Origin of the sequence: Pseudomonas prosekii, from assembly GCF_900105155.1 — a bacterium.
Classification (GTDB): Bacteria; Pseudomonadota; Gammaproteobacteria; order Pseudomonadales; family Pseudomonadaceae; genus Aquipseudomonas; species Aquipseudomonas prosekii.
This window is the reverse complement of the sequence record NZ_LT629762.1, coordinates 1,715,083-1,771,183: the sequence shown is the minus strand read 5'-3', so window position 1 is coordinate 1,771,183 and position 56,101 is coordinate 1,715,083. Positions and strand designations below refer to the sequence as shown.

Genomic DNA, 56,101 nt, shown 5'->3' with positions numbered 1-56,101 from the left:
CTCGTTCCAGTCGCCTTCCTCAAGGTTGTCCACGGTTGGCGCGGTTTCCTGATAGGACGGTTCCGAAACATCGGCGTTGGGGAGTTGTTCGGCTTTGTCGGCCAAGGGGTCGGCGTTATCGAAGTCGTCGCCTTCTTCCTGGCGTTCGAGCATCGGATTGGACTCCAGGGCCTCCTGGATTTCCTGTTGCAGGTCCAGGGTCGACAATTGGAGCAGGCGGATGGCCTGTTGCAGCTGAGGTGTCATCGTCAGCTGCTGGCCCATTCTCAAGACTAGCGATGGTTTCATGGCAGGGGCTAAACACCTTATTCGCCGGCGCACATGCGCCATCCACTACAGGGCGCCGGAGCGCCAAACTTAAGCAAATTATATGCCCGAAACCGCAGTCCTTGCCTAGAGCGCTGTAACAATAAAAAACGATTGAGCTTTTATTGCGACCAGCGCCCGGACAATCCGCCAGACACCTCAGCGCTTACAGGCGGAACTCGTGGCCCAGATACACTTCCTTGACCAGTTCGTTGGCCAGGATGGTAGCGGAGTCACCTTCGGCGATCAGTTGGCCATCGTTGACGATGTAGGCGGTTTCACAGATATCCAGGGTTTCACGAACGTTGTGGTCCGTGATCAGCACGCCAATGCCTTTGGCCTTGAGGTGGTGGATGATCTGCTTGATGTCGCCGACCGAAATCGGGTCCACGCCGGCGAAAGGTTCGTCGAGCAAGATGAATTTCGGGTTGGTCGCCAGTGCACGAGCGATTTCCACTCGGCGGCGTTCACCACCGGACAGGCTCATGCCGAGGTTGTCGCGGATGTGGTGGATGTGGAATTCCTGCAGCAGGCTTTCCAGTTCCTTGCGGCGACCGGCCTTGTCGAGCTCCTTGCGGGTTTCGAGAATGGCCATGATGTTGTCGGCGACTGACAGTTTGCGGAAGATCGATGCTTCCTGCGGAAGATAGCCGATACCGGCCTTTGCACGACCGTGCATTGGCTGGTGGCTGACGTCCAGATCGTCGATCAGTACGCGACCCTGATCGGCCTGCACCAGCCCAACGATCATGTAGAAGCACGTGGTCTTGCCGGCACCGTTCGGGCCGAGCAGGCCGACGATCTGGCCGCTGTCGATCGACAGGCTGACGTCACGCACAACCTGGCGGCTCTTGTAGCTCTTGGCCAGATGCTGAGCTTTCAGAGTTGCCATCAGTTGGCCTTTTGCCCGTCAGTTTTCTTTTTCGGCTGGATCATCATGTCGATGCGCGGCTGAGGAGTGCTCAGCTTGGTGCCTTTGGCACGACCGGCGCTCGCCAGTTTTTTCACCGTGTCATAGACGATTTTCTCGCCCTGAGTGACGTTGTTGTCCTTGTCGATGACTTTCGCGCGATCGGTCAGTACTACCCGATTTGCCTGCGCGTAGTAATCGATGGTGACGCCGTAGCCCTGCACTGGCTTGGTGTCGCCCGCGGTCTGCAACTGCTCGAAATAAGCCAGGTTGCCGACCGAGTTGACGCGGTCGATTTCACCGGCCGAGGTGCGGGTGATGGTCACTTTGTTGCCGGTGACCTTCATCGAACCCTGGGTGATGATCACGTCGCCGGTATAGGTGGCAACGCCATTCTTGTCGTCCAGTTGGGCATCGTCTGCCTGAATGCGAATAGGCTGCTCTTGATCATTCGGCAGAGCCCAGGCGCTCACGCTTCCCAGTGCTGCGCCCAGACTGAGCAAAATAGGGAGGGTTTTAACGAGCCTCATACTGTCCTCTTACGTTAGATTGCAGGTGTATCCTGCTTTCTTTCAAATACGCTTTCATTCCGTTACCAGTCGACACACCACCAGCGCCGTCGATTCTAACGGGTTGATCGGTCTGCGCATATTGCTGCTGCGGGAACACTGTCATTCGGGTGCTGGTGACGATCAAGTTGCGGTTCTGCTGGTCGGTGCGAGCGATGCGTACATTGTCGATCAGCTCGACCTGAGTGCCGTCCGAATTCACTTCGCCGCGCAGGCTGGTGACATGCCACGGAAACTCGGTGCCGCGGTACATGTTCAAGTCCGGATTGGTCAGCAGCGACACGTCAGTTGCCTTCAGGTGTTCGACCTTGTCGGACGTCAGATCGTATTGCAAGGTGCCGTCCGGCAGAAACTGCACGGTGTGGGCGTTGATCGCGTAATAGTCGATCGCGCTTTCGTCGACTTTCACCACCGGCTTGTCGAGGAAGCGTTCCGGGCTGATGTTCCAGTAGCCGACCGCCGCGAATATCGCCGCGATGCAGCCGAACACCAGAAATTTGCGAAACTTTTTGCTCAGCATAAATTGGCTCACAGGTACGCGCCATTTGCCGCATCGAGGCGACCCTGGGCGCGCAGGATCAGTTCGCAGAATTCGCGGGCGGCACCTTCGCCGCCACGGGCCACGGTGATGCCGTGAGCGTGTTCGCGCACGAAGCTTGCAGCATTGGCCACTGCCATGCCCAGCCCGACGCGGCGGATCACTGGCAAATCTGGCAGGTCGTCACCCAGATAGGCAACTTGTTCATAGCTTAGGTTGAGTTGGCCGAGAAGCTCGTCCAGCACCACCAGTTTGTCTTCACGCCCCTGATAAAGGTGCGGGATGCCAAGATTCTTCGCTCGCCGCTCGACCACCGGGGTCTTGCGACCGCTGATGATAGCGGTCTGCACGCCGGCTGCCATCAACATCTTGATGCCTTGGCCGTCGAGGGTGTTGAAAGTCTTGAATTCACTGCCGTCTTCGAGGAAGTACAGACGCCCGTCGGTGAGGACGCCGTCGACATCGAAAATCGCCAGTTTGATGTTCTTGCCGCGTTGCAGCAGGTCGTTGCTCATCACATTACTCCTGCACGCAGCAGGTCGGACAGGTTGAAGGCGCCTACCGGGCGGTCTTCCTTGTCGACGACTACCAGTGCGTTGATTCGATGGTCTTCCATGATTTTCAGGGCTTCGGCTGCCAGCATGTCGGCCCGGGCGGTCTTGCCGTGAACGGTCATGACTTCGTCGATGGTGGTGTGGTGGATGTCGATGGTGCGGTCGAGGGTGCGGCGCAAGTCGCCGTCAGTGAAGATCCCCGCCAGTTTGCCATCGGCTTCTACTATTGCGGTCATGCCCAGACCCTTGCGGGTCATTTCCATCAAGGCGTCCTTGAGCAGCGTGCCGCGAGGCACCAGCGGCAGCTCGGCGCCGGCGTGCATCACGGTTTCGACCTTGAGCAACAGGCGTCGGCCCAGCGCACCGCCGGGATGCGAAAAGGCAAAATCTTCGGCGGTAAAGCCACGAGCTTCCAGCAGCGCCACGGCCAATGCGTCGCCCATTACCAGTGCGGCGGTGGTCGAGGAGGTCGGCGCCAGGTTCAGCGGGCAGGCTTCATGCTCGACGTGCACGTTCAGATTGATCTCGGCAGCCTTGGACAGCGGCGAATTCGGATTGCCGGTCATGCTGATCAGCTTGATGCCCTGGCGCTTGATCAGCGGCAGCAGGGTCACGATTTCATTGGTCGAGCCGGAGTTCGACAGCGCCAGGATGATGTCGTCGCGGGTGATCATGCCCATGTCGCCGTGACTGGCTTCGGCCGGGTGCACGAAAAAAGCCGTGGTGCCGGTGCTCGCCAGGGTCGCGGCAATCTTGTTGCCGATGTGCCCGGACTTGCCCATGCCGAGCACAACCACGCGGCCCTTGCTGGCCAGAATCATCTCGCAAGCGCGTACAAAATCAGCGTCGATGTGGGGCAGCAAGCCTTGTACGGCTTCCAGTTCGAGGCGGATGGTGCGTTGTGCCGATTGAATCAGGTCGCTGGTTTGGCTCATGTCAGATCGTATAGCCCGATGAAAAGGCGGCGATTATAGCGGTAATGATCGAAACCCTCACGCTAGTTCGTCGCGCTTTGTAAATAGTTGTGAGCAAAACCGCGCAAATGCACGCCGCTGGCGCTTTCTTCGCCGAACATGGCTGGCTTGGGGATTGGGCGCTTGAGCGTTGCAGTGATATAGTTCGCCGCCAGTTCGGCCCGCCCGGGGCGGTATGTGCTTTCGACAGAGAGCCAAGCGTCCGAGTGAGAGGCTGCATCGCAAGGAGTTTAGATGAGTGCCGATAACGCCTACGCGGTCGAGCTGAAGGGACTGTCCTTCAAGCGCGGTGCGCGCAGTATTTTCAACAACATTGATATCCGCATCCCGCGCGGCAAGGTCACCGGCATCATGGGACCTTCCGGGTGTGGCAAGACCACGCTCTTACGGCTGATGGGCGCACAGTTGCGGCCTACCAGTGGCGAAGTCTGGGTCAATGGTCAGAATCTGCCCAAACTGTCACGCAGCGATTTGTTCGATGCGCGCAAGCACATGGGCGTGCTGTTTCAGAGCGGCGCCCTGTTTACCGATCTCGATGTGTTCGAGAACGTCGCTTTTCCGCTGCGCGTTCATACCGAGCTGCCGGAAGAAATGATCCGCGACATCGTCCTGCTGAAATTGCAGGCCGTCGGTTTGCGCGGCGCCATCGACCTGATGCCGGACGAACTGTCCGGTGGCATGAAGCGGCGAGTCGCGCTGGCGCGGGCGATTGCCCTCGATCCGCAGATTCTCATGTACGACGAGCCCTTTGTCGGGCAGGACCCGATCGCCATGGGCGTACTCGTGCGCCTGATCCGCCTGCTCAACGACGCGCTGGGCATCACCAGTATCGTGGTATCCCACGATCTGGCCGAGACCGCGAGCATCGCCGACTACATCTATGTAGTGGGCGATGAACAAGTGCTGGGGCAGGGCACGCCTGACGAACTGATGAACTCGGACGATCCGCGTATCCGTCAATTCATGACAGGCGATCCCGATGGTCCGGTCGCCTATCACTTTCCAGCGACGGATTACCGCGCAGATCTTCTGGGGAAGCGCTGATGCGCAAGATTTCACTGTTGGAAAGAGTGCGCCGGTTCGGCCGGGCGGCGATCGATGCCGTCGGGGTGTTCGGGCGTGCGACGATTTTCCTCTTTCATGCGTTGCTCGGCCGCGGCGGCATTGGCGGCGGCTTCGGCCTGCTGATCAAGCAACTGCATTCGATCGGCGTGATGTCCCTGGTGATCATCGTGGTCTCCGGGGTGTTCATCGGCATGGTGTTGGCGCTGCAGGGCTTCAATATCCTTTCCAGCTACGGTTCGGAACAGGCCGTCGGGCAGATGGTTGCCCTGACGTTGCTGCGTGAACTGGGGCCGGTGGTGACTGCCTTGCTGTTCGCCGGGCGTGCCGGTTCGGCACTGACCGCCGAAATCGGCAACATGAAGTCCACCGAGCAGTTGTCCAGTCTGGAAATGATTGGCGTCGACCCGCTCAAGTACATCATTGCCCCGCGCCTGTGGGCCGGCTTCATTTCCCTGCCGGTGCTGGCGATGATCTTCAGCGTCGTCGGGATCTGGGGTGGTTCGTGGGTAGCGGTCGATTGGTTGGGAGTCTTTGAAGGTTCCTACTGGTCGAACATGCAGAACAGCGTGACGTTCAGTGGTGATGTGCTTAACGGCATCATCAAAAGTATCGTTTTCGCCTTCGTCGTTACCTGGATTGCCGTATTCCAAGGCTATGACTGCGAGCCCACTTCCGAGGGGATCAGTCGTGCCACAACCAAGACCGTGGTGTATGCCTCTTTGGCAGTGCTCGGCCTGGACTTCATTTTGACTGCCTTGATGTTTGGAGATTTCTGATGCAAAACCGCACCCTGGAAATCGGTGTCGGCCTTTTCTTGCTGGCTGGCATCCTGGCTTTGCTGCTGCTTGCCTTGCGGGTCAGTGGCCTGTCGCCGAGCGCAAACACCGAGTCGTATAAACTTTATGCATATTTTGACAATATCGCCGGTTTGACTGTCAGAGCAAAAGTGACCATGGCCGGTGTGACCATCGGCAAGGTCACAGCGATCGATCTGGACCGCGACAGTTTCACCGGCCGGGTGACCATGCAACTGGAAAAGCGCGTAGATAATCTGCCGACTGACTCCACTGCATCTATCCTGACCGCTGGCCTGTTGGGCGAGAAGTACATCGGTATCAGCGTTGGCGGGGAAGAAGCATTGCTCAAGGATGGCGGCATCATCCATGACACCCAGTCGTCGCTGGTGCTCGAAGACCTGATCGGTAAATTCCTGCTCAATACCGTTAGCAAAGACGCCAAATGAGGAGCTTTTGAATGATCTCTACCTTGCGACGTGGCCTGTTGGTAGTACTCGCGGCCCTGCCGTTGATGGCTAACGCCGTGGCGGCGCCTTCCGCACACGAGCTGATCCAGGACACCACGAACCGGATGCTGGCCGATCTTTCGGCCAACAAAGAGAAGTACAAACAGGATCCACAGGACTTTTACACGGCGCTGAACACCATCGTCGGGCCTGTTGTGGATGCTGAAGGTATTTCCAAAAGCATCATGACGGTCAAGTACTCGCGCAAAGCCACGCCTGAGCAGATGCAGAAGTTTCAGGAAAACTTCAAACGCGGTCTGTTCCAGTTTTATGGCAACGCTTTGCTTGAGTACAACAACCAGGGCATCACCGTTGATCCTGCCAAGGATGAGTCGGGCACTCGCACCAGCGTGGGCATGACCGTCAAGGGCAACAACGGCGCGGTGTACCCGGTGCAGTACACGCTAGAGAAGATCAACGGCGAGTGGAAACTGCGCAACGTTATCATCAACGGCATCAACATTGGCAAGCTGTTCCGCGATCAGTTCGCTGACGCGATGCAGCGCAATGGCAACGACCTGGACAAGACCATCAATGGTTGGGCCGGTGAAGTCGCCAAAGCCAAAGCCTCCACTGAAGGCGCCGATCAGAAGTCTGCGCAATGAGTGAGTCGGCCGTTCGCATGAGCGAATCCGGCGAGCTGATGCTCAGCGGTGTGCTGGATTACCGCACCGGGCCTGACTTGCGCAAGCATGGTCAGGCGCTGATCAAGTCCAGCACGGCTAACGCCTTGGTGGTGGATTGTTCGGCAGTGGTGAAGTCCAGCAGTGTCGGTTTGTCGCTGCTGCTGTGCTTCATGCGCGATGCCCAGGCTGCCGGCAAGGCCCTGAGCATTCGCGCAATGCCCGAAGACATGCGCGAAATCGCTCAGGTCAGCGAATTGACCGAGCTGTTGGCGCATCCCTAAACGGCATCTATAAAGAAGCCCCCCGTCAGAGTCCTGTTAATGCGGGGTTCGCAGGCGCGGGGCTTTTTTGTATGATGTCCGACCCGCGCGCACAGGGCGCCGATTGAGGTTGAGCATGCAGGCCACCGAAGTGAAGAGCTTTCTTGAAGGAAAGCTGTCCGAGACCCTTTCACAAGTGCAGGTAGAAGTTGAGGGCGAAGGCTGCAACTTTCAGCTGAACGTGATTAGCGATGAACTGGCGGCGTTAAGCCCGGTGAAGCGTCAGCAGCAGATCTATGCCCATTTAAACCCATGGATCACCGATGGCAGCATCCATGCGGTCACTATGAAATTTTTCAGCAGCGCGGCCTGGGCCGAGCGCACCTGAGCCCAAGGGCGTCGAGATTCTTATGGATAAATTGATAATTACCGGTGGCGTTCGTCTTGATGGCGAAATCCGCATTTCCGGGGCAAAGAACTCTGCCCTGCCGATTCTGGCTGCAACATTGCTCTGCGATGGCCCGGTCACCGTGGCCAACCTGCCGCACCTGCACGACATCACCACCATGATCGAGCTGTTCGGTCGCATGGGCATCGAGCCGGTGATCGACGAGAAACTCAGCGTCGAAATCGACCCACGCACCATCAAGACCCTGATCGCGCCGTACGAACTGGTGAAAACCATGCGTGCCTCGATCCTCGTACTGGGCCCGATGGTCGCGCGTTTCGGCGAAGCCGAAGTTGCCCTGCCTGGCGGTTGCGCCATCGGCTCGCGTCCGGTTGACCTGCACATCCGTGGCCTCGAAGCCATGGGCGCGATCATCGACGTCGAAGGCGGCTACATCAAAGCCAAGGCGCCGGAAGGCGGTTTGCGCGGTGCGCACTTCTTCTTCGACACCGTCAGCGTGACCGGTACCGAAAACATAATGATGGCGGCCGCTTTGGCCAAGGGCCGCAGCGTACTGGCTAACGCCGCACGCGAGCCTGAAGTCATCGACCTGGCGAACTTCCTGATCGCCATGGGTGCCAAGATCACTGGCGCCGGCACCGACACCATCACCATCGATGGCGTCGAGCGTCTGCACCCGGCCACTTATAAAGTGATGCCGGACCGGATCGAAACCGGCACCTACCTGGTGGCTGCTGCCGTGACCGGCGGTCGCGTCAAGGTCAAGGACACCGATCCGACCATCCTCGAAGCAGTGCTGGAAAAACTCCGTGAGTCGGGTGCCGAAATCACCTGCGGCGAAGACTGGATCGAGCTGAACATGCACGGCAAGCGGCCGAAAGCCGTCAACGTGCGGACCGCTCCGTACCCGGCGTTCCCGACCGACATGCAAGCGCAGTTCATCTCCCTCAACGCCATTGCCGAAGGCACTGGTGCAGTGATCGAGACGATCTTCGAAAACCGTTTCATGCACGTTTACGAACTGCACCGCATGGGCGCCAAGATTCAGGTCGAAGGCAACACTGCCATCGTCACCGGCACCGAGAAGCTCAAAGGCGCGCCAGTCATGGCCACTGACCTGCGTGCTTCGGCCAGCCTGGTTATCTCGGCGCTGATCGCTGAAGGCGACACCCTGATCGATCGCATCTACCACATAGATCGTGGCTACGAGTGCATCGAAGAAAAACTGCAGATGCTCGGCGCCAAGATCCGCCGCGTACCGGGCTAGTCCCTGCTGCATGGGCGCAAGGACGCGCCCGTTGAATTCGTTTTGAATCGAGGCGTCTTTTGATTTATTCAAAGCGCCTCGATGTATGTCCGGCGCCATTTGCGACCGGGCATGAGTACCTTGATAAGGACTGACGTTTCCCATGTTGACCATCGCACTGTCCAAGGGCCGCATCCTTGACGACACCCTGCCGCTTCTGGCTGAAGCGGGCATCGTGCCGACCGAGAATCCGGACAAGAGCCGCAAGTTGATCATCCCCACGACCCAGCCTGACGTGCGTCTGCTGATCGTGCGCGCCACCGATGTGCCGACTTATGTCGAGCATGGTGCCGCGGACCTGGGCGTCGCCGGTAAAGATGTGCTGATGGAATACGGCGGCCAGGGCCTCTACGAGCCGCTGGACCTGCGCATCGCCCTGTGCAAACTGATGACCGCTGGCAAAGTCGGCGCCATCGAGCCCAAGGGTCGTCTGCGCGTTGCCACCAAATTCGTCAATGTTGCCAAGCGTTACTACGCCGAGCAGGGCCGTCAGGTCGACATCATCAAGCTCTACGGCTCGATGGAACTGGCACCGCTGATTGGCCTCGCCGACAAGATCATCGACGTCGTCGACACCGGCAACACGCTGCGGGCCAACGGCCTGGAGCCACAGGATTTCATCGCTGACATCAGCTCCCGGCTGATCGTCAACAAAGCTTCGATGAAAATGCAGCACGCCCGTATTCAGGCGTTGATCGACACCCTGCGCAAGGCAGTGGAGTCTCGACACCGCGGCTGATTCACCTGCGCGACGTTGAGTCGCGCCCGTCTATCCGCCTCATAGCCAGAATCTCAGGTGCCCAAGCGGAAACGACTGCTAAGTTAGGGCGCCTGAGTTTTTGCCATTCCTATGAGGCTCTCGCTATGACCGCACCGACTGCAATTCGCCGACTCAACGCTGCTGACCCGGATTTCGCGCATCATCTGGATCATCTGCTGAGCTGGGAAAGTGTGTCTGACGACTCGGTCAATCAGCGCGTGCTCGACATCATCAAAGCTGTGCGCGAGCGGGGCGATGCCGCGCTGGTGGAATTCACCCAGAAGTTCGACGGCCTGCAAGTCGCCTCCATGGCCGACCTGATCCTGCCGCGCGAGCGCCTGGAACTGGCCCTGACGCGCATCACCGTGGCGCAGCGCGAAGCCCTGGAAAAAGCCGCGGCCCGCGTGCGCAGCTACCACGAAAAACAGAAGCAGGACTCCTGGAGTTACACCGAGGCCGATGGCACCGTGCTCGGGCAGAAAGTCACGCCGCTGGATCGCGCCGGCCTGTACGTGCCGGGCGGCAAGGCGTCGTACCCGTCGTCGGTGCTGATGAACGCGATTCCGGCGAAAGTCGCTGGCGTCACCGAAGTGGTCATGGTTGTGCCGACCCCGCGCGGCGAACTCAATGAACTGGTGCTGGCCGCTGCGTGCATTGCCGGCGTCGACCGCGTGTTCACCATCGGTGGCGCGCAAGCCGTTGCGGCGCTGGCCTACGGCACCGAAAGCGTGCCGAAAGTCGATAAAGTCGTCGGCCCGGGCAACATCTATGTCGCCACCGCCAAGCGCCACGTGTTCGGCCAGGTCGGCATCGACATGATCGCCGGGCCATCGGAGATTCTTGTGGTGTGCGACGGTCAGACCGATCCCGACTGGATCGCCATGGACCTGTTCTCGCAAGCCGAGCACGACGAAGACGCGCAAGCGATTCTGGTCAGCCCCGACGCCGAGTTCCTCGACAAGGTCGCCGCGAGCATCGCCAAACTGTTGCCGACGATGGAACGCGCCGAAATCATCGAAACCTCGATCAACGGTCGCGGCGCGCTGATTCTGGTGCGCGACATGGAACAAGCCATCGAAGTGGCCAACCGCATCGCCCCGGAGCACCTGGAGTTGTCGGTCGCCGATCCGCAAGCCTGGTTGCCGAAGATCCGCCACGCCGGCGCGATCTTCATGGGCCGCCACACGTCCGAAGCGTTGGGCGATTACTGCGCCGGTCCGAACCACGTCTTGCCGACCTCCGGCACCGCGCGATTCTCCTCGCCGCTGGGCGTGTACGACTTCCAGAAACGCTCCTCGATCATCTTCTGCTCCGAGCAGGGCGCTTCGGAACTGGGCAAGACCGCTTCCGTGCTGGCCCGTGGCGAGTCGCTGACCGCCCACGCCCGCAGCGCTGAATACCGCATCGTCGACGAGCTCTTTAATCAAGAGAAGGCTGACTGAACATGAGTAAATTCTGGAGCCCCTTCGTCAAGAACCTGGTGCCATACGTGCCGGGCGAGCAGCCGAAACTGGCGAAACTGGTGAAGCTCAACACCAACGAAAACCCCTACGGTCCATCGCCCAAAGCACTGGCGGCGATGCAAACCGAACTCAACGACAACTTGCGCCTGTACCCGGACCCGAACAGCGATTTGCTGAAAAATGCCGTCGCCACTTATTACGGCGTGCAGACTGGCCAGGTGTTCCTCGGCAACGGTTCCGACGAAGTCCTCGCGCACATTTTTCACGGCTTGTTGCAGCACGACAAACCCGTGCTGTTCCCGGACATCAGTTACAGCTTTTACCCGGTGTATTGCGGCTTGTACGGCATCGACTTCGACGCGGTGCCGCTGGACGCGCATTTCCAGATCAACCCGGCGGACTACGCCAAGCCAAACGGCGGGATCATTTTCCCCAACCCGAACGCGCCGACTGGCTGCCTGCTGGCGTTGGACGCGGTCGAGCAAATCCTCAAAGCGAATACTGATTCGGTGGTGGTGGTCGATGAGGCCTACATCGACTTCGGTGGCGTCACCGCGATCAGTCTGGTCGACCGTTACCCGAACCTGCTGGTGACCCAGACCTTGTCCAAATCGCGCTCGCTGGCCGGTTTGCGGGTTGGTTTGGCGGTTGGTCATCCGGATTTGATCGAGGCGCTGGAGCGGATCAAGAACAGCTTCAACTCCTATCCGCTGGACCGCCTGGCGAACGTCGGCGCAGCGGCGGCGTTCGAGGATCGCGAGTATTTCGACCAGACCTGCCGGTGGGTAATCGAGAACCGCGAGAAGGTTGTCGCGCAACTGCAAGCGAAGGGTTTTGAAGTGCTGCCCTCGGCAGCCAACTTCATCTTCGCCCGTCATCCGCAGCACGACGCGGCGGGCCTGGCGGCGAAATTGCGCGAGCAAGGGGTGATCGTCCGCCACTTCAAACAGGAACGCATCGCGCAATTCCTGCGGATCTCGATCGGCACGCCGGAGCAGAATCAGGCACTGATCGACGGCCTCGGCGACCTCTGACCTGAGGCTGAACCGGGCTCTGAAGTGGGCTCTGAGGTGGGCTTTGCACCTGTGGGAGCAAGGCTTGCCCGCGATGGCACCAATGAAATCGCCATCGCGGGCAAGCCTCGCTCCCACAAAGGCATCGCCATCGCGGGCAAGCCTTGCTCCCACAAAGGCATCGCCATCGCGGGCAAGCCTTGCTCCCACAGGGTGGAGTTGATTACTCGTGATGCGCTTCGCCGAGGAATGTCAGCGAGGTGAATAACCCGCGCGTGGCCACGTCCGGGTTGTCCTTGAGCGGCACTTCGATCTGCGCGGCGATCACGTTCAAACCCTCGTTACGCACCAGCACTTGCGCCCGACCGTCCTTGTCGGTCTCGGCACTCAAGGTATTCGGCGCGCTGCGATAGTCGCCCACCAGTTTTACTCCCGCCGCCGGTTGGCCATCCAGCAGCACCCGCACCGGCAGTGACTGGCCGGGGCCGACGGTGAGCGGATCAACCTCGGGCACAATTACCAATTTCAATTGATTGAGCGCCGGCAACTTCGCCCCCGGCTGATAAATCGCCAGGCTGTATTTGAAGGTCTGCGTGGACTCGATCGCCCCCGGCACTTTGCTGCGCCCAGCGTTGACCCATTTTTTATCTGCCGTTTGCGACCACATGCCGTTGTCCAGCGCCACCGCCATGACGGCAGGTGTCTTCAGCGGTTTCAGGCGCGCGTGGTCGGCCAGGCGTTCAACGCTCACCGGGATCATTTTGCCGCTGCCGTCATAGGCCCAGGCGCCGCTGATCTTTTGCGCTTTGAACGCGTTGTCTTCAGCGCCGTGGCCGTAAATCACTTCGATGTTGCCGCGCCGTTGCTCGGTCCACAGACCATGCGCCGAGGCCTGTGTGGCGACCAACAGAAGACCCAGCAGCGCGAGCGGTTTGAGGTGTTGCATGGTGACGTCCTTTTACAGATTGAGTGTCAGGCTGACGGTGAAATTGCGCGGCTCGCCGGGGTTAACCCAGTAGTTGCTGTACGAGCGTTCGAAGTATTTCTCGTCGAATAAATTGTTCAGGTTGAGACCGACCGTAACGTTGTCGCTGGCCTTGTAATGCGCGAGCAGGTCGACGGTGTGGTAGGCCGGCAGTTCGAAATCGCTGGCCGATTCACCGGAGCGATCGCCGACATAGGTGAACGCCGCACCGACGTCCGAGCCGCGCAAACGGCCATCCTGAAACTCGTAGACCCCCAGCAGACTGCCGCTGCGCTTGGCCACGCCGAGAATGCGGCTGCCGCTGGGGATGACGGCGTCGCCGTCGGTGACTTCGGCGTCGATGTAGGCAAATGCGCCGATCACCCGCACGGCGTCGCTCACTTGCCCGGTCACTTGCAGGTCGAAACCCTGGCTGCGCGCCTTGCCCATGGCGCGGCTAGTGTCGGTGCCGGGGTCGAGCGCGAGGACGTTTTCTTTCTCGATGTGAAATGCGGCGAGGGTGCTGCTCAAACGGTCGTCGAACAGCTCGCTCTTGATCCCGATTTCATACCCGATGCCTTCTTCCGGGTCGAAGGATTTGCCGCCGGCATCGAGGCCGTTGTTTGGTTTGAACGACGTCGACGCGTTGGCGAACAAACCGACTTGCGGCGTCAGTTGGTAGAGCAGACCGGCGCGTTGCGTGAGCGCGTCTTGCCGCTGGCGCGTGTGGTTGCCGCGCGTGTGATCGTCGATGTTCTGCTCGAAATGTTCGAAGCGCGCACCGAGCATGCCGCGCAGTTTGTCGGTGAAAACGATCTGATCCTGCAGGTTCAGGGCGTGGCTTTCGACGTGCTCGAAGAAGTCTGTGCCGGAGCGCGCGCCGTTGGGTTTCGGCTGGCCGTAGACCGGCTGATAGATGTCGATGGCGTAGGCGCTGCCGGCGGTAGTGGTCACCCGTTCGTTCTTGCGGTAATTCTCGTATTCGCTGCCGATCAGCAATTCATGCTGCCAACTGCCGAGGTCGAACACGCCGCGCAATTCGAGCTGGGTAATGCTGTCGTGCCAGTCGTTGTCGCGTTCGCGCAAACGCCGATTGACCGTGTGGCCGTCGGGGTTCAGTGGCCGCGCTTCCGAGGCGAATCCCCAGAGTTTGCCTTCCTTGTAGTGGCTGGCGAGGCGCAGTTTCCAGGTGTCATTCAAGTGATGTTCGAGCGCGGCTTGCAGCATGTTGTTGTGGTTGTCGATGTCGCCGTCGTTGGGTTCGCCGAGAAACGTCGAGCGCGAGACGCCGCTCCAGGTGTTGTTCGGCGCGACGATGCCACGGTCGAACGTCGAGCTGTGGCGGACGAATTCGCTTTCCACCAACAGGTGCGTGTCGGGGTTCAATTGCCAGGCGAAGGAGGGCGCGACGAACACGCGCTGGCTGTCGACGTGATCGCGAAAGCTGTGGTTGTCCTCGACGGCCAGGTTGACCCGCGACAGCAGGTTGCCCTCGTCGTCCAGCGGAGCATTGACGTCCAGCGCGGTGCGATAACGGTCCCAACTGCCGGCACTGGTTTGCAACGTGGTGAAGGCTTCGGGCTGCGGTTTTTTGCTGACGATGTTCACCGTGCCGCCGGGATCGCCACGGCCATACAGGCTGGCGGCGGGGCCTTTGAGCACTTCGATGCGCTCGATGTTGGCCACGTCCGGCGTGCTCGGGTAACCACGGTTGGCGCTGAAACCGTCTTTGTAGAACTCGGAAGTGGTGAAGCCGCGCACGCTGTATTCGTAGAGCGTAAGGCCACCGAAATTGTTTTGCTTCGACACGCCGCCGGCAAAATCCAGCGCGCGTTCGACGCTGGTGCTGCCCAGATCCTTGAGCACCGTGGCGGGGATGACGCTGATCGATTGCGGGATGTCGCGGATCGCCGTGTCGGTTTTGGTCGCGCTGGCGGAGCGGGTCGCGCGGTAGCCCTGGACCGGGCCGGTCGGCGATTCGTAATCGGAAGTGACGCTGATGGCTTCCAGTTCGAGCGCGCCAGAGTCTTCGGCGAAGACTGGATCTGCCAGCAGGCCGAGGGCAAGACCGGCAGCGGAGACCATTGTTCGAGACGACATGTTATGTTGTTCCAATAGTGATATTGAAACAATATAACATGGCTAATGAGAATGTCTGCTGTTGCTGTGATTTAGCGGTTGGCGGGTTTTTTTTGGGTTGTTTTGAGGACGCTTTCGCGGGCAAGCCTCGCTCCTACGTCGGGAGGTGAGTTCCCGGAGGAGCGAGGCTTGCCCGCGAAGGAGCCAGAAGCGTCAGCAGATCAACCGAGCGCGATCACTCAGTTTTCTTCTTTCTCTTTGATCGGCGCCGGCGGCGGACGCAGGCCGATCTCGGCGCTGAGCTTGATCTCTTTGCCGTTGCGCATCACCTGGATGGTGACCTTGTCGGTCGGTTTGATCCGCGCGACCTGGTTCATCGAGCGGCGACCGTCGCCGGCCGGTTCGCCGTCGATGCTGAGGATCACGTCACCCAGTTGCAGGCCGGCCTTCTGCGCCGGACCGTCGCGGAAAATCCCCGCCACCACAATCCCCGGACGCCCGGACAAGCCAAACGACTCCGCCAGTTCCTGGGTCAGCGGCTGCACTTCGATGCCCAGCCAGCCACGAATCACCTGGCCGTGCTCGATGATCGACTTCATCACTTCCATGGCCAGTTTGACCGGGATCGCAAAACCGATGCCTTGCGAGCCGCCGGACTTGGAGAAGATCGCGGTGTTGATGCCGGTCAGGTTGCCGATCGCGTCAACCAGCGCGCCGCCGGAGTTGCCCGGGTTGATCGCGGCGTCGGTCTGGATGAAGTCTTCGTAGTTGTTCAGGCCCAACTGATTGCGCCCGGTGGCGCTGATGATGCCCATGGTCACCGTCTGGCCGACGCCGAACGGGTTGCCGATGGCCAGCGTGACGTCGCCGATGCGGATGTTGTCGGAGCGGCCGATGGTGATCGCCGGCAGATTTTTCAGGTCGATCTTCAATACCGCGAGGTCGGTTTCCGGGTCGCTGCCGATGACTCGAGCGAGCGTCTCGCGGCCATCCTTGAGCGCCACGACAATCTGGTCGGCGCCGCTGGTCACGTGGTTGTTGGTGAGGATGTAGCCTTCCGGGCTCATGATCACACCGGAACCGAGGCTCGATTCCATGCGTTTCTGCTTCGGCGAGTTGTCGCCGAAAAAGCGCCGGAACTGTGGATCTTCAAACAGCGGGTGATTGGGTTTGTTGATGACTTTGGTCGTGTACAGGTTCACCACCGCAGGTGCGGCCACGGTCACCGCGTCGGCATAGGACACCGGGCCCTGTTGCACCGAAGTGGTTTGCGGGGCTTGCTGCATATTGACGTCAAGGCTCGGAAGCCCGACCCACTGCGGATAACGCTGGATTATCAACAGAGCGATAAGCACGCCGGCCAGTAGCGGCCAGCCGGAAAAACGCAGCGCCTTGAGCATTAAGCATGTCCTGGAAAGGTTGCAGGTGGTCTGAGACCGCCCATAATGTCGCGCATTATACGAGGCGATTGCGCCTCTGAACGGGCTATTTTCAGGAGTCTTTCATGGCCGTTGCACTGAGCACCCTGGTCGAAGAAGCCGACCGTTACCTTAACAGTTCAAAGATTGCCGATTATTGCCCCAACGGCCTGCAGGTCGAGGGCCGTCCGCAGGTGATGCGCATCGTCAGCGGCGTCACCGCCAGCCAGGCTTTGCTGGATGCGGCGGTGGAAGCCAAGGCTGATCTGGTGCTAGTGCATCACGGCTATTTCTGGAAGGGCGAAAACCCGTGCATCACCGGCATGAAGCAACGCCGCTTGAAAACCCTGCTCAAGCACGACATCAGTTTGCTGTCGTACCACTTGCCGCTGGACCTGCACCCGGACGTCGGCAACAACGTGCAGCTTGCCCGCCAGTTGGACATCACCGTCGAAGGCCCGCTTGATCCCGACAACCTGAAGATCGTCGGCCTGGTCGGTTCGTTGAGCGAGCCGATGAGCCCGCGCGACTTCGCCCGCCGCGTGCAGGAAGTCATGGGCCGCGAGCCATTGCTGATTGAGGGTAGCGCGATGATTCGGCGGGTCGGCTGGTGCACCGGCGGTGGTCAGGGTTACATCGATCAGGCAGTTCTGGCCGGCGTCGACCTGTATCTGAGTGGCGAGGCGTCGGAGCAGACGTTCCATAGCGCGCGGGAAAACGACATCAGCTTCATCGCCGCCGGCCATCACGCTACCGAGCGTTATGGCGTGCAAGCGCTGGGCGATTACCTGGCGCGGCGCTTCGCTGTCGAACATATCTTCATCGATTGCCCGAACCCGATCTGATGACCGACCTGACCCTGTAGGAGCATGGCTTTCCCGCGATGGCGTCCTTGAGATTGCCATCGCGGGCAAGCCTTGCTCCCACAGTGGATTGCCATCGCGGGCAAGCCTTGCTCCCACAGGGGATTGCCATTTCCTGGCCCAACCGAGGGGTATATCCATATACCCTTTCGATCTAGCCCGCGGCCTGATTAGAAGAGGTCGCTGTGCTAGGATTCCTCGCTCGAACACGGCCCGCTGGCCGTCCATAAGATCGTTTTCGTGAGTAGCCATGGTCGACAAACTGACGCATCTGAAACAGCTGGAGGCCGAAAGCATCCACATCATCCGCGAGGTCGCCGCCGAGTTCGATAACCCGGTGATGCTGTACTCCGTCGGTAAAGATTCCGCCGTGATGCTGCACCTTGCGCGCAAGGCATTCTTCCCGGGCAAACTGCCGTTCCCGGTGATGCACGTCGACACCCGGTGGAAGTTCCAGGAAATGTACGCGTTCCGCGATCGCATGGTCGAAGAACTGGGCCTGGACCTGATCGTCCACGTCAACCCCGATGGCGTCGCGCAGGGCATCAACCCGCTGACCCACGGCAGTGCCAAACACACCGACATCATGAAAACCGAAGGCCTCAAACAGGCCCTCGACAAGCATGGCTTCGACGCCGCTTTCGGTGGTGCGCGCCGCGACGAAGAGAAATCCCGTGCCAAAGAGCGCGTGTATTCCTTCCGCGATACCAAGCACCGCTGGGACCCGAAAAACCAGCGCCCGGAGCTGTGGAACGTCTACAACGGCAACGTCAACAAGGGCGAATCCATTCGTGTATTCCCGTTGTCGAACTGGACCGAGCTGGACATCTGGCAGTACATCTACCTCGAAGGCATCCCGATTGTGCCGCTGTATTTCGCCGCCGAGCGCGACGTCATCGAGATGAATGGCACCTGGATCATGATCGACGACGAACGCCTGCTCAATCACCTTAGCGATGAAGACAAGGCGCGCATCGTCAAGAAAAAAGTGCGCTTCCGCACACTCGGCGACTACCCGTTGACCGGTGCGGTCGAGTCCGAGGCCACCAGCCTGACCGACATCATTCAGGAAATGCTCCTGACGCGAACTTCCGAACGCCAGGGCCGGGTCATCGACCACGATGGCGCAGGCTCGATGGAAGAAAAGAAACGTCAGGGTTATTTCTAAGGGGTTGTCATGTCGCACGCATCTGATTTGATCAGCGAGGACATCCTCGCCTACCTGGGCCAGCACGAACGCAAGGAAATGCTGCGCTTTCTGACCTGTGGCAACGTCGACGACGGCAAGAGCACCCTGATCGGGCGCTTGCTGCACGACTCCAAGATGATCTACGAAGATCACCTGGAAGCCATTACCCGCGACTCGAAAAAAGTCGGCACCACCGGCGAAGACATCGACTTGGCGTTGCTGGTCGACGGCCTGCAGGCCGAGCGCGAGCAGGGCATCACCATTGATGTCGCGTACCGCTATTTCTCCACCGCAAAACGCAAATTCATCATCGCCGACACCCCTGGCCATGAGCAGTACACCCGCAACATGGCCACCGGTGCGTCCACCTGTGACCTGGCGATCATTCTGGTTGACGCGCGTTACGGCGTGCAGACCCAGACCCGTCGCCACAGCTTTATCGCCTCGCTGCTGGGGATCAAACACATCGTGGTCGCCATCAACAAGATGGACCTCAATGGGTTTGACGAAAGCGTCTTCGAGTCGATCAAGGCCGATTACCTGAAGTTCGCCGACGGCATCGCGTTCAAGCCGACCACCATGGCCTTCGTGCCAATGTCTGCCCTCAAGGGCGACAACGTGGTGAACAAGTCCGAGCGCTCGCCGTGGTACACCGGCCAGTCGCTGATGGAGATTCTCGAAACCGTCGAAATCGCCAGTGACCGCAACTACACCGACCTGCGTTTCCCGGTGCAGTACGTCAACCGTCCGAACCTGAACTTCCGTGGTTTTGCCGGCACCCTGGCCAGCGGCATCGTGCACAAGGGCGATGAAGTGGTGGTGTTGCCGTCGGGCAAAAGCAGCCGGGTGAAATCCATCGTCACCTTTGAAGGCGAGCTGGAACACGCCGGTCCGGGTCAGGCTGTAACGCTGACCATGGAAGACGAGATCGACATCTCGCGCGGCGACTTGCTGGTGCACGCCGACAACCTGCCGCAAGTGACTGACGCGTTCGACGCCATGCTGGTGTGGATGGCTGAAGAACCGATGCTGCCGGGCAAGAAATACGACATCAAGCGCGCCACCAGTTACGTGCCGGGTTCGATCACCAGCATTGTCAACCGCGTGGACGTGAACACCTTGGAAGAAGGTCCGGCGAGTTCGCTGAACCTCAACGAGATCGGCCGGGTCAAGGTCAGCCTCGACGCCGCCATCGCGCTGGACGGTTACGCGAGCAACCGCACCACCGGTTCATTCATCGTCATCGATCGCTTGACCAATGGCACCGTCGCCGCCGGGATGATCATCGCCCAGCCTTCGGCGCAGGGCGGTAGCACGCACCACGGCAAACTGGCGCACGTGGCCACCGAAGAACGTGCTCAGCGCTTCGGCCAGCAACCGGCCACCGTGCTGTTCAGCGGCCTGTCCGGTGCGGGCAAAAGTACGCTGGCCTATGCGGTTGAACGCAAGTTGTTCGACATGGGCCGCGCGGTGTTTGTGCTCGATGGACAGAATCTGCGCCATGACCTCAACAAAGGTCTGCCGCAGGATCGCGCCGGGCGTACCGAGAACTGGCGCCGTGCCGCGCACGTTGCGCGTCAGTTCAACGAAGCGGGGCTGCTGACGCTGGCGGCATTCGTGGCGCCGAGTGCTGAAGGGCGCGAGCAGGCCAGGGACTTGATCGGCAAGGAGCGTCTGCTGACGGTCTACGTCCAGGCCTCGCCGACCGTGTGTGCCGAGCGTGACCCGCAAGGCCTGTACGCGGCGGGCGGCGATAACATCCCGGGCGATTCCTTCCCGTACGACGTGCCGCTGGACGCCGACCTGGTCGTCGACACCCAGTCGCTGTCGCTGGAAGAAAGCGTCAAGCAAGTGCTGGAACTGCTGCGTCAGCGCGGCGCGATCTAAGCGCCAGCCGCCCATAAAAAACCCGCCGATGAGTGATCATCGGCGGGTTTTTTTTGCCCCTGAGGTCGCCATCGCGAGCAGGCTCGCTCCCACAGGTCCGGTGTTCGCCACAGATCCCCTGTGGGAGCGAGCTTGCTCGCGATGGCGGTGGATCAGACGATAAAGATTCTGAATGTGCGATCGCTATCGCGAGCAAGCTCACTCCTACAGGGTTCAGCGGTTGTCTGGGAACTCGCGATGCATCTGCTCCAGCAGCGCATCCTTGTCCTGCCACAGTTGGTTGATCCAGCCCTGGAACTGCAAGCGGTACTCGCCATCCTGGTCGTAATTCTTGCCGATGAACTGCGGCGGAATCTTCAGTTCCTGAAAATGCACCACCACGTCCGCGACATTGCCGCAGAGCAAATCCCAGTACCCCGGACGCCCGCCCGGATAGTGGATCGTCACATTGACAATCGATTCCAACTGCTCGCCCATCGCATCCAGCACAAACGCAATGCCGCCAGCCTTGGGTTTCAGCAGATAGCGAAACGGTGATTGCTGCTGCGCATGTTTGCCTTCGGTAAACCGCGTGCCTTCGACAAAGTTGAAAATGCCCACCGGGTTATTGCGAAATTTTGCGCAGGTCTTGCGCGTGGTTTCGAGGTCTTTGCCTTTCTTCTCCGGGTGCTTTTCCAGGTAAGCCTTGGAGTAGCGCTTCATGAACGGAAAACCCAGCGCCCACCACGCCAGACCAATCACCGGCACCCAGATCAGCTCTTGCTTGAGAAAGAACTTCAACGGCTGGATCCGCCGGTTGAGCACGTATTGCAGGACCATGATGTCGACCCAGCTCTGGTGGTTGCTGGTGATCAGGTAGGAGTGTTTATAGTCCAGCCCTTCGAGGCCGCTGAGGTGCCAGCGGGTGCGCCGCACCAGGTTCATCCAGGCCTTGTTGTTGCTGATCCAGGCTTCATGGATGTGGCTCATCAACCACAGCGTGAAACGCTGCGTGAGGGCGAACGGCAGCACTTTGAACAGCGCGACGATGAACAGCGCCGAGCACAACAGAATCGTGTTCAGGGCCAACAGCAGCGAGGCAATCACGCCGCGCACGGGTGCAGGTAGGAATTGCAGCATTTAAAGATCCATAGGTCGGTTGGCAGCTTGGATCGCGGTCAACGCGATGGTGTAGACGATGTCATCGACTTGCGCGCCGCGCGGCAGGTCGTTCACCGGTTTGCGCAGGCCTTGCAGCATCGGCCCGAGGCTGACGCAATCGGCGCTGCGCTGCACGGCTTTGTGCGTGGTGTTGCCGGTGTTCAGGTCGGGGAACACAAACACCGTGGCGCGACCGGCCACCTGACTGTTCGGCGCCAGTTGCCGGGCGACGTTTTCGTTGGCGGCGGCATCGTACTGCAACGGGCCGTCGATCAGCAGGGAATGCTGTTGTTCGTGGGCAAGCAAGGTCGCTTCGCGGACCTTTTCGACTTCTTCACCGCTGGCCGACTCACCGCTGGAATAGCTGATCATCGCCACGCGCGGAGTGATGCCGAACGCGGCTGCCGAGTCGGCGCTTTGCAAGGCGATTTCCGCCAGTTCGCTGGCGCTCGGGTGCGGGTTCATCACGCAGTCGCCGTAGACCAGCACTTCTTCCGGGAACAGCATGAAAAACACCGACGACACCAGCGTGCAGCCCGGCGCAGTCTTGATCAGTTGCAGGGCCGGGCGGATGGTGTTGGCGGTGGAGTGAATGACCCCGGAGACCAGGCCATCAACTTCATCCAGCGCCAGCATCATCGTGCCGATCACCACGGTGTCTTCCAGTTGCTGCTCGGCCATCGGCGCGTTGAGGCTTTTGCTTTTGCGCAGCGCGACCATCGGTTCGATGTAATTGCCGCGAATCAGGTCTGGATCAAGAATCTCCAGGCCCGGCGGCAACTCGATGCCCTGGGCGCGGGCGACGGCTTCGACGTCCGCCGGTTTCGCCAGCAACACGCAACGGGCGATGCCGCGCGCCTGACAGATCGCCGCCGCTTGCACGGTCAGCGGCTCGCTGCCCTCGGGCAACACGATGCGCTTGTTCGCGGCTTGCGCGCGCTGGATCAATTGATAACGGAACACCGCCGGCGACAGGCGCATTTCCCGTGGCGTGCCGCAGCGTTGGTGCAGCCATTTGGCATCGAGATGGCTGGCGACGAAATCGGTGATGATCTCCGCGCGCTCGCGGTCGTCGATCGGGATTTCCTTGTTCAGGCCGTTCAACTGGTTGGCGGTGTCGTAAGAGCCGGTGCTCACCGACAACACCGGCAGGCCCGCCTGCAACGCGCCACGGCACAGGTCCATGATCCGCGGGTCGGGCAGCGTGTCGCTGGTCAGCAACAGCCCGGCCAGCGGCACGCCGTTCATGGCGGCGAGGCTGACGGCGAGGATGATGTCGTCACGGTCGCCGGGCGTCACCACCAACACGCCGGGCTTGAGCAGCTCGACGGTGTTGCGCATGGTCCGCGCGCAAATGATGATTTTGCTCATGCGGCGGGTTTCGTAGTCGCCGGCATTGAGGATCTGTGCGCCCATCAGGTCCGCCACGTCGCGGGTGCGCGGCGCATTCAACTCTGGCTGGAACGGGATGCAGCCGAGCAGCTTGAAATCGCCACTGCGCAGCAACGGCGAGTGCTCTTTGAGGCGCGAGGCGAAGGCGTCCATGCTTTCGTCGGTTTTTACCTTGTTGAGGATCACCCCGAGGACTTTCGGGTCTTTCGGCCCACCGAACAATTGCGCCTGCAATTCCACGCGTCCCGAGAGCTCGGTCAGCGCTTCGCTTTCCGGCGCCGAGACCAGAATCACGTCGGCGTCCAGGCTCTTGGCCAAGTGCAGGTTGACCCGCGCGGCATAACTGGCGCTGCGGGTCGGCACCATGCCTTCGACGACCAGCACGTCTTTGCCGATCGCGGCTTGCTGATAAAGCGTGATGATTTCTTCGAGCAGTTCATCCAGCTGGCCGTCGCCGAGCATGCGTTCGACATGCGCCAGACCGAGTGGCTGCGGCGGTTTCAAGCCGTGGGTGCGCGCCACCAGTTCGGTCGAACGCTCGGGGCCGGTGTCGCCCGGATGCGGCTGGGCAATCGGTTTGAAAAAGCCGACTTTAAGCCCGGCCCGCTCAAGGGTGCGCACCAGCCCAAGGCTGATCGAGGTCAGACCCACACCAAAATCGGTGGGCGCGATAAAAAAAGTTTGCATGCGAATTCTCTGAGGGAGCAAGCAATGGCGATCATCTATGGCTGACGATCTGCCGAGATTCAGTCGCCAAGGTTATCGCTAACCATGCCCTGTGCGCACCAACCGCACGCAAAGGGCTGAGCTATTTTTTCCAGGCGTTGCGCGGGGTCCGTGACCCAGGCGCGCGATTGCCATGGCGGCTGATGGCGCAGGTGTTGGGTGTGGCCGCAGGAAAGCTCGACCACCCAATGACCGTCCTCGTCCTGATGGAAACCGGTGACCGTTATGGGTTTGGCGGCAATCCGTCCGTCCGGGTTGTGTTCGCTTTCGGGCGATTGCTTCGCTAAACTCGGTCTTTCTATATTCTTCTGCAAAAGGTCTCGCCCCATGCTGATCGCCGCCAATAAGGCTGTCTCCATCGACTATACCCTGACCAACGACGCTGGTGAGGTCATCGACAGCTCCGCCGGCGGCGCGCCGCTGGTCTACCTGCAAGGCGCAGGTAACATCATCCCGGGCCTGGAAAAAGCTCTGGAAGGCAAAACCGTCGGTGACGAACTGACCGTTGCCGTAGAACCTGAAGATGCCTATGGCGAATACGCGGCCGAACTGGTCAGCACCTTGAGCCGCAGCATGTTCGAAGGCGTTGATGAACTGGAAGTGGGCATGCAGTTCCACGCTTCCGCGCCAGATGGCCAGATGCAAATTGTGACCATCCGTGATCTGGACGGCGACGATGTTACCGTCGACGGCAACCACCCGTTGGCCGGTCAGCGCCTGAATTTCCAGGTCAAGATCATCGAGATCCGTGATGCCAGCCAGGAAGAAATTGCCCACGGTCACGTGCATGGCGAAGGCGGCCATCACCACTGATTTCTGCGCTAAGCTTTCGAGAACTGGAGAGGCGCCCGAGGGCGCCTTTTTCAGTCCGCAGCTATCCCGGGCGACGCCGCCAGGTAGCTGTTTGAAGAAGAACACGGGAATTTGGAGTTCGTCATGAGTGCTTTCCACGACCTTACACTGACAGCCCTGGATGGTCAGGAGCTACCCCTTTTGCCTTTCAAGGGGCAAGTCGTGCTGGTAGTCAACGTCGCTTCCAAATGTGGTTTGACTCCACAGTACAAGGCACTTGAACAGCTTCATCAGCAGTTCAAGGACCGTGGGTTCAGCGTGCTGGGCCTGCCGTGCAACCAGTTTGCCGGACAGGAACCGGGCAGCGAGCAAGAGATCCAGGAGTTCTGCAGCCTCAACTATGGCGTGACGTTTCCGTTGTCCGGCAAGCTGGAAGTCAACGGTCACGAGCGTCACCAGTTGTACCGTCTGCTGGCGGGCGAGGGCGCGGAGTTTCCCGGGGACATTACCTGGAACTTCGAGAAATTCCTCCTCGGCAAGGACGGCCGTGTCCTGGCGCGCTTCTCACCGCGGACGCCGCCGGACGATCCGACGATTGTCCACGCCATCGAAAAAGCCCTGGGCTAACCCATTCCCTGTAGGAGCGAGGCTTGCCCGCGAAAGCGTCCTGTCAGTTAATGACGATGTCGAAGGGCGCGACGCCATCGCGGGCAAGCCTTGCTCCCACAATGTTTCCTGTCTTTAGACCTTAATCACCGCAATCAATAGTGCTGTTCAAGCCTTGCGACTCTCCATATTATCGCCGTCATAAAGTCTATCTCCGTGGAGCGTCCCATGCCTGTCAAAGCCCTGTTCAAACCGTTCCACCTCGGCACTCTCGAACTGCCGACCCGCGTCGTCATGGCGCCGATGACCCGCTCCTTTTCCCCCGGCGGCGTGCCCAATTCCAAAGTCATCGAATACTATCGCCGCCGCGCCGCAGCAGGCGTCGGCCTGATCATTACCGAAGGCACCACGGTCGGCCACCAGGCCTCCAACGGTTACCCGAACGTGCCGCATTTCTATGGCGAAGCGGCGCTGGCCGGCTGGAAGAAAGTGGTCGATGCGGTGCACGCCGAGGGCGGCAAGATCGTTCCGCAGCTCTGGCACGTCGGCAGCGTGCGCCGTATCGGCACCGAGCCGGACGCCTCCGTGCCGGGTTACGGCCCGACGGAAAAACTCAAGGACGGTCAGGTCGTGGTTCACGGCATGACTCATCAAGACATTCAGGAAGTGATCGCCGCGTTCGCGCAGTCGGCCAAAGATGCGCAAAGCATCGGCATGGACGGCGTGGAAATCCACGGCGCCCACGGTTACCTGGTCGACCAGTTCTTCTGGGAAGGCAGCAACCAGCGCACCGACGAATACGGCGGCAGCCTGGCCAACCGTTCGCGTTTCGCCATCGAATTGATCCAGGCCGTGCGCGCGGCGGTCGGCGACGGTTTCCCGATCATCTTCCGTTTCTCGCAATGGAAGCAGCAGGATTACACCGCACGTCTGGTGCAAACCCCGGAAGCGCTCGGCGAATTCCTCAAGCCGTTATCCGACGCTGGCGTGGACATTTTCCACTGCTCGACGCGGCGGTTCTGGGAGCCTGAGTTCGACGGCTCCGACCTCAACCTGGCGGGCTGGACGCGCAAGCTCACGGGCAAACCGACCATCACCGTCGGCAGCGTCGGCCTGGATGGCGAGTTTTTGCAGTTCATGGTCAACACCGACAAAGTCGCGCAACCGGCCAGCCTGGAAAATCTGCTGGAGCGCTTGAACAAGGAAGAGTTTGACTTGGTGGCGGTCGGGCGGGCGCTGCTGGTTGATCCGGACTGGGCGCAGAAAGTGCGCGATGGGCGCGAGGAAGATATTTTGCCGTTCAGCCGTGAGGCGTTGATGACGCTGGTTTAAGCGCCAGCAGGGAAGGCCTCTTCGCGGGCAAGCCTCGCTCCTACAGGATTTGTGTACACCGCAAAACCTGTAGGAGCGAGGCTTGCCCGCGAAGCTTCTAAGGCAGCAATGCAACATCTGGCAATGTCTGTTCCTGTGCACAAGCCCCACGCAACTGCCTTTCAAACTCCTCGATAATCGCCGCCCAACCCTGCCGGCTCGCATGCTGGCGCGCATTCAAACGCACGCAGCGCAGCGTTTCCCGATGCTCGAGTAACCAACACGCCGCTTCGCAAAACGCCTGCTCATCGCCCGGCATCGCCAGCACGCCGTTGTAGCCGTGGCGGATATGCTGACCCGCCGCCGCCATATCGTAAGCCACCACACCGAGCCCCGAGGCCAGCGCCTCCAGCACGACATTGCCGAAAGTCTCAGTCAGGCTCGGAAACAGAAACACATCCGCCGACGCGTAGTGACTGGCCAGCGCCTCGCCGCGCTGCGCACCGCAGAAAATCGCCTCGGGCAATTCCTTCTCCAGTGCCAGCCGCTGCGGGCCGTCGCCGACAATAATCAGTTTGAGGTTGCGCTGTGGATAAGTGGCTTTCAACGCCTCGAAACTGCGCTTGAGCAACCCGAGATTCTTCTCCGGCGCCAACCGCCCGACATGGATCACCGCGACATCCCGCTCCGCCAGCCCCCACTGTTCACGCAGCGCGTCGAGGCGTTTGGCCGGGTGAAACAGTTGGCTGTCGACCCCGCGCGACAGCAACGCCAGCCGCTCGAATTGGCGACGTTCCAGTTCCAGGCGCTGGCTGACACTCGGCACCAGCGTCAGCGTCGAACGGTTGTGAAACCAGCGCAGGTAATGCGTGAGCAATCGGGTCAGCAGACCGAGCCCGTATTGGCGGGTGTACTGCTGGAAATTGGTGTGAAAGCCGCTGACCACCGCAATCCCCAGGCGCCGCGCCGCGCGCAACGCCGACAACCCCAGCGGCCCCTCCGTGGCGATGTACAGCACGTCCGGGCGCTGGCGCTTCCAGCGCCGCAACAATTTGTGCATCGACGACTGACCCCACTGCAACCCTGGATAACCCGGCAGCGGCCAGCCGCGACAGAGCATCAGCGCGTCGTCGCTGGACGATTGGCGATCAGCGCTTTGCCGCGGTCGCACCAGTTCGACCCGATGCCCGCGCGCGCGCAAACCGTCGCACAAGCGGCCAAGGGTATTGGCCACGCCGTTGATTTCGGGAGGGAAGGTTTCGGTGATCAGGGTGATATGCAGAATTGTCGTCATGACCTCAGTGTCGGCTGAGGCCATGTCGTCATTGTGGCGATTGCGTGATGGATTTGTGACCGGCTCAGCGTTGTTGCACGACCAGGTTTTCCGCGCCGCGCTCACGCACCCAGAACAGCGTCGCCCCGGCCACCGCCGCCGGCATCATCAGGATGTTGACCACCGGAATCAGCAACACCAGGTACACGCTGCCGCCGAAACTCATGCTCTGCCAACGCTTCTGCCGCAGCCACGCGAGCATCTCGTTCCAACCCAGTTTGTGGTTGTCCGCCGGGTAGTCGATGTACTGGATCGCCATCATCCACACGCCGAACAGCAGCCACAACGGCGCCGCGATGATGTTGACCACCGGAATGAACGAGAGGATGAACAGCCCGAGCGCGCGTGGCAGGAAGTAGCCGAGTTTGCGCATTTCCCGGGCGAGGGTGCGCGGGATCATTTCGATCAACTCGCCCCAACTGAAGGCCGGGAAGTCGTCGGTGCCGCGCACCACTACTTCGACTTTCTCCGCGAGGAAGCCGTTGAACGGTGCGGCGATGACGTTGGCGAGCATGGTGAAAGTGAAAAACACCATCAACACCACCAGCACCACGAAGATTGGCCACAGGATGTAACTGAGGAAACTCAGCCAGTCGGGCAGGGACGGCATCAGCGTGTCGACCCAGATACTGAATTGATGGCCGGCCAGGTAAATCAATCCGACGAACAGCACCAGGTTGATTGCCAGCGGCAACAACACGAACAAACGCAGGCCCGGGCTGAGGACCAGTTTGAGGCCTTCGCGCAGGTATTGCGGGCCGGACAGAACAGGGGCGGGCATAGCGTGCTCCGAGCAAAGGGTAAACGCGCCGACCTTACCGACTTTGCCTCACAGGCGAAAGCGCGGTTGTAACATCGACATTCACTGTAACAAAGGCGTCTATAAAATCACCGCATCGGGATAGAGACCGCCTATGAGCTGGATTGTTAAACCGTATTTCCTTAATCTTCGCCCCCTCGATACGCTGCACCCATTCTTTTTACAGGACTGTCGAGCTCAAGCACTTCCCCAAGTGCTTTCAACAGTCCTTTTTTATTGCCGCCGGCCAACCCGGCGTTCCGCGCCAGATGTTTCGGCCCGGTTAACAGGAGCAGGTCATGTCTGAAGTCCGTCATTCGCGAGTGATTATTCTCGGTTCCGGCCCTGCCGGTTACAGCGCTGCGGTCTATGCCGCCCGCGCCAACCTCAAGCCTCTGCTGATCACCGGCATGCAGGCTGGCGGTCAACTGACCACCACCACCGAAGTCGACAACTGGCCGGGCGACGTCCACGGCCTGACCGGCCCGGCGCTGATGGAGCGGATGAAAGAGCACGCCGAGCGTTTTGAAACCGAGATCGTTTTCGATCACATCAACGCCGTCGACTTCGCTTCCAAGCCGTACTCCCTGACCGGCGACAGTGGCACCTACACCTGCGACGCGCTGATCATCGCCACCGGCGCCAGCGCTCGTTACCTGGGCCTGCCGTCGGAAGAAGCGTTCATGGGCAAAGGCGTTTCGGCCTGCGCGACCTGCGACGGTTTCTTCTATCGCAACAAGCCAGTAGCGGTGGTCGGTGGTGGTAACACTGCGGTTGAAGAAGCGCTGTACCTGGCCAACATCGCCAGCACGGTGACCTTGATCCACCGTCGCGAAACCTTCCGCGCCGAGAAGATTTTGATCGACAAGCTGAATGCGCGCGTTGCCGAAGGCAAGATCATCCTCAAGTTGAACTCGACGCTGGACGAAGTTCTCGGCGACAACATGGGCGTGACCGGTGCGCGTCTGAAGAACAACGACGGCAGCTTCGACGAACTGACCGTGGACGGCGTGTTCATCGCCATCGGCCACACCCCGAACACTTCGCTGTTCGAAGGCCAACTGACGTTGAAAGACGGCTACCTGGTAATCCACGGCGGCCGTGAAGGCAACGCCACCGCGACCAGCATCGAAGGCATCTTCGCCGCCGGTGACGTGGCCGACCACGTTTACCGCCAAGCCATCACCTCGGCCGGCGCCGGTTGCATGGCCGCGCTCGACGCCGAGCGCTACCTCGACGACCTGCAGAACGTCGCGTTCTGATCGCGCTGAAATAAAAAAACCGGCTCCGGCCGGTTTTTTGTGCCCACAAAAATACGTTACCCACACCCCCTACAAAGGCCATTCGTTTATCCGCGCAACCGCTCCTGGACGAAGTCCATGACCTTCAGCGATTGATAGATGGCATTCGCCGCGATCTTGCCGAACGGCCCACCGTTCCAATCCAGCAGATACGGTTTGAACAGCTGATACCGCGCACTCTCGCCGCACACCGCTTCAGCAATTACCCGACCGCAGATCGACCCGCTGTTCAAGCCGTGGCCACCAAACGACGTACACGCCCAAACCCCCGGATCCAGCACGCCCAGATTTGGCATTTTGTTGGTCGAATACCCCATCAACCCCGACCACGCCAGTTCGATTTTCACCGACGCCAGTTGTGGATAAACCGAGACCATGTCGGCTTTCAACATCGTTGCCAGGGCTTTTTCGTTTTGCTCGTTGCGGGTGGTGATGCGCCCGCCCCAGAGCAGGCGATCGCCTTCGACCACGCGGTAATAGTCGGACGCGCGGCGGTCGTCGGAGAACGCCGCGCCGGAGTCGAGGACGTTTTTGATCGCGTCGCCCAAGTGCTCGGTCAGCACCACATAAGTGGCGATCGGCAAATAGGCGCGGCTGAGTTTCTGCAATTCCGCGCCACCGTAGCCGCCAGCGCAGAACACCAGATCGCGGCAGCACACCGTGCCGTGAGCGGTCCTGACGATTTTGTCGGCGCCCTGATGCTCCCAGGACAGCATCTTCGACTGTTCGAAAATCCGCCCGCCCGCCGTTTCAATGGCCAGCGCCAGACCCAGGCAATAATTCAGCGGATGAAAGTGCAGCGCGTTCGGGTCTTCGACGCCTTGAAAGTAACGCTGCGTGTGCGCCCGCTGGCGAACCTGCGCGGTGTCGAGGTAATTCAATTCATAACCGAAATCGCGGCGCATGGTTTCGATGTGGTTTTTCACTGCGGCGCCATCGTCGTAACGCTTGACGCGAATCGTCCCGGCGGACGGCGCGCAACCGCTCAGCGCCAGCTCGGCGATGTTGCTTCGAACAATCTCGACGCCTTCGACCGACATCTGGAACAGCGCACGAGCCTGCTCCAGACCGAGCTTCTTGCGGATCGCGCCCGAGCCTTCGGCCCAGCCCGGCGAGACCACGCCGCCATTGCGCCCGGACGCGCCCCACGCCACTTGCTGCGCTTCGAGAAGAATCACGCGTTTGCCGCGACGGGTCAGTTCCAGTGCGGCAGTCAGGCCGGCGATACCGGCGCCGATGATGCAGACGTCGCAGCTTTCGTCACTGTGCAATGCGGACCTGGCCGCGCGAGGCAGCGAGGTCTGGGAGTACCAGGTCGTCGGGAAGGACATGTTCAATCCTTGAGATCGCTGTTGTGGGAGCGAGCAAGCTCGCTCCCCCAGGGTGTCGGCGCGGGGTTATTTGATGGTCGAGTAGTCGACGCCGTACCACTTGTCCGACAGCTTGGTCAGCGTGCCGTCCTTGTGCATTTCGCCGATGATTTCGCTGAGTTTGGCTTTCAGTTCCGGGTCACCCTTGTCGGTGGCCACGGCCAGCGGTTCGTAGAACGCCACGTTGTTGTCGACGGCGCGCAGTGGATAGCCTTTTTTCACCGCCGCATCCAGCGTGCTGCGTTGCGTGAGGATTGCGTCGAGGCGCGTGCCGTCGCCCAGGCGCAGGTCGTCGAGCGGGCCGACGGAACCGGCGTAGGTTTTCATTTTTTCGGTTTTCACGTCGTAGACCACGGGCGGCACGTCGCTGGTTTCAATCGCCAGTGCCTGGCTGAAATAGTCCTCGGACGTGGTCCCACCTTCGACGCCGATGGTTTTGCCATTCAGCGCTTTGTGGTCGGTGACTTTCGATTTGTCGTGCACGGCAAACACGTAGGGCACGTAGTAATAAGTGCCGGGGAAATCGAGGATTCGCGCACGACTTTTGGTCGCGGTCATCGAACCCACGGACACGTCCCAGCGCCCGTTCCACTTGCCGGCGGTGATCACATCCCAATCCGGCGTGATGAACTTGACCTCGACGCCGAGGCGCTTGGCGATCTCCTTGGACACGTCGATATCAAAACCGTCGATTTCATTTTTGTCGTTGATGAAACCCTGCGGCGGCCAAGTCGCCGAGGTGGCGACGGTCAGGGTTTTGCTGCTCTGGATCTTGTCCAGCACTGCCCCGGCATTCGCGGCACCGACGAACAACAGCGACAGGGTGGCGGCGAGGGTGATTGCGTATTTTTTGCTGAGCATGTCTATCTCCACTTTTCGTTATTGTTTTTCGGGCTAAAGCTATGCGGGAAAAGCGTTCTCAGTGACCGATGATTTGCGAGAGGAATTTCTGCGCGCGTTCGGTCTGCGGGTTGTTGAAAAATTCGGCCGGGGTGGCTTGTTCGATGACCTGGCCCTGGTCCATGAACAGCACGCGGTCGGCGACTTTGCTGGCGAAGCCCATCTCGTGGGTCACGCAGATCATGGTCATGCCGTCGGTGGCCAGTTCGCCCATCACGTCCAGCACTTCGTGGACCATTTCCGGGTCGAGCGCTGAGGTCGGTTCGTCGAACAGCATCACTTTCGGGTTCATGCACAGCGCCCGGGCAATCGCCACGCGCTGCTGCTGACCGCCGGACAGTTGCGACGGATATTTGTGCGCGTGCTCGGCAATCCGTACACGTTCGAGGTACACCTGCGCGCGTTTTTTCGCCTCGACACTCGACACGCCCTGCACCAGTTGCGGCGCCAAGGTCAGGTTGTCCATCACGCTCAGGTGCGGGAACAGGTTGAAGCTCTGGAACACCATGCCGATCTCGCGGCGCACCGCGCTGACACTTTCGGCCTCGCTGGTGAGGGTGATGCCGTTGACCTGGATCTGGCCTTTCTGAAAGTTTTCGAGGTGATTGATGCAGCGAATCATCGTCGATTTGCCTGAGCCCGAAGGCCCGCAAACCACCAGAATTTCACCGGCGGCGACGCTCAGATCGACGTCGCGCAATGCGTGAAAATTGCCGTACCACTTGTTCAGGCCGCTGATCGAAATCATTGCCGGACCAGCCTGTTTGGTTGCGACCGGGTCGGGGCGTTGGGCGGTTGTAGTCAGCGTCATCGGTTCAACCTCGCACAGTGGATCGGTTGACCCGTTTTTCGATGCGCGCCTGCACCCGTTCGAGGATGAACGACAGCGCCCAGTAAATCATCGCGGCGGTAATCAGCATTTCGAGGTGACGGAAGTCCGCGCGGCCCTGGGTCTTGGCCAGGTACATCAGTTCCCAGACGCCGATCACCGACACCAGCGAACTGTCTTTGAGCATGGCGATGAACTGGTTGCCGGTCGGCGGAATAATCACCCGCAGAGCTTGCGGCATGATCACTCGGCTCAAGGTCTTGAACGGGCTGATGCCCAAGGCCCGCGAGGCTTCCCACTGGCCGACCGGAATACTCTGGATGCCGGCGCGAAAGATCTCGGTCATGTACGCGCCGTAGCACAGCGACAACGCGAGAATGCCCGCCGGCACGGCGTCGACCACGTAACCGAGTTGGGGCAGGCCGAGGTAGATCAGGTAAATCTGGATCAGCAGCGGCACGCCGCGAAAGAACGAGGTGTAGAACGAGGCGAGGGCGTTTGCCAGGCCGTTGTTCGACAGCTTGGCGACGGCGCCGATCAGCGCCAGCACGAAGGCGATCACGATCGCCACGGCGGAAATGTACAGCGTGGTCGCTGCGCCCTGGACGATGAGGAAACCGACTTTGTCGAGGATGAAGCTGTAGGACAGGTTGAAGGTGTCGAAGAACGCCAGAAACAGAATCAGCAATTCAATCCACACCACGGTGGTTTGCACTTTGAATTTGAGGCGGCCGAGGACGTGGAAATTCAGCGTGCCGAGCACCGCGATCAGCAGGCCGATGGCGATGTTGCGGGCGGTCAGGCTGTCGGCGGTATCGCCCAGCAGCGGTTGCAGAAAGTGGCTGAGGGCGCTGTTGCCGAGGTTCATCAGGTAGGCGCCGAGAAACTACACCACGGCGACGCCAAGCAGGAATTGAGGATCATTGGACTTTTTCTTATAAATTATATTGTCGTGATACATGAACGCCTCGGCTTGTAGGTGGTGATCTTCTCGCTAGATAAAAGAGGTTATTTGTAGGAGCCAGGCTTGCCGGCGAAGACGGTTTACGAAACGCCTTCGCCGGCAAGTCTGGCTCCTGCAAGTTGCGTATTGGGCAGTATTGCGACGCTAAATCCGCGACCACAAGCGAACATAATTCGCTATGTCAGTCCCGGATCGCAGTTTGCGGTTCAGTCGAGCCGGGCCAGGCACGCGGCAAAAATATCCAGCCCTTCCTCCAGCACCGCCGCCTCGGTGGTCAGTGGCGCGAGCAAACGGATGATGTGCCGGGACTTGCCGCTCGGCATCAGCAGCAAACCGGCGTCGCGGGCGAGCGCCAGCAATTGGCTCAATTGCGCCGCTGCGGGTGTGCCGTCGGCGCGCGCCAACTCGACGCCGCGCATGGCGCCGACGCCGGTCAGGCGGCCGAGGTACGGCGAAATCTTGTCGCGGCGCCACGCCTGGTAGCGGCTGACGATGGCTTCTTCCTGTTGCGCGCCCCACGCCTGCAGGTTCGCGTCAGTCATTTCGTCGAGCGTCGCCAGGGCGGCGGCGCAGGCGATTGGATTGCCCGAATAGGTGCCGCCGAGGCCGCCCTTGGGCAAGGTGTCGAGCAGCGCTTTGCGCCCGACCACCGCGCCGAGTGGCATGCCGCCGGCGATGCTTTTGGCCAGCAGGATCAAGTCCGGCTCGATGCCTAATCGCGAAAAGGCAAAACGTTCGCCAGTGCGGCCGAAACCTGACTGGATTTCATCGGCGATCAGCAGGATGTTTTTCTCATCGCAAAAGCGGCGCAAGGCTTGGGCGAATTCGACGTCCAGCGCCAGGAAGCCCGCTTCGCCCTGCACCGGTTCGACGATAAAACAGGCGACATCGTCGACGTCGATTTCGACGCTGAACAACCGATCCAGCGCCTTCAATGCTTCGGCGCAGGTCACGCCGTTGTCCTTGCTCGGAAAGGGCAAGTGGTACACCGGCCCCGGCAGCGTGCCGACTTTCTGTTTGTACGGCGCGACTTTGCCATTGAGGTTGAGCGTGGCCAGCGTGCGGCCATGAAACGCGCCGTCGAAGGCGATCACGGCGCTGCGGCCAGTGGCGCCACGAACAATTTTCAGGGCGTTTTCCGCCGCTTCCGCGCCGCTGTTGGTGAGCATGCCGCTGACCGGGTAATCCACCGGAATGAACGCTGTCAGGCGCTGCATCAGGTCGATGTAGGGCGAATGCTGCGCCGCGTTGAACGCGTAGTGGGTCAGGCGGCTGGCTTGTTCGCGAATGGCTTCGACGATGCGCGGGTGGCAGTGGCCGAGGTTGAGCACGCCGATACCGCCGACAAAATCGATGTAGCGTTTGCCCTCGGTGTCCCAGACTTCGGCGTTTTTGCCGTGGCTGAGGGTGATCGGGTGAACGACATTGATCGACTGGCTGATGCTTTCGCTGCTCATGGATACCTGCTCATTAAGTCGCCTCAGAAGAAGGGTTGCTTCTTTTTATCTAAGCCGTGAGCAGAGGGGGGGGCAAACGAAATAAAGTCGCCGGGTCAATCTTAAAAGTCGGGATGTGTTGTGGCGGCCTGTGGGGCGATGGTTTGCTGCGATGGCGTTGGGGATATTGCCTTCGCGGGCAAGCCTCGCTCCTACAGGAGACGCGTTTAGCGGCGGGTCAGGGGTTGGGCGCTGAATTTGACGCCGGCCAGGCCATGCGCGATCAACGCGCGGATGTTGCCGTGGTCGCTGCCTTCAGGCGTGGCGACTACCGAACGGTAATGTTCGCCGAACGCCAGCAGCGCTTCTGCATCGCTCAGGCCTTCCAGCAGCGCCAGGCCCAGGGTCTTGCACGAACCCTCGTTCTGCCCGGCAGTGTTTTGCACTTCGCCGTTACTGAAGGCTTGCGGCTGATAATCGTAATGCGCGGCGATGAACGCGAGGGTGTCGGCGAAAACGTGTTCGCCGCTGTTGAGGCTGGCGCGCAGGGTGGTCAAATCACTCATTGGGTTTTCCTTTGGCAAACGCCGCTTGTTGGTCGGCGCTGGCTTCTTGCTGGTATTGGGCTTTCCACTCGGCGTACGGCATGCCGTAGACAACTTCGCGCGCGTCATCGAGGCTGACCTCGATCTGGCGTTCGTCGGCGGCGGCCTTGTACCACTTCGACAGGCAATTACGGCAGAAACCCGAGAGGTTCATCAGGTCGATGTTCTGCACGTCCTTGCGGCTGTCCAGGTGCGCGACCAGTCGGCGGAAGGCTGCGGCTTCAAGTTCCAGGCGTTGTTGATCGTTCATTTGGGTCTCTGCGGGACAGCTTGGAGCGGCAAGCTGCAAGCTGCAAGTTGGGGTTGGCGGCGGTCGTGAGTTTAGCGCCAGAAGCTTGAAGCTTGAAGCTTGAAGCTTAGCGACTCGCCGCAAGCGTAATCGACACCGACTCGGCAAATCGCAGCGCGTGGGGTTTGTCGACTTCGACTTCGGCGTACTGCACCGACTCATTCACCATCACCAGATCAAGGATTTCCTGGGTCAGGCGTTCGAGCAGGGCAAAGCGATTGCCCTCCACGTGAGCGATGATCGATTTGGTGATGGTGCGATAATTGAGCGCGTGATCGATGTCGTTGTCGCGCACCGCTTCTTGCGCCGCGTAGAGGATGGTGAGGTTGATCAGCACATCCTGCTTGTTGAGGATTTCGTCCTCGTTGATGCCGATAAAGGTGCGCAGGCACAGGTCCTTGACCCGGATGCGCGCCATACCTGGTTGAAGTTGTGGCATTGCTACTTGCTCCGTCCAATCAATTGCAGGAACTCCTGGCGGGTGTTGCTCGAGTCGCGGAAGGCGCCGAGCATCACCGAGGTGTTCATGGTCGAATTCTGTTTTTCGACGCCGCGCATCATCATGCACATGTGCCGGGCCTCGATCACCACGGCGACACCGGCGGCGCCAGTCACTTGCTGCACCGCGTCGGCGATTTGCCGGGTGAGGTTTTCCTGGATCTGCAGGCGCCGCGCGAACATGTCCACCAGCCGCGCGATCTTCGACAGACCCAGCACTTTACCCGTCGGCATATAAGCCACATGTGCCTTGCCGATGAAGGGCAGCAGGTGATGCTCGCACAGCGAATACAGCTCGATGTCGGCGACGATGATCATCTCGTCGGTGTCGGAGGAAAACAGCGCGCCGTTGACGATTTCTTCGACACTTTGTTGATAGCCATGACACAGGTATTGCATTGCCTTGGCCGCGCGCATCGGGGTGTCTTGCAAACCCTCGCGGTCAGGGTTTTCACCGAGGCCGATGAGAATCTCGCGATAGCTCTCGGATAAGGCATTACGGGACAGGGTCATGGAAGATCCTCGCGGGGGCGGCTTATTTGACGTGCCGTCCGCCGTTGACGGTCAGGGTCGTGCCGGTGACATAAGGGTTGTCGAGCAAATAGCGCAGGCTCTGGTAGATCACTTCGCTGCCGGGTTCGATGCCCAATGCGGATTTGGCCAGGGCTTTGGCGCGGTACGCCGCGTCGTCGTCGGGATTGAACAATAGCAGGGCTGGCGCGATGCCGTTGACCTTGATCGCCGGCGCATATTTGGCGGCGAAGGACAGGGTCAGGCTGTCGAGCCCGGCTTTGCTGGCGCAGTAGCCGATGTGATTGCTGCTGCCCTTGCGCGTGACGTCGTCGCTGATGTGCACGATGTCGGCGGGGCTGCTGCGTTCAAGCAGGTCGGCGCAATGCAGGTTGATCAGGTACGGCGCGAGCATGTGCACGCTGAACATCCGGGTAAACGCCTGTGCGTCGGTGTCCGGGGTTTCGGCCAGCCATTCGGAGGCGTTGTGGATAATCGCGCGCAAGCTCTCGGTGTGGGTCTTGAGTTCGCTGATGAACGCGAGGATCCCGGCTTCGCTGGAGAAGTCGGCGAACACGCCGGTCGCCCCGAGATCGCGCAACGCTTGCACGCCGGGACGTTCGCTGCGATAGCTGAAAATCAGCCGATGGCCGTCTTCGAGCAAACGCCGGGCGCAGTGCAAACCGACACGCTGGCCGGCACCGGTGATGAGGATTGGGGCTGCGGAAGAAGTCATGAACGGCTCGCGTCGCGGTAAGGGCAAAACTATACCAGCGACCACCAGCGTTCACCTATGACACCTGTAACATCTACGACACCTATAACATCATGACACCTGTGGGAGCAAAGCTTGCTCGCGATTGAGCTGGCTCGGTATTTCCCTCAGACCGCGTCATCGTTGTTCGCGGGCAAGCCTCGCTCCTGCAGGGTTCAGCGGTGTTGGGTGGTCGGCGTCACGGGAATAGGCCGCGTCGGCGTGCTGTGCAGCCAATTGGCAAGCAATCGGGTCGACAGCGGAATGAACAGGTAAACCATCAACGGCGTCAGGCACAACGTGCTGATCATCACCCGAGGCAGCAAACTCAGGTCGTTGAGCAGCGGCCCGAAGACGAAATTGAACAGCAGCGATACCGGGAAAAACGCCAGCCAGATCGCCACAGCCTGTTTCCAGCGTGGCGGGCGGTTGCCGGCAGCGCCAAACCAGCCTTCGATGCCACTGACCCGATGTTCCGTCGGGTGGGCGAACAAGTCGCTGCCACGGTCCAGCCACGCGGTGCGCGAGACCGAATGCTCCCAGGCATGCAGCGTCTGCTCGTCGGCGAAGCGGAAAATAATCTGGAATTCATCATCGTCGGGCGGCGGGGCGAGCACGCCTGAGCCGAGATAACCGGGGAAGTCGGTGGCCAGTTGTTCGCCTTCACGCAACCAGGCGATCAAGTCCTGATAACGGCCGGCAGCGACGCGGCGCGCCACCATGAGCGTGACGGGGGAGGTAGACATTTTGTATCTCCGTATGACAGGTGCGTCGCTCCGGGTAGGAGTTTCGCCAGGCGCAGCGCCGGGGTAGTGGGCTGCGCTTGAAAACAAGCAAGGATTATTCCCGAATCTGACCATTACGCCAGCGGCGTTCGTCGCTTGTAACAAATTGAATGGTCTTGCAGGATAGGCGCTAGAATGGGATCCAATCTGTCTATGGACGACCGCTACGCTGATGACTGTCCTGAATGACACTGTCTCTAGCTCGCACACCGTTGTTGCCCTGAATCAGGAAGAGCTGTTCCCGATTCGAGAGGTAGCCCGCCTTACCGGTATCAACCCTGTAACACTCCGCGCTTGGGAGCGTCGATACGGCCTGATTCAACCCAAGCGCACCGAAAGCGGGCATCGCCTGTATTCGATGGCCGATATTGCGACAGTGCGCAGCATCGTCGAGTGGATCGACCGCGGCGTCGCGGTGAGCAAGGTTAGCAAGATCCTCGCCAAGACCGAACCGCTCAAGGTGCTCGCGCACATTATTCCCAATGAACTGATCCTCGCCGACTACGCCCAGTGGCAGGAGCAAGTTCAGGCGGCTGTCAGCGCTTTTGACGACGTGCAACTGGAACGTATCTACGGGCAGATTTTCTCCAGTTATTCACTGGCGGTGGTCTTCCAGGACATTCTGTTGCCGCTCTGGAAGCGACTGTTGCAGCGCCTGGAAACCTTCGGCCAGACCAGCGAATGGTTGTTTCTCGACGGTTTCCTGCGTTCACGCGTTAACCAGCGGCTGATGCTGCTGCGCGATACTACGCCGCGCCGCGTGGTCATCTGCGCATTGGTCGGGCATTGCCGCGAGCTCGAATTGCTCATCGCCGCACTGTTCTTGAGTGGCGCAGACACCGGCGTGCGCGTGCTGACGATCGGCCAGCCATTTGATGAGCTGACGCTGGTCTGCGAGCGAATCAAGCCGTTGGCGCTGGTGCTGTTTTCCAATCACGCGCCGGCTCCCGAGCTGCCGCGCCGCTTGAACCGCTTGGCGCTGAGCCTGGATTGTCAGGTGTTGCTTGCGGGCGATGCGTCCGACTTGGCGCAGGAAAGCCTGGCCAAGTCTTCCGTCGGATGTCTGGGTAACGAAGGGGTGTTGATGCGCCAGCGTCTGAAGCAGTTCCTGGCGGGTAAATTGGATAGCTGAGGTTCAGACGTGCAGGGCGGGGTGGGTCAGGCGATGTTGCTGAAGGATGAACTGTCGCAGTCGTTCAGTCTCATCAGTGTCGCTCTGGCTTAACTGATAAGCGAAGAAGCCGTGTTCGGTCTCGCGCTCGAACGTGCCGCGCAACGCGATCCGCTCATAACCTGAAGGGCTGAACCACAAGGCAAAATGCTTCGGTGGTTTGGTCTTGTTGCGCACTTCCAGCAAAATCCCTTTGAACGACACTTCATGCACGAACATCGTGCCGGGCTGCCCTTTGGCATTCTCCAGCGCGACCGGCTCTTCGAGTGTCAGGCGCCAAGGGCGAACCATCGGCCCATCTTCAAAAATACTCGGCACGCCCAAACGCAAATGCAATGCGTGGAATTCATCCTCCACGAGGTGCAACGGAAAGGTCATTTGCTGGTTTTCGAAGTTGGCCTGGATGGTCACTTGCTCGTGCGCGGCGAGGCGCGTGAGCAGGTCACGGATCTGCGATCCGCCGTTGACGAGCAGGCTCGACGTTGCATCCCGCACGTTAAGTTGCGGGTTGTGCTGCATGGTCTGGATAAAATCCAGCTCATCCTGAGTCAGGAGGGCGTCGCGCTGCATGGCTTGCTCGTAAATAAAAGTTACAAAGTCATCGGTGATTGTAGTTAATGACAATTAATTCGCATTTTTGTTTTCGCCGTTCGTCGCTTTTAGTGCGGCGAGTTCCGCCTGCAATTCAGCCACTTGCGCTTCAAGCTGGATAACGCGGCGGTGTTCCTTGACTTCAGCCGTTACGTCTTTTTGTACACCGACGATATAAGTTTGGCCGTCAACATCGTTCTTCACTGTTGAAAGAGACAGCTCATTCCAGAATGGCGTGCCGTCCTTGCGGTAATTGCGCAGTATTTCCCGGCACGAATCGCCGCGGCTCAATGCTTCGCGAATGCGCTGCAAGCCTTCCTGATCGGTATCGCCGGCCTGCAGGTAGCGGCAATCCTGATAAAGGATTTCATCACTGGTATAGCCGGTCATGCGCTCGAATGCCGGGTTGACGTAAATCAGGATGTTGTCTTCATCGCCTTCCTTTTCGGCGACCACGATGCCGTCGTTGGAGGCATTGATGACCAGTTGCAGCAGTTGAGCGTTGATCATCTGAACCTCCGACAAGTGGGAAAGCAGCGTTGCATTCTAAAACAACCGGGCGAGCTGTCTACTAGCCATCACTCCCGGTCGAGAGTCAATCGCAGCTTTTTCGCCGGTGCTGTTAATATCGCCGGTCTTTTACCGCTTCAGGATCAGTTTGATGAAAGTCGCCATCCTTTCCGGCTCGGTGTACGGCACGGCTGAAGAAGTCGCCCGGCACGCTGCGAATATTTTGAAAGACGCCGGTTTTGACACCTGGCACAACCCGCGCGCCAGCCTTGCCGATGTCCAGGCATTTGCCCCCGAGGCCTTTCTGGCCGTGACCTCGACCACCGGCATGGGCGAGTTGCCGGACAATTTGCAACCGCTGTATTCGACGATTCGCGACCAATTGCCGGCGGCCTGGCGCGGTTTGCCCGGCGCGGTCATTGCCTTGGGCGACGCTAGTTATGGCGACACGTTCTGCGGCGGCGGTGAGCAGATGCGCGAACTGTTCGGCGAGTTGGGTTTGCGCGAAGTGCTGCCGATGCTGCGCCTCGATGCGAGCGAAAGCGTGACCCCGGAAACCGACGCCGAGCCTTGGCTGGCCGAATTGGTCACGGCTCTGCGCGGCTGACCGGACGCTCGCGCAGCAGCGCCAGCCAGGCTTGCGCGGCTTTCGACAGGTACGCGCCCTGGCGCCAGATAAACGCGATGTCCCAGCGCAGCGTGGCCGGCGCGTTCAAGGTCAGGCGCACCACGCCTGGCCGCACCAGCCCGCGCGCGACTACCCGCGGCAACAGCACCACGCCTTGCCCGGCGGCCACCAGCGCCGCAAGAAAATCCGCCTGACCGCTGCGCCCACCTTCTTTCGGGGTGAAACCCATTTGCTGGCAGGCCTGGAGCAACCGATCGTTGAGCACGAAGCTGCGCTGATACAGCAAAAACGGCGTATCGGCCAATTCCTCCAAACCAATCACAGACTTCGCCGCCAGCGGATGATCGGCCGGCAGCAAGGCGTCCAGCGGCTCATCGCAGAACGGCTGGCATTCGAATTGCGGATCCCGGGTCAGCAAGCTCCCGCCCAATTCCAGCTCGCCACTCAACACCGCTTGTTCGATGTTGCGGCTGCCGCCCTCGATCAATTGAATGCTGATGTTCGGGTAGCGCCGCCGGTATTCGGCAAACAGCCCGGCGAACAACGCATCGCTGCCCAGCAGCGGCAATCCAAGACGCAATTCGCCCCGCGCCAATTGGCTTAAATCGTCGAGTTCGCTGAGCAGTTCGTTGCGCAAGCGCAGCATGTTCTCCGCGCGTTGCAGCACCACGCTGCCGGCGGCGGTCAGGCGCAATTGTGAGCCGAGACGTTCAAGCAAAGGCGTGCCGAGGCTTTGCTCAAGTTGTGCAACTTGCTTGCTCACCGCCGACTGGCTGATGTGCAAAGTCTTCGCGGCTTGAGTGAAACCGCCCTGGTGCATCACTTCGATAAAGCTGCGCAGCTGTTTGAATTCCATCGCCAGATTCCATTTTGGAATGGCTGGAAGTCTAACAATTCGCTTCAGGGATAACAGCCCGCTTCGTAAAATAGGCGCCTGTGAGGACCTGACCATGAATGCATCACGCTGCAAATATCTTTTCCGTTTGATCGCCGAGCTGGCGGTGTTGCTGGCGATCTACCTGCTTGGCTGCCAATTGGCCGTTTGGTTCGCCTGGCCGATTCCCGGCGGCGTCATCGGCATGGCGCTGTTGCTGCTGGCCTTCGCGTTCGGCTGGGTGAAACCGGCAGCGCTGCAAATGGGCGCCGGCGTGTTGATGGCCGAGATGTTGTTGTTTTTTATTCCGGCGCTGATGAGCCTGCTCGACTACGGCGGCCTGCTGCGCAACGACGGTTGGCGGATTCTGCTGGTGATTGCTGCGAGCACATTGATGGTGATGCTGGTGACTGCGTTTACCGTAGAGTTGGTGGTGCGGTTGCGGAGGTCGCATGAAGCTTGAGCTGATGCCGATGTTCTGGCTGGCGTTCACTTTGCTCGCCTATCTGTTCAGCCGCTGGATCTACCGGCGCACTGGCCGCTATTTATTGTCGCCGCTGATTCTGGTTCCGGCGCTGCTGCTGGCGCTGGCGGTGCCGTTGCACACCGCTTACGCCGAATATTCGAGCAATACCCATTGGCTGATGCTGGTGCTCGGGCCGGTCACCGTGGCGTTCGCCGTGCCGATCTGGCAGCAGCGGCAAATGCTTGCGCGGCACTGGTCGGCGTTGCTGCTGGGGATGCTTGCGGGCAGCGCGGCGTCCATTGGCACCTCGTTCGGTTTGGCCAAAGCGCTGGCGCTGGACAGTTCGGTGACGATGTCGCTGGTGCCGCGTTCGATCACCACGCCATTCGCCATGCCGCTGGCCCACGACCTCGGTGGCGTGCCGGAATTGACCGCAGTGTTTGTGATGTTTACCGGGGTGATCGGGGCGATGCTCGGCGGCGTCCTGCTGAAATGGCTGCCATTGCGCAGTGCCTTGGCGCGCGGCGCGCTGTTTGGGGTCGGCGCGCACGGCGCTGGAGTCAGCCGGGCGCATGAAGTGGGCGGCGAAGAAGGCTCGGTGGCGGGGCTGGTCATGGTCCTGACCGGGTTGCTCAATCTGTTCGCCGCGCCTTTATTGGCGTCTATCCTTTGACGCGGCGCGACGCTAATTGCGCCACTGACTCGCTCGGCCACCAAGCTGGCTGCCAATGCAACTACACGAATTCCGGAGCCTGACTAGACTGCTGGGACTGAGCAAAATAATAAAAACCAGGAGGTTGTTGCCGTGAGTCTCGCGCCCGTCCAGTTCCCCAACAGTGTCAAAGATCAGGTCAGCGCCGCCGAATGGCAGGCCCGCGTCGACCTCGCAGCCTGTTATCGCCTGGTTGCTGCGCATGGCTGGGACGATCTGATCTTCACCCATATATCGGCCAAGGTGCCGGGCACAGAAGACTTCCTGATCAACCCGTTCGGGCTGATGTTCCACCAGATCACCGCATCGAGCCTGGTCAAAGTCGATCAGGCCGGCAACAAGCTGATGGACAGCCCTTACGAGATCAATCCGGCCGGTTACACCATCCACAGCGCCGTGCACGAAGTGCGTCACGACGTGGTGTGCGTCCTGCACACGCACACCGCCGCCGGGGTCGCGGTGTCGGCGCAAAAACAAGGCATCTTGCCGATCAGCCAGCAATCCCTGTTTGTGCTGTCGAGCCTGGCCTATCACGCGTATGAAGGCGTGGCGCTGAACCATGAAGAGAAAGCGCGGCTGCAGGCAGACCTCGGTGAAAACAATTTCCTGATGCTGCACAACCACGGTCTGCTGACCTGCGGCGGGACCATCGCCGACACCTTTTTGATGATGTTCACTTTCCAGCGCGCTTGCGATATCCAGGTGCTGGCGCAAACCGGTGGCGCCGAGCTGATCGCCATCGAACCGCAGATTCTCGCCGGCGCCAAAGCGATGATTGCGGGTGTGACCAAAAGCGCCCAAGGCATGGGTGGCGCGCTGGCCTGGCCGGCGTTGCTGCGCAAACTCGATAAACAAGACCCAGGTTATAAACTCTGATGCCACTCGCCGAGATCCCGCTGAGCGTCTGGCGCAAACACGGCCAGACCTTCATTTTCCGTGGCCAGGCTATCCGTTACTGGACGGCCGGGCAGGGTGAGCCGCTGCTGCTCATTCATGGTTTTCCCACCGCCAGTTGGGATTGGCATTACCTGTGGCAACCGCTCGCGCAGCGCTATCGCGTGATCGCCTGCGACATGCTCGGCTTCGGCGATTCGGCGAAACCGATGAATCACCGCTACAGCCTGCTGGAGCAAGCCGATTTGCAGCAGGCGTTGCTCGCGCACCTGAATGTCGAGCAGTCGGTGCACCTGCTGGCCCACGATTACGGCGACAGCGTCGCTCAGGAATTGCTCGTCCGCCACCAAGAGGCGCGGATCGATGTCGCCAGTTGCGTGTTTTTCAATGGCGGCCTGTTCCCCGAAACCCATCGGCCGTTGTTGGCGCAGAAACTCTTGCTCAGTCCGCTGGGCTGGATGCTCGGTCGAGCGTTTACCCGCGATGCGCTGGTGAAGAATTTTCGCCAGATCTTCGGCTCGAAGAACCGCCCGACCGAAAGCGAAATGGATGACTTCTGGAGCCTGGTCGAGAGCAATCGCGGGCCGCGGATCATGCACAAACTGATTGGCTATATTCCGGAACGACGGGTCCAGCGCGACCGCTGGATCGGCGCCATGCAGTGTTGTGACGTGCCATTACGCGTGATCGATGGCGAGGTTGATCCGATTTCCGGCGCGCACATGGTCGAGCGTTATCGGCAGTTGATCCCCAATCCGGACACGGTGCTGCTGCCGGGTATTGGTCACTATCCGCAGATCGAGGCGCCGGTGCAGGTGCTCAAGCACTACGTGGAGTTTCGCGATCGCCTGATACTGGCGCCGCGCCAGGTGGCGTGTTCGTGAGCTGTATTTTTTGCCCGACCCCGAACGCTGTGGGAGCAAAGCTTGCTCGCGATAGCGGACTGACCTTCAACCTTGATGCTGGCTGACACCACGCCTTCGCGAGCAAGCTCTGCTCCTGCAGGTTTTTGTGCTGTCCTGTGTCATCGCGCGCATCATCCCCCAACCTTATCGCGCACCATTCAGCCTCCTCGTCTTGATTGTGACCCGCAGCGCCGTGGCCGACACTCGACGCCAATGTCCTTTGGCCTGCTGGAGTTTTCCCCATGAGTGAGTCTGTGCGCTTCGAAGATAAAGTCGTGATCATCACTGGCGCCGGCGGCGGTCTGGGCCGGGCGCATGCGCTGCTGTTTGCGCAACAGGGCGCCAAAGTGCTGGTCAACGACCTCGGTGGCACCGCTCAGGGTGAAGGCGCCAACGCCTCGGCCGCCGACCGCGTGGTCGCCGAAATTCGCGCGGCGGGCGGTATCGCCGAAGCCAACCACGACTCCGTCACCGACGGCGACAAAATCGTCCAACAAGCCCTCGACGTGTTTGGCCGCGTCGATGTGGTGGTGAACAACGCCGGGATCCTGCGCGATAAAACCTTCCACAAAATGGACGACGCCGATTGGGATCTGGTCTACCGCGTCCACGTCGAAGGCGCCTACAAAGTCACCCGCGCCGCGTGGCCGCATATGCGTGAGCAAAGTTACGGCCGGGTGATTTTCACCGCGTCGACCTCGGGCATCTACGGCAACTTCGGCCAGTCCAACTACGGCATGGCCAAGCTGGGTCTGTATGGTTTGACCCGCACGCTGGCCATCGAAGGACGCAAGAACAACATCCTCGTCAACGCCATCGCCCCCACCGGCGGTACGCGCATGACCGAAGGCCTGATCCCGCCGCAAGTATTCGAGCAACTCAAACCGGAACTGGTCAGCCCGTTAGTGGTTTACCTCGCCAGCGAAAATTGCCAGGAAACATCAGGTTTGTTTGAAGTCGGCGGCGGCTGGATGGGCAAAGTGCGTTGGGAGCGCAGTCTGGGCGCCGGGTTTGATCCGCGCGTGGGCTTCTCGCCGGAAGATGTTGCGGCGCACTGGCAGCAGATTTGTGATTTTGAGGGTGCGGCGCATCCGCAGGACAATATTGAGGCGTTGAAGGAAATGATGGCGAATTTGCAGAAGTATTCGCTCTGATCTCGCTGCATTCGGCAGGGCGTGCCTGAGCCGTGCCATCCCCGCGCCAAATCCCCGCTAAAAACATCGCCCATAAAAAAGGCCGCTGCAAACGCAGCGGCCAAAGTAAGACGATTGATCAAGGAGCAATAAATCAACGTCAGTGAACACAGGGCGATGAATCGAAGAGCGCTTCAATCCATCTGAAATCTGCCGCGACAGGCCTGGGGTTCAGTCAGGTCGATCGCGTCGTGCTTACGGTCGGTTACCCGTGAAAGCCCGGCAAGAATAGGGGGTTGAACGCAAAGGAAAAATAGCGATTCCAGACATGCACTGTTACGGGGCGTGTAACAGTCGCGAATTCGCGCCGCGCCCGGATTTGTCGCATTGAGAGCCGCATCGGCCGTGTAGCAGCTGCCGAGGCACGAGGCTGCGTTGGCTCATGTAGCAGCTGCCGAGGTACGAGGCTGCGTTCGGCTGCGAAGCAGTCGTCAAACCTGAACAAGCGATTTTCCTGACACCCCGCGTGAACTGATTCACGACTGCTTCGCAGCCGAACGCAGCCTCGTGCCTCGGCAGCTGCTACAGGGGCTCTGTCAATTTGGGGTTATGCGTTCAGCTCGGGTTCACGACTGCTTCGCAGCCGGACGCAGCCTCGCAGGCTCGGTAGCTGCTACAGGGGCTCTGTCAATTTGGGGTTATGCGTTCGGTTGATAATCCTTTATCCAGCTCGTCCATGCGTGGCGCAAAGCGCCGTGCGGTGCGGGCGTTCATCCTTTGGAGGTACAACGCGAATACCTCCTTGGTGCGCTTATCGCTCCCGGCGCGGAGCAGTAGGGTGGGGCCTTCTGTCACTCACCGGGGAAGACGCATGACAAAAACAACAATGCGCGCCATCTTCACGCCGCAAGCGCTGGCCGCTGCGGTGGCTTTGGGTTGCTGTGCCCAGGCGCATGCCGTTGCATTCAATATCGGCGAAATCGAAGGCACCTTCGATTCCTCGCTGTCGGTCGGCGCGAGTTGGGGCATGCGCGATGCGGACAAGGCTTTTGTCGGCACGGTCAACGGCGGCACTGGCCAATCCTCGACCGGTGATGACGGGCGACTGAATTTCAAGAAGGGTGAAACCTTCTCCAAAATCGTCAAGGGCATCCACGATCTCGAACTCAAGTACGGCGATACCGGCGTGTTTGTCCGCGGCAAATACTGGTACGACTTCGAGCTCAAGGACGAGGACCGCGAGTTCAAACAGATCAGCGACAACGGGCGCAAGGAAGGCGCGAAATCGTCCGGCGCGCAGATCCTCGATGCGTTCGTCTATCACAACTATTCCATCGCCAACCTGCCCGGCACTGTGCGCGCGGGTAAACAAGTGGTGAGTTGGGGCGAAAGTACCTTCATCGGCAACTCGATCAACAGCATCAACCCGGTCGACGTGTCGGCGTTTCGGCGTCCCGGCGCCGAGATCAAGGAAGGCCTGATCCCGGTAAACATGTTGTTCGGCTCGCAAGGCCTGACCGATCAACTGACTGTCGAAGGTTTTTATCAACTGGAGTGGGACCAGACGGTTCTCGACAACTGCGGCACCTACTTCGGCGTCGACGTAGCGGCTGACGGCTGCACCAACGGCTACACCGTCGGCAGCCCGGCGATTGCGCCGTTTGCGCCGCTGGCCTCGGCGTTCGGTCAGCCGATTCAGGTAACGCGTGAGGGCGTGGTCATCCCCCGTGGCGGCGACCGCGATGCGCGTGATTCCGGGCAGTGGGGCACGGCGCTGCGCTGGCTCGGCGACGACACCGAGTACGGCTTGTACTTCATGAATTACCACAGCCGCACGCCAACGGTCGGCACTATCACCGCCGGCGCTTCGACCCTCGCCAGCCTGCCGGGCCTGGTCAATATTGCCAACGGTCTGGCCCCCGGCAGCGGCGCCGGGCTGGCGCAAAGTGTGATGCTCGGTCGCGGCCAGTATTACCTCGATTACCCGGAAGACATTCGCCTGTACGGCGCGAGTTTCTCCACCACGTTGCCCACCGGCACCGCGTGGACCGGCGAGATCAGCTATCGGCCCAACGCGCCGGTGCAAGTCAGCACCAACGACCTGACCCTGGCGCTGATCAACCCGATTGCCGGCGGCGCCGCTTCGCCGATCGCCACCGCGCCGGGGGCCGACAACAAAGGATATCGGCGCAAGGAAGTGACGCAAATCCAGAGCACGCTCACGCACTTCTTCGATCAGGTGCTCGGCGCCGAACGGCTGACCGTGGTCGGTGAAGCAGCGGTGGTGCGCGTCGGTGGCCTGGAGTCGCGAAGCGATCTGCGTTATGGCCGCGATTCGGTGTTCGGCCAGTACGGTTTCGGCGGCGACACCGAGGGCTTCGTCACCTCGACGTCGTGGGGTTATCGCACCCGGGCAATCCTCGATTACGCCAACGTGATCGGCGGGATCAACCTTAAACCGAATCTGTCCTGGTCCCACGACGTCGCCGGTTATGGCCCCAACGGCCTGTTCAACGAAGGCGCCAAGGCGATCAGCGTCGGCGTCGATGCCGACTACCGCAACACCTATACCGCGAGCTTGAGTTACACCGACTTTTTCGGCGGTGACTACAACGTTCTCGAAGACCGCGACTTCCTGGCGCTGAGCTTCGGCGTGAACTTCTGATCTGGCTGAGAAGGATGATGTTAATGCGCAAAATGATTCTGCAATGCGGCGCCCTGGCCCTGAGTCTGCTGGCCGCCAACGTGATAGCGGCGGTTTCGCCGGACGAAGCCAACAAGCTCGGGACCAGCCTCACCCCGTTGGGCGCAGAGAAGGCCGGCAACGCTGACGGCTCGATCCCGGCGTGGACCGGCGGCATTCCGAAAAACGCTGGGGCGGTGGACAGCAAAGGTTTCCTCGCCGACCCGTTTGCCAGCGAAAAACCGCTGTTCGTGATCACCGCGGCGACGGTCGACAAGTACAAGGACAAGCTGTCGGAAGGTCAGGTGGCGATGTTCAAGCGCTACCCGGAAACCTACAGAATTCCGGTCTACCCGACCCATCGAACGGTCGCCGTGCCGCCGGAAATCTACGAATCGGCCAAGCGCAGTGCGCTCAACGTCAACAGCATCAATGACGGCAGCGGCCTGGCCAATTTCACCGGCAACCGCTACTACGCGTTCCCGATTCCGAAGAATGGCGTCGAGGTGTTGTGGAACCACATCACCCGTTATCACGGCGGCAATTTGCGCCGGATCATCACGCAAGTGACCCCGCAAACCAATGGCAGCTACACGCCGATCCGCTTCGAAGAAGAGATCGCCGTGCCGCAATTGATCAAGGATCTCGACCCGGAAAAAGCCGCGAACGTGCTGACGTTTTTCAAGCAGTCGGTGACCGCGCCGGCGCGTCTGGCGGGTAACGTGTTGCTGGTTCACGAGACGCTCGATCAGGTCAAGGAACCGCGTCTGGCGTGGATCTATAACGCCGGTCAGCGTCGCGTGCGTCGGGCGCCGCAAGTCGCGTATGACGGGCCGGGCACCGCTGCCGATGGCCTGCGCACTTCGGACAACTTCGACATGTTCTCCGGCGCACCGGATCGCTACGACTGGAAACTGGTCGGCAAAAAGGAAATGTACATTCCGTATAACAGCTACAAGCTCGATTCGCCGAAGCTCAAGTACGACGACATCGTCAAGGCTGGGCATATCAATCAGGACCTGACCCGTTATGAGCTGCACCGGGTCTGGGAAGTGGTCGGCACGGTGAAGCCGAGCGAGCGGCACATTTATGCCAAACGCCACATGTACATCGACGAAGACAGTTGGCAGGTGGCGCTGGTCGATCACTACGACGGTCGCGGCCAACTGTGGCGAGTTGCCGAGGGGCACGCGCAGTATTACTACGATCACCAGGCCCAGGCGTACACCCTGGAAGCGCTCTACGACATCATTGCCGGGCGTTACCTTGCCCTCGGGATGAAGAACGAAGAGAAGCACAGCTTTGAATTCGGCTTTGAAGCGAAAGCGGCTGATTACACGCCATCGGCATTGCGCGCTGAGGGGGTTCGTTAAGCCACCATCCTGTAGGAGCGAAGCTTGCTCGCGAAGGCGTTGTGTCAGCCAACATCAATGTTGAATGGCAGACCGCTTTCGCGAGCAAGCTCAGCTCCTACAGGGGGGGGGTTGGGTCAGCCAATATCAGTGTTGAATGGCAGACCGTCATCCCCGTAGGAGCAAAGCTTTGCTCCCATCAAGTTCAGCTCCCATCAAGCTCAGCTCATACAGGGGCGGGTTTTTTATGGGGGGCAATCAGCGTTCTGAATGTTTCTCAACAAGCACGCGGGAGAGGGCTAGGGTTGCGGCACAACTATAAAAAGGCACGCCGCAATGACCGCCATGACCCCGTGTCTGGATCGTCCGGGATTTTTGCCCCGCTTGTCCTCCCATCACCTGTCGCGCGAGCGGCTGAGCGCGCCGTTGCTGGCATCGAACGCGCGGGTGAAATTGCTCTGCGCGCCGGCCGGCAGCGGCAAAACCTCGTTGCTCGCCGATTGCCTGTTGCAGGCGCCGCCACAATGTCAGGTGTGCTGGTTGCCGTTGGCCGGTGCCGCCATGACCCCGGCCGATCTGTGTCGACGGCTGGCCGAAGCGTCAGGGCTGCCGTCAGCGGAAGAGTCCGCAGTCCTTGCAGCGCTGGCCCGCTGGTCGACGCCGATCTGGCTGTTTCTCGACGATTACTGCCGCTTGCCGAATCCGCAACTGGACCAACTGCTCGATCGCCTGATCGCCGTCAGCAGCCCGATGGTGACCTGGTGGCTGGGCGCGCGGCGGCGTCCGCAATGCAACTGGCCACGCCTGTTACTCGACGATGATCTGTATGACGGCGAGCGCTCGACGCTGGCCTTCAATCAAGCGGAAATTGCCGCGCTGTTGCAGCACCTGACACCCGCCGAAGCGAACATTGCCGCGAGCAAAATCATCCGCCTCAGTGGCGGCTGGTGCGCCGGTGTGCGCATTGCGCTGCTGCACAAATGCGACTGGTCGCGCAACGACACGCTGCACAGCCGACCGGACACCTTGCTCGATTATCTGCAGCACGAACTGTTCACCAGCCTCAGCGCCGAACTCACCGAAGCCTGGCGTGTACTCGCGCATTTGCCGCGCTTCAATGCGCGGTTGTGCGAGCACCTGTTCGGCGCCGGTGAAGGCGCGCAATGCCTGAAGACGTTGCAGGAACTCGGCTGCTTTATCGAGCCCTGGCAGGACTCGGCGGACTGGCTGCAGATTTTTCCGCCACTCACGCAACTGATGCGCGATGAACAATGGTCGACCGGGCGTTCCTGGCATCGGCGCGCGTGCCAGTGGTTCGCCGCCGAACAGCTGTGGAAACCGGCGTTCGAACAGGCCTTGCTCGCCGAAGAATATGAAGTCGCGGTCAGCCTGTTGCAGCACTTCAGTTTCGAGCATTTGTTCGAAGAGCAAACGGTGCTCCTGTTGCTGCGCTTGCACGAGCAACAGGGTGCGGAGTTGTTGTCCGGCTCGCCGCAATTGGTCGGCTTGATCACCGCTGCGTCGTTGTTCGCCGGGCGCTTTGAACAGGCGGCTGAATGCATCGAACAGCTGTCGCGATTTACCCCGCAACCGACGCCGCTGCTGCAGCAACAATTGCTCGCCCGTTGGCAAGCGCAGCAGGGTTGGTTGCTGCACTTGCAGGGGCGCATGGAGGCGTCGCGCGCGCATCTGCTGGAGGCGCTGCACGACCTCGGGCCGGACCTGTGGACCGTGCGCGTTTTGTGCCTGTCGGGGTTGACCCAGCAAGCCTTGCTGCGCGGCGAACTGGAAGTCGCGCAGGCCCTCAACCGCGAGGCGCTGTGCCTGGCTCGGGCGCAGGGCTCACTGGTGTTTGAGGGCTTGCTCGAACTCGATCACGCGCAATTGCTGGAACAGCGCGGCGCCCCCGCGCGGGCCGAGACGCTGCTGGCGAATATCCATGATTTGCTCTGCCAACAGGCATCGTTGCCGACGCCGCTGCTGGGGCGCATCGCCTTGCGTCGCGGGCGTCTGGCACTGTGCATGGGCGAAGAGGAGCGGGCGCGAGAACTGTTTCACGCCGGGCAGGAACAGTGCCTGCGCAGCCACGACAAACGCGTGTTGTACGGCTATATCGGCCTGGCGCAATTAGCTGCCAATCGGCGCGATTACGCCCACGCATTCGTCTGTTTGCGCGATGCCGAACGGTTGATGCAACTGCGCCAGATCCCCGACACGGTGTATCGCGGCGTGCTGTTGCAGGTCAGCAGCCATTTCTGGTTGCAACAGGGCCGCGCGGAGTTGGCGTGCGAGGCGCTGAGTCGCGTGCTCAAACACTATCGCGGGCCGCGCGCACGCCATGCGCCGCCGGCAACGCTCGCGCTGATCGCGCGAATCGAATACCTGCTGGCGCTTGCCAAAATTCGAGTTATGCCGGGTTCGGTCGACGCGGTGGGGCAAATCGATGCGGCGCTTGAGCAGGCCCGATCGTGCGGCATGTACGCGCTCGCCACCGAGTTGCAATTGGCCTTGGCCGAGGCACTTTGGCTCGACGGGCAAGTGGCGAAAGCCGTCGACGTTTTGCACGAGGGCTCGCGCAATGTAGAGCGCTATCAACTGCAGCAACTCTGGAGTGAATTGCGGTTGCGCCAGCCATCATTGTCAGACGCGCAACACGTTGTTCCATTGCCGGCCAAAGAGCCATGCGCGAGTTCTGCGCCTGCGGACTTGTTAAGTCAGCGTGAACTGCAAGTATTGGAATTAATTGCACTCGGTCACTCTAATCAGCAGATTGCCGATGCGCTGTTTATTTCTTTGCATACTGTTAAAACTCACAGCCGCCGCATACATGGAAAGTTACGGGTGGAGCGTCGCACGCAAGCGGTAGCGAAGGCGAAATCGTTGGGGTTGTGGGGCTGACAGGGGATTGGTGTCGGGCTAAACGTTTCCCTTTATATGTAGAAAAAAGATTCGGTTTACATGCGGTTGTAGCTGTGACTGTTCAGTGTTGATTTGCCGATTTGATGTTTGTTCGAACCGACGTAGATTAATTTTCGCCTGCATTGAGCCGGCCAGTTGAGAATTAATCGAAGGGCAATTGAATGAACGTAATCAATACGCATATTCCCGCCAACACTGACATTCCTGTCCAATGGCTCGAGCGTGCAAGTGCACCCGACCGACAGCACTACAGCGAACTCGAGCAGAACCTGATTGCCAGCCAGATTCATCTGGATAACCAACTTGGCCCGTTAACCAGCGTTCAGGCTTACGCTCGTGATCTGGCTGCGCAGGCGCTGGCCAAGTGGTACCGGACAGCACTCGACCCCGACACGGTGATGACTTCATCGCGGTATGTGTTTTCTTTCGGTGGCCGCTCTTTGATTCAGGAAGAAAAGCGCTCGCTCACGGACTTGTTGTTGCACGGCTTGCACGATGAAGGTGAACGCCCACAGATTACCTTGCAGGTATCAGAAACACGGCACATGGCTCCCGATTGGCTGGAAAAGCTGATGAGCAACGACGTGCGGGCGGCTTATGGCCGCGAGTTCAGAGATGTTTATCAGCGCCCGAACGTACTCGCCGCCATGGAAAACCTGACTCGCGAGCAACTTCTGTTCAGCGCCTTTTCGGCAAAGTTGCAGGACCATCTGAGCGACAGCAATCTACAGCGAGTGCGCCGTCTCATTGAAGGCGATGAGGATTTGATCATCGCGCCAGTGCAGTTGCATGAAAACTGGCGGCCGCTGGCCGGCCTTGCCGTGATCAGCAGTCGCAGTCCGAGCGATGACGATTGGTTGCTCTATGCACCTGACTCGCCCGGTGGCCAGGACTGGTATCAACTGCCGTCGCTGCGGCGCGTGAGCATCGATATTGGAAGTTGGACAGAGACACCGCGCGGTCGCGAATACCTGAGCTGGCAGACTCATGCACTGGACCGCGAAGTTGTCGGTGGTTATCTGCAACAAGTCTCCAGACTGCCAAGTCTCTGGCGAGGAGTTTCGCTGGCACCGACGCCTTATACCGGCAAGGAAGCACTGACAACTGTTGTTGCCAACCATCGCGATTGGCTGATCGCCGCAGAAGAAAGCCATACACCCTACGGTTACCGGGCGGCGACCGATCAACAGCGCCAAGTGTTCAGCCGGATCAACTGCGAACTGCGGGCGTTACGTGCGATTGAAGTGCGCCAGGGCAGTTTCATCAGTTATGACCGTTTCTGCCATCAACTGATCAAACAACGCGTAGAGGACGTTCTTCTCGCCGCCGGTGAAAATGTTGTGGTCGATCCTGAGCGGATTGAAGTGCAAATCAGTGCGCAACAGCAAATGAGCCTGACTGAACTGATAGTCCGGGAAGTGCACTTCGCTGCAGATAACCCCAACCGCGACTTGTACCCGCGCTATACGCTGAAAGCGTCTCATCCGGCGATCAGCAAACTGGATATTCGGCATATCGCCGGTTGGTCGAGGACGTTGCGCGCGGGTGAGCAGTACATCGCCATGTTGCGCACGACGTATATGAATCGCAGGCATCCGGATGGGCGGTTCAAGCGTCTTTTGCACCTCGGCATCCTGCAACGGCAGATGCGCACGGCGATCTATCTGGCGCTGTTCACTGGCCGTTTGTCGAATTCGCACGTCACCGAGCTGATGAAGGTAGTCGATGGATATGACCCGGATCGGCCGCTGCCCGAGGCGCCGCTGGGTGAGGAACCGACAGCGGTGCAGCACAGCGCGATGTTTGAGCTTCGTCTCAAAGGTCACGCGTTGATCGGCACGTTTGTGTTTCGCCTGCACATCGGCGGATTGGTCGAAGAATACCTGTTCACCCCAAATGCGCCGGACGGCCGCGAGTTGCGTCCCTTCAAAGACTTTGTCAGCGCGGTGAAAACCCGTGGTCTGGGCGACTATTTTTATGCGCGCACGCCGGCGGTCTACCAACGACTGGTTGGCACCTACGTTACAGACCTTGAACAGTTGGCGAACTTTGCCGAGGCGCCGGTACTGGAGCGCAACTCGCGCATCACCGATTTCAACAGTTGTTACGACAGCGTGCTGCGCAAAGTCATGTCCGATGTGGACGAGGCAACGCAGAGCCTTGAAGAGATCATTACCGGCATCGTCTTCGAAACTGTGTTGATCGCTGCCACGTTAGCCAGCGTGATCTATCCCCCCGTCGGCATTGCAGTGGGTGCCGCGCTGCTGACCAAGGAGATGGTTCAGGGCGCCGAGGCCTATTCACTGGGGGACAGAGCCACGGCACTCATGCATTTCGCTAGTGCATTGATTGAATTGGCGGCGCTGGGCAAAGGTGCGCACACGCTGACCAAGGCTAGCAAACTGCAGAAAAATCTCATCGATATGCTGGGGGACATCTACCGCATCGATAAGCTCTACGCCAAGGC

56 protein-coding genes (2 of these 56 running past the window's edge) are annotated in these 56,101 nt (G+C 60.1%); 28 read left to right on the top strand and 28 right to left on the bottom strand.

Features of this window, described 5'->3' with window-relative positions:
* The 6 genes from BLU01_RS08265 to BLU01_RS08240 all read right to left on the bottom strand — a co-directional run.
* A protein-coding gene (locus BLU01_RS08265) for an RNA polymerase factor sigma-54 (RefSeq protein ID WP_092273267.1) crosses the window boundary here: on the bottom strand, nt 1-288 show its beginning. 1,206 nt of this gene lie to the left of the window's left edge; the window shows 288 of its 1,494 coding nt (coding positions 1-288); it begins with the start codon at nt 286-288; its stop codon lies beyond the left edge, outside the window.
* A 184-nt stretch (nt 289-472) separates the two neighbouring features.
* The gene (gene lptB, locus BLU01_RS08260) at nt 473-1,198 is read right to left on the bottom strand and encodes an LPS export ABC transporter ATP-binding protein (protein WP_007901537.1); all 726 of its coding nucleotides are present in this window, start codon (nt 1,196-1,198) and stop codon (nt 473-475) included.
* Complete coding sequence (gene lptA, locus BLU01_RS08255) at nt 1,198-1,746, bottom strand: lipopolysaccharide transport periplasmic protein LptA (RefSeq protein WP_092273264.1); 549 nt, start codon at nt 1,744-1,746, stop codon at nt 1,198-1,200. Before lptA ends, lptB begins: the two co-directional genes overlap by 1 nt.
* On the bottom strand, nt 1,733-2,305 hold the full coding sequence (gene lptC / locus BLU01_RS08250; protein WP_092281523.1) for an LPS export ABC transporter periplasmic protein LptC: 573 nt from the start codon (nt 2,303-2,305) through the stop codon (nt 1,733-1,735). Before lptC ends, lptA begins: the two co-directional genes overlap by 14 nt.
* Before the next feature lie 8 nt (nt 2,306-2,313).
* Entirely contained in the window at nt 2,314-2,838 is a 525-nt protein-coding gene (locus tag BLU01_RS08245; protein ID WP_092273260.1) for a KdsC family phosphatase, read from the bottom strand.
* Nucleotides 2,838-3,812, bottom strand: a complete 975-nt coding sequence (locus BLU01_RS08240; protein WP_092273257.1) for a KpsF/GutQ family sugar-phosphate isomerase — start codon at nt 3,810-3,812, stop codon at nt 2,838-2,840. Before BLU01_RS08240 ends, BLU01_RS08245 begins: the two co-directional genes overlap by 1 nt.
* 273 nt (nt 3,813-4,085) lie before the next feature.
* Between BLU01_RS08240 and BLU01_RS08235 the strand changes: the two genes are divergently transcribed.
* The 10 genes from BLU01_RS08235 to hisC all read left to right on the top strand — a co-directional run bounded on the left by BLU01_RS08235 (nt 4,086) and on the right by hisC (nt 12,077).
* On the top strand, nt 4,086-4,895 hold the full coding sequence (locus BLU01_RS08235; RefSeq protein WP_092273254.1) for an ATP-binding cassette domain-containing protein: 810 nt from the start codon (nt 4,086-4,088) through the stop codon (nt 4,893-4,895).
* Nucleotides 4,895-5,692 (top strand): lipid asymmetry maintenance ABC transporter permease subunit MlaE, encoded by a 798-nt coding sequence (gene mlaE, locus BLU01_RS08230; protein ID WP_092273250.1) that lies wholly within the window; start codon nt 4,895-4,897, stop codon nt 5,690-5,692. The genes BLU01_RS08235 and mlaE overlap by 1 nt, the downstream gene beginning before the upstream one ends.
* On the top strand, nt 5,692-6,159 hold the full coding sequence (gene mlaD, locus BLU01_RS08225; protein WP_092273248.1) for an outer membrane lipid asymmetry maintenance protein MlaD: 468 nt from the start codon (nt 5,692-5,694) through the stop codon (nt 6,157-6,159). The genes mlaE and mlaD overlap by 1 nt, the downstream gene beginning before the upstream one ends.
* An 11-nt stretch (nt 6,160-6,170) precedes the next feature.
* On the top strand, nt 6,171-6,824 hold the full coding sequence (locus tag BLU01_RS08220) for an MlaC/ttg2D family ABC transporter substrate-binding protein (RefSeq protein ID WP_092273245.1): 654 nt from the start codon (nt 6,171-6,173) through the stop codon (nt 6,822-6,824).
* A complete protein-coding gene (locus BLU01_RS08215; protein WP_092273242.1) occupies nt 6,821-7,126 on the top strand; it encodes an STAS domain-containing protein in 306 nt (101 codons plus the stop codon). Before BLU01_RS08220 ends, BLU01_RS08215 begins: the two co-directional genes overlap by 4 nt.
* Before the next feature lie 115 nt (nt 7,127-7,241).
* Nucleotides 7,242-7,493: a BolA family protein gene (locus BLU01_RS08210; RefSeq protein WP_092273239.1), complete on the top strand. Its 252-nt coding sequence runs from the start codon at nt 7,242-7,244 to the stop codon at nt 7,491-7,493.
* Nucleotides 7,494-7,515: 22 nt separating this feature from the next.
* A complete protein-coding gene (gene murA / locus BLU01_RS08205) occupies nt 7,516-8,781 on the top strand; it encodes a UDP-N-acetylglucosamine 1-carboxyvinyltransferase (protein WP_092273236.1) in 1,266 nt (421 codons plus the stop codon).
* Between the two features lie 142 nt (nt 8,782-8,923).
* Nucleotides 8,924-9,559, top strand: a complete 636-nt coding sequence (gene hisG / locus BLU01_RS08200; protein WP_092273233.1) for an ATP phosphoribosyltransferase — start codon at nt 8,924-8,926, stop codon at nt 9,557-9,559.
* Between the two features lie 125 nt (nt 9,560-9,684).
* Nucleotides 9,685-11,022, top strand: coding sequence for a histidinol dehydrogenase (hisD, locus tag BLU01_RS08195; RefSeq protein ID WP_092273230.1), 1,338 nt, complete (start codon nt 9,685-9,687; stop codon nt 11,020-11,022).
* A 2-nt stretch (nt 11,023-11,024) separates the two neighbouring features.
* Entirely contained in the window at nt 11,025-12,077 is a 1,053-nt protein-coding gene (hisC, locus tag BLU01_RS08190) for a histidinol-phosphate transaminase (RefSeq protein ID WP_092273227.1), read from the top strand.
* Between the two features lie 202 nt (nt 12,078-12,279).
* Here hisC and BLU01_RS08185 read toward each other — a convergent pair whose 3' ends face one another.
* The 3 genes from BLU01_RS08185 to algW all read right to left on the bottom strand — a co-directional run bounded on the left by BLU01_RS08185 (nt 12,280) and on the right by algW (nt 16,499).
* Nucleotides 12,280-13,002: a DUF4198 domain-containing protein gene (locus BLU01_RS08185; protein ID WP_092273224.1), complete on the bottom strand. Its 723-nt coding sequence runs from the start codon at nt 13,000-13,002 to the stop codon at nt 12,280-12,282.
* A gap of 12 nt (nt 13,003-13,014) precedes the next feature.
* Nucleotides 13,015-15,120, bottom strand: coding sequence for a TonB-dependent siderophore receptor (locus BLU01_RS08180; protein ID WP_092273221.1), 2,106 nt, complete (start codon nt 15,118-15,120; stop codon nt 13,015-13,017).
* Nucleotides 15,121-15,338: 218 nt separating this feature from the next.
* Entirely contained in the window at nt 15,339-16,499 is a 1,161-nt protein-coding gene (gene algW, locus BLU01_RS08175; RefSeq protein ID WP_092273218.1) for a Do family serine endopeptidase AlgW, read from the bottom strand.
* 104 nt (nt 16,500-16,603) lie between these two features.
* On the opposite strand from algW, the gene BLU01_RS08170 reads away from it, so the two are divergent.
* The 3 genes from BLU01_RS08170 (at nt 16,604) to cysN (ending at nt 20,456) form a co-directional block, all read left to right on the top strand.
* Nucleotides 16,604-17,362 carry a Nif3-like dinuclear metal center hexameric protein gene (locus BLU01_RS08170; protein WP_092273215.1) on the top strand — a complete coding sequence of 253 codons (759 nt, stop codon included), beginning with the start codon at nt 16,604-16,606 and terminating at the stop codon, nt 17,360-17,362.
* 268 nt (nt 17,363-17,630) lie between these two features.
* A complete protein-coding gene (cysD, locus tag BLU01_RS08165; RefSeq protein ID WP_092273212.1) occupies nt 17,631-18,548 on the top strand; it encodes a sulfate adenylyltransferase subunit CysD in 918 nt (305 codons plus the stop codon).
* A 9-nt stretch (nt 18,549-18,557) separates the two neighbouring features.
* Nucleotides 18,558-20,456 (top strand): sulfate adenylyltransferase subunit CysN, encoded by a 1,899-nt coding sequence (cysN, locus tag BLU01_RS08160; RefSeq protein WP_092273209.1) that lies wholly within the window; start codon nt 18,558-18,560, stop codon nt 20,454-20,456.
* 213 nt (nt 20,457-20,669) lie between these two features.
* Here the strand turns inward: cysN and BLU01_RS08155 are convergent, their stop codons facing one another.
* Genes BLU01_RS08155 through BLU01_RS08145 form a run of 3 tightly spaced genes read right to left on the bottom strand, consistent with a single transcriptional unit; the run spans nt 20,670 to nt 24,073 of the window.
* Entirely contained in the window at nt 20,670-21,575 is a 906-nt protein-coding gene (locus BLU01_RS08155; RefSeq protein WP_092273206.1) for an acyltransferase, read from the bottom strand.
* The gene (pta, locus tag BLU01_RS08150) at nt 21,576-23,675 is read right to left on the bottom strand and encodes a phosphate acetyltransferase (protein WP_092273203.1); all 2,100 of its coding nucleotides are present in this window, start codon (nt 23,673-23,675) and stop codon (nt 21,576-21,578) included.
* A gap of 59 nt (nt 23,676-23,734) precedes the next feature.
* Nucleotides 23,735-24,073 (bottom strand): DUF3565 domain-containing protein, encoded by a 339-nt coding sequence (locus BLU01_RS08145; RefSeq protein ID WP_092273200.1) that lies wholly within the window; start codon nt 24,071-24,073, stop codon nt 23,735-23,737.
* On the opposite strand from BLU01_RS08145, the gene BLU01_RS08140 reads away from it, so the two are divergent.
* From BLU01_RS08140 to BLU01_RS08130, 3 genes are all read left to right on the top strand, one after another.
* Nucleotides 24,042-24,527: an FKBP-type peptidyl-prolyl cis-trans isomerase gene (locus BLU01_RS08140; RefSeq protein ID WP_092273197.1), complete on the top strand. Its 486-nt coding sequence runs from the start codon at nt 24,042-24,044 to the stop codon at nt 24,525-24,527. The genes BLU01_RS08145 and BLU01_RS08140 overlap by 32 nt on opposite strands.
* 123 nt (nt 24,528-24,650) lie before the next feature.
* Entirely contained in the window at nt 24,651-25,133 is a 483-nt protein-coding gene (locus BLU01_RS08135) for a glutathione peroxidase (protein WP_092273194.1), read from the top strand.
* 207 nt (nt 25,134-25,340) lie between these two features.
* Nucleotides 25,341-26,444: an NADH:flavin oxidoreductase gene (locus BLU01_RS08130; RefSeq protein ID WP_092273191.1), complete on the top strand. Its 1,104-nt coding sequence runs from the start codon at nt 25,341-25,343 to the stop codon at nt 26,442-26,444.
* 97 nt (nt 26,445-26,541) lie between these two features.
* Here the strand turns inward: BLU01_RS08130 and BLU01_RS08125 are convergent, their stop codons facing one another.
* Together BLU01_RS08125 and cysZ are read right to left on the bottom strand one after the other, a co-directional pair.
* A complete protein-coding gene (locus BLU01_RS08125; RefSeq protein ID WP_092273188.1) occupies nt 26,542-27,741 on the bottom strand; it encodes a glycosyltransferase family 4 protein in 1,200 nt (399 codons plus the stop codon).
* 40 nt (nt 27,742-27,781) lie between these two features.
* Nucleotides 27,782-28,537 (bottom strand): sulfate transporter CysZ, encoded by a 756-nt coding sequence (gene cysZ, locus BLU01_RS08120; RefSeq protein ID WP_092273185.1) that lies wholly within the window; start codon nt 28,535-28,537, stop codon nt 27,782-27,784.
* A 317-nt stretch (nt 28,538-28,854) separates the two neighbouring features.
* Between cysZ and trxB the strand changes: the two genes are divergently transcribed.
* Nucleotides 28,855-29,817: a thioredoxin-disulfide reductase gene (gene trxB, locus BLU01_RS08110; protein ID WP_092273182.1), complete on the top strand. Its 963-nt coding sequence runs from the start codon at nt 28,855-28,857 to the stop codon at nt 29,815-29,817.
* An 86-nt stretch (nt 29,818-29,903) separates the two neighbouring features.
* On the opposite strand, the gene BLU01_RS08105 is transcribed toward trxB, so the two are convergent.
* The 11 genes from BLU01_RS08105 to BLU01_RS08055 form a co-directional block, all read right to left on the bottom strand.
* Nucleotides 29,904-31,187, bottom strand: coding sequence for an NAD(P)/FAD-dependent oxidoreductase (locus tag BLU01_RS08105; protein ID WP_092273179.1), 1,284 nt, complete (start codon nt 31,185-31,187; stop codon nt 29,904-29,906).
* A gap of 66 nt (nt 31,188-31,253) precedes the next feature.
* Nucleotides 31,254-32,087: a transporter substrate-binding domain-containing protein gene (locus tag BLU01_RS08100; RefSeq protein ID WP_092273177.1), complete on the bottom strand. Its 834-nt coding sequence runs from the start codon at nt 32,085-32,087 to the stop codon at nt 31,254-31,256.
* Between the two features lie 58 nt (nt 32,088-32,145).
* A complete protein-coding gene (locus BLU01_RS08095) occupies nt 32,146-32,937 on the bottom strand; it encodes an amino acid ABC transporter ATP-binding protein (protein ID WP_269458002.1) in 792 nt (263 codons plus the stop codon).
* 4 nt (nt 32,938-32,941) lie between these two features.
* A complete protein-coding gene (locus BLU01_RS08090) occupies nt 32,942-33,823 on the bottom strand; it encodes an amino acid ABC transporter permease (protein WP_231987139.1) in 882 nt (293 codons plus the stop codon).
* A 302-nt stretch (nt 33,824-34,125) separates the two neighbouring features.
* On the bottom strand, nt 34,126-35,376 hold the full coding sequence (locus tag BLU01_RS08085; protein ID WP_092273172.1) for a 2-aminoadipate transaminase: 1,251 nt from the start codon (nt 35,374-35,376) through the stop codon (nt 34,126-34,128).
* A gap of 206 nt (nt 35,377-35,582) precedes the next feature.
* On the bottom strand, nt 35,583-35,921 hold the full coding sequence (locus BLU01_RS08080; RefSeq protein ID WP_092273169.1) for a HopJ type III effector protein: 339 nt from the start codon (nt 35,919-35,921) through the stop codon (nt 35,583-35,585).
* On the bottom strand, nt 35,914-36,210 hold the full coding sequence (locus tag BLU01_RS08075) for a DUF1244 domain-containing protein (protein ID WP_092273166.1): 297 nt from the start codon (nt 36,208-36,210) through the stop codon (nt 35,914-35,916). The genes BLU01_RS08080 and BLU01_RS08075 overlap by 8 nt, the downstream gene beginning before the upstream one ends.
* A gap of 106 nt (nt 36,211-36,316) precedes the next feature.
* Nucleotides 36,317-36,688, bottom strand: coding sequence for a dihydroneopterin triphosphate 2'-epimerase (folX, locus tag BLU01_RS08070; protein WP_092273163.1), 372 nt, complete (start codon nt 36,686-36,688; stop codon nt 36,317-36,319).
* 2 nt (nt 36,689-36,690) lie between these two features.
* Complete coding sequence (gene folE / locus BLU01_RS08065) at nt 36,691-37,260, bottom strand: GTP cyclohydrolase I FolE (protein WP_092273160.1); 570 nt, start codon at nt 37,258-37,260, stop codon at nt 36,691-36,693.
* 22 nt (nt 37,261-37,282) lie between these two features.
* Nucleotides 37,283-37,993, bottom strand: a complete 711-nt coding sequence (gene folM, locus BLU01_RS08060; protein WP_092273157.1) for a dihydromonapterin reductase — start codon at nt 37,991-37,993, stop codon at nt 37,283-37,285.
* A gap of 194 nt (nt 37,994-38,187) precedes the next feature.
* Nucleotides 38,188-38,757 carry an antibiotic biosynthesis monooxygenase gene (locus BLU01_RS08055; RefSeq protein ID WP_092273154.1) on the bottom strand — a complete coding sequence of 190 codons (570 nt, stop codon included), beginning with the start codon at nt 38,755-38,757 and terminating at the stop codon, nt 38,188-38,190.
* Nucleotides 38,758-38,968: 211 nt separating this feature from the next.
* Here BLU01_RS08055 and BLU01_RS08050 point away from each other — a divergent pair, with 211 nt between their 5' ends.
* A complete protein-coding gene (locus tag BLU01_RS08050; protein ID WP_092273151.1) occupies nt 38,969-39,928 on the top strand; it encodes a MerR family transcriptional regulator in 960 nt (319 codons plus the stop codon).
* Nucleotides 39,929-39,931: 3 nt separating this feature from the next.
* Here the strand turns inward: BLU01_RS08050 and BLU01_RS08045 are convergent, their stop codons facing one another.
* On the bottom strand, nt 39,932-40,537 hold the full coding sequence (locus BLU01_RS08045) for a hypothetical protein (RefSeq protein WP_092273148.1): 606 nt from the start codon (nt 40,535-40,537) through the stop codon (nt 39,932-39,934).
* Nucleotides 40,538-40,591: 54 nt separating this feature from the next.
* On the bottom strand, nt 40,592-41,068 hold the full coding sequence (locus BLU01_RS08040; protein WP_092273145.1) for a PAS domain-containing protein: 477 nt from the start codon (nt 41,066-41,068) through the stop codon (nt 40,592-40,594).
* 151 nt (nt 41,069-41,219) lie between these two features.
* Between BLU01_RS08040 and BLU01_RS08035 the strand changes: the two genes are divergently transcribed.
* Nucleotides 41,220-41,675, top strand: a complete 456-nt coding sequence (locus tag BLU01_RS08035; protein ID WP_092273142.1) for a flavodoxin — start codon at nt 41,220-41,222, stop codon at nt 41,673-41,675.
* On the opposite strand, the gene BLU01_RS08030 is transcribed toward BLU01_RS08035, so the two are convergent.
* On the bottom strand, nt 41,656-42,552 hold the full coding sequence (locus BLU01_RS08030) for a LysR family transcriptional regulator (RefSeq protein ID WP_092273139.1): 897 nt from the start codon (nt 42,550-42,552) through the stop codon (nt 41,656-41,658). The two genes, BLU01_RS08035 and BLU01_RS08030, sit on opposite strands and share 20 nt — an antisense overlap.
* A gap of 94 nt (nt 42,553-42,646) precedes the next feature.
* Between BLU01_RS08030 and BLU01_RS08025 the strand changes: the two genes are divergently transcribed.
* The 9 genes from BLU01_RS08025 to BLU01_RS07985 all read left to right on the top strand — a co-directional run.
* Nucleotides 42,647-43,033, top strand: a complete 387-nt coding sequence (locus BLU01_RS08025; protein WP_092273135.1) for a CidA/LrgA family protein — start codon at nt 42,647-42,649, stop codon at nt 43,031-43,033.
* Entirely contained in the window at nt 43,023-43,709 is a 687-nt protein-coding gene (locus tag BLU01_RS08020) for an LrgB family protein (protein WP_092273132.1), read from the top strand. The genes BLU01_RS08025 and BLU01_RS08020 overlap by 11 nt, the downstream gene beginning before the upstream one ends.
* Nucleotides 43,710-43,841: 132 nt before the next feature.
* The gene (locus tag BLU01_RS08015; RefSeq protein ID WP_092273129.1) at nt 43,842-44,624 is read left to right on the top strand and encodes a class II aldolase/adducin family protein; all 783 of its coding nucleotides are present in this window, start codon (nt 43,842-43,844) and stop codon (nt 44,622-44,624) included.
* Nucleotides 44,624-45,526 (top strand): alpha/beta fold hydrolase, encoded by a 903-nt coding sequence (locus BLU01_RS08010; protein WP_092273126.1) that lies wholly within the window; start codon nt 44,624-44,626, stop codon nt 45,524-45,526. Before BLU01_RS08015 ends, BLU01_RS08010 begins: the two co-directional genes overlap by 1 nt.
* Nucleotides 45,527-45,789: 263 nt before the next feature.
* Nucleotides 45,790-46,701, top strand: coding sequence for an SDR family oxidoreductase (locus tag BLU01_RS08005; protein ID WP_092273123.1), 912 nt, complete (start codon nt 45,790-45,792; stop codon nt 46,699-46,701).
* Between the two features lie 850 nt (nt 46,702-47,551).
* Nucleotides 47,552-49,345 carry a DUF1302 domain-containing protein gene (locus BLU01_RS08000; RefSeq protein ID WP_092273119.1) on the top strand — a complete coding sequence of 598 codons (1,794 nt, stop codon included), beginning with the start codon at nt 47,552-47,554 and terminating at the stop codon, nt 49,343-49,345.
* Between the two features lie 23 nt (nt 49,346-49,368).
* Nucleotides 49,369-50,736, top strand: a complete 1,368-nt coding sequence (locus BLU01_RS07995; RefSeq protein WP_092273116.1) for a DUF1329 domain-containing protein — start codon at nt 49,369-49,371, stop codon at nt 50,734-50,736.
* Between the two features lie 315 nt (nt 50,737-51,051).
* Nucleotides 51,052-53,613, top strand: a complete 2,562-nt coding sequence (locus BLU01_RS07990; RefSeq protein WP_092273113.1) for a LuxR C-terminal-related transcriptional regulator — start codon at nt 51,052-51,054, stop codon at nt 53,611-53,613.
* A gap of 182 nt (nt 53,614-53,795) precedes the next feature.
* Nucleotides 53,796-56,101 carry the 5' portion of a dermonecrotic toxin domain-containing protein gene (locus tag BLU01_RS07985; protein WP_092273110.1) on the top strand. 97 nt of this gene lie beyond the right edge of the window, so the window shows 2,306 of its 2,403 coding nt (coding positions 1-2,306); it begins with the start codon at nt 53,796-53,798; the stop codon falls past the right edge of the window.

Coding starts and splice junctions, on each gene's coding strand:
- cysZ (WP_092273185.1), bottom strand. CDS start 28,537: ATGCCCGCCCCTGTTCTGTCCGGCCCGCAATACCTGCGCGAAGGCCTC.
- BLU01_RS08185 (WP_092273224.1), bottom strand. CDS start 13,002: ATGCAACACCTCAAACCGCTCGCGCTGCTGGGTCTTCTGTTGGTCGCC.
- lptB (WP_007901537.1), bottom strand. CDS start 1,198: ATGGCAACTCTGAAAGCTCAGCATCTGGCCAAGAGCTACAAGAGCCGC.
- BLU01_RS08005 (WP_092273123.1), top strand. CDS start 45,790: ATGAGTGAGTCTGTGCGCTTCGAAGATAAAGTCGTGATCATCACTGGC.
- trxB (WP_092273182.1), top strand. CDS start 28,855: ATGTCTGAAGTCCGTCATTCGCGAGTGATTATTCTCGGTTCCGGCCCT.
- lptC (WP_092281523.1), bottom strand. CDS start 2,305: ATGCTGAGCAAAAAGTTTCGCAAATTTCTGGTGTTCGGCTGCATCGCG.
- BLU01_RS08010 (WP_092273126.1), top strand. CDS start 44,624: ATGCCACTCGCCGAGATCCCGCTGAGCGTCTGGCGCAAACACGGCCAG.
- BLU01_RS08025 (WP_092273135.1), top strand. CDS start 42,647: ATGAATGCATCACGCTGCAAATATCTTTTCCGTTTGATCGCCGAGCTG.
- BLU01_RS08055 (WP_092273154.1), bottom strand. CDS start 38,757: ATGTCTACCTCCCCCGTCACGCTCATGGTGGCGCGCCGCGTCGCTGCC.
- murA (WP_092273236.1), top strand. CDS start 7,516: ATGGATAAATTGATAATTACCGGTGGCGTTCGTCTTGATGGCGAAATC.
- BLU01_RS08080 (WP_092273169.1), bottom strand. CDS start 35,921: ATGAGTGATTTGACCACCCTGCGCGCCAGCCTCAACAGCGGCGAACAC.
- BLU01_RS08075 (WP_092273166.1), bottom strand. CDS start 36,210: ATGAACGATCAACAACGCCTGGAACTTGAAGCCGCAGCCTTCCGCCGA.
- folX (WP_092273163.1), bottom strand. CDS start 36,688: ATGCCACAACTTCAACCAGGTATGGCGCGCATCCGGGTCAAGGACCTG.
- BLU01_RS08050 (WP_092273151.1), top strand. CDS start 38,969: ATGACTGTCCTGAATGACACTGTCTCTAGCTCGCACACCGTTGTTGCC.
- BLU01_RS08240 (WP_092273257.1), bottom strand. CDS start 3,812: ATGAGCCAAACCAGCGACCTGATTCAATCGGCACAACGCACCATCCGC.
- BLU01_RS08140 (WP_092273197.1), top strand. CDS start 24,042: ATGCTGATCGCCGCCAATAAGGCTGTCTCCATCGACTATACCCTGACC.
- BLU01_RS08035 (WP_092273142.1), top strand. CDS start 41,220: ATGAAAGTCGCCATCCTTTCCGGCTCGGTGTACGGCACGGCTGAAGAA.
- BLU01_RS08130 (WP_092273191.1), top strand. CDS start 25,341: ATGCCTGTCAAAGCCCTGTTCAAACCGTTCCACCTCGGCACTCTCGAA.
- BLU01_RS08090 (WP_231987139.1), bottom strand. CDS start 33,823: ATGAACCTCGGCAACAGCGCCCTCAGCCACTTTCTGCAACCGCTGCTG.
- algW (WP_092273218.1), bottom strand. CDS start 16,499: ATGCTCAAGGCGCTGCGTTTTTCCGGCTGGCCGCTACTGGCCGGCGTG.
- cysN (WP_092273209.1), top strand. CDS start 18,558: ATGTCGCACGCATCTGATTTGATCAGCGAGGACATCCTCGCCTACCTG.
- BLU01_RS07995 (WP_092273116.1), top strand. CDS start 49,369: ATGCGCAAAATGATTCTGCAATGCGGCGCCCTGGCCCTGAGTCTGCTG.
- hisD (WP_092273230.1), top strand. CDS start 9,685: ATGACCGCACCGACTGCAATTCGCCGACTCAACGCTGCTGACCCGGAT.
- BLU01_RS08235 (WP_092273254.1), top strand. CDS start 4,086: ATGAGTGCCGATAACGCCTACGCGGTCGAGCTGAAGGGACTGTCCTTC.
- BLU01_RS08045 (WP_092273148.1), bottom strand. CDS start 40,537: ATGCAGCGCGACGCCCTCCTGACTCAGGATGAGCTGGATTTTATCCAG.
- BLU01_RS08040 (WP_092273145.1), bottom strand. CDS start 41,068: ATGATCAACGCTCAACTGCTGCAACTGGTCATCAATGCCTCCAACGAC.
- folE (WP_092273160.1), bottom strand. CDS start 37,260: ATGACCCTGTCCCGTAATGCCTTATCCGAGAGCTATCGCGAGATTCTC.
- BLU01_RS08155 (WP_092273206.1), bottom strand. CDS start 21,575: ATGCTGCAATTCCTACCTGCACCCGTGCGCGGCGTGATTGCCTCGCTG.
- pta (WP_092273203.1), bottom strand. CDS start 23,675: ATGCAAACTTTTTTTATCGCGCCCACCGATTTTGGTGTGGGTCTGACC.
- BLU01_RS08000 (WP_092273119.1), top strand. CDS start 47,552: ATGACAAAAACAACAATGCGCGCCATCTTCACGCCGCAAGCGCTGGCC.
- BLU01_RS08030 (WP_092273139.1), bottom strand. CDS start 42,552: ATGGAATTCAAACAGCTGCGCAGCTTTATCGAAGTGATGCACCAGGGC.
- BLU01_RS08020 (WP_092273132.1), top strand. CDS start 43,023: ATGAAGCTTGAGCTGATGCCGATGTTCTGGCTGGCGTTCACTTTGCTC.
- BLU01_RS08085 (WP_092273172.1), bottom strand. CDS start 35,376: ATGAGCAGCGAAAGCATCAGCCAGTCGATCAATGTCGTTCACCCGATC.
- BLU01_RS08100 (WP_092273177.1), bottom strand. CDS start 32,087: ATGCTCAGCAAAAAATACGCAATCACCCTCGCCGCCACCCTGTCGCTG.
- BLU01_RS08095 (WP_269458002.1), bottom strand. CDS start 32,937: ATGACGCTGACTACAACCGCCCAACGCCCCGACCCGGTCGCAACCAAA.
- BLU01_RS07990 (WP_092273113.1), top strand. CDS start 51,052: ATGACCGCCATGACCCCGTGTCTGGATCGTCCGGGATTTTTGCCCCGC.
- BLU01_RS08135 (WP_092273194.1), top strand. CDS start 24,651: ATGAGTGCTTTCCACGACCTTACACTGACAGCCCTGGATGGTCAGGAG.
- BLU01_RS08170 (WP_092273215.1), top strand. CDS start 16,604: ATGGCCGTTGCACTGAGCACCCTGGTCGAAGAAGCCGACCGTTACCTT.
- mlaE (WP_092273250.1), top strand. CDS start 4,895: ATGCGCAAGATTTCACTGTTGGAAAGAGTGCGCCGGTTCGGCCGGGCG.
- BLU01_RS08210 (WP_092273239.1), top strand. CDS start 7,242: ATGCAGGCCACCGAAGTGAAGAGCTTTCTTGAAGGAAAGCTGTCCGAG.
- BLU01_RS08180 (WP_092273221.1), bottom strand. CDS start 15,120: ATGTCGTCTCGAACAATGGTCTCCGCTGCCGGTCTTGCCCTCGGCCTG.
- BLU01_RS08215 (WP_092273242.1), top strand. CDS start 6,821: ATGAGTGAGTCGGCCGTTCGCATGAGCGAATCCGGCGAGCTGATGCTC.
- BLU01_RS08245 (WP_092273260.1), bottom strand. CDS start 2,838: ATGAGCAACGACCTGCTGCAACGCGGCAAGAACATCAAACTGGCGATT.
- lptA (WP_092273264.1), bottom strand. CDS start 1,746: ATGAGGCTCGTTAAAACCCTCCCTATTTTGCTCAGTCTGGGCGCAGCA.
- BLU01_RS08145 (WP_092273200.1), bottom strand. CDS start 24,073: ATGGAGACAGCCTTATTGGCGGCGATCAGCATGGGGCGAGACCTTTTG.
- BLU01_RS08125 (WP_092273188.1), bottom strand. CDS start 27,741: ATGGCCTCAGCCGACACTGAGGTCATGACGACAATTCTGCATATCACC.
- hisC (WP_092273227.1), top strand. CDS start 11,025: ATGAGTAAATTCTGGAGCCCCTTCGTCAAGAACCTGGTGCCATACGTG.
- BLU01_RS08105 (WP_092273179.1), bottom strand. CDS start 31,187: ATGTCCTTCCCGACGACCTGGTACTCCCAGACCTCGCTGCCTCGCGCG.
- mlaD (WP_092273248.1), top strand. CDS start 5,692: ATGCAAAACCGCACCCTGGAAATCGGTGTCGGCCTTTTCTTGCTGGCT.
- hisG (WP_092273233.1), top strand. CDS start 8,924: ATGTTGACCATCGCACTGTCCAAGGGCCGCATCCTTGACGACACCCTG.
- cysD (WP_092273212.1), top strand. CDS start 17,631: ATGGTCGACAAACTGACGCATCTGAAACAGCTGGAGGCCGAAAGCATC.
- BLU01_RS08220 (WP_092273245.1), top strand. CDS start 6,171: ATGATCTCTACCTTGCGACGTGGCCTGTTGGTAGTACTCGCGGCCCTG.
- folM (WP_092273157.1), bottom strand. CDS start 37,993: ATGACTTCTTCCGCAGCCCCAATCCTCATCACCGGTGCCGGCCAGCGT.